General features: G+C 65.4%; 39 protein-coding genes and 2 pseudogenes. 22 read left to right on the top strand and 19 right to left on the bottom strand.

The window, feature by feature from the left end:
- The coding region (locus WBL05_RS06035; RefSeq protein WP_424224452.1) for a conjugal transfer protein TrbL at positions 1 to 1,124 on the bottom strand (1,124 nt) is incomplete at its 3' end.
- A gap of 34 nt (positions 1,125 to 1,158) precedes the next feature.
- Complete coding sequence (locus tag WBL05_RS06030) at positions 1,159 to 1,482, bottom strand: DUF6112 family protein (protein ID WP_128773218.1); 324 nt, start codon at positions 1,480 to 1,482, stop codon at positions 1,159 to 1,161.
- A gap of 126 nt (positions 1,483 to 1,608) precedes the next feature.
- Here WBL05_RS06030 and WBL05_RS06025 point away from each other — a divergent pair, with 126 nt between their 5' ends.
- Positions 1,609 to 2,688, top strand: a complete 1,080-nt coding sequence (locus tag WBL05_RS06025) for a PDDEXK nuclease domain-containing protein (protein WP_424224451.1) — start codon at positions 1,609 to 1,611, stop codon at positions 2,686 to 2,688.
- Between the two features lie 54 nt (positions 2,689 to 2,742).
- On the opposite strand, the gene WBL05_RS06020 is transcribed toward WBL05_RS06025, so the two are convergent.
- From WBL05_RS06020 to WBL05_RS05980, 9 genes are all read right to left on the bottom strand, one after another.
- On the bottom strand, positions 2,743 to 3,009 hold the full coding sequence (locus WBL05_RS06020; RefSeq protein ID WP_424224450.1) for a DUF6112 family protein: 267 nt from the start codon (positions 3,007 to 3,009) through the stop codon (positions 2,743 to 2,745).
- A 5-nt stretch (positions 3,010 to 3,014) separates the two neighbouring features.
- Positions 3,015 to 4,634 carry a M23 family metallopeptidase gene (locus WBL05_RS06015; RefSeq protein ID WP_424224449.1) on the bottom strand — a complete coding sequence of 540 codons (1,620 nt, stop codon included), beginning with the start codon at positions 4,632 to 4,634 and terminating at the stop codon, positions 3,015 to 3,017.
- A 9-nt stretch (positions 4,635 to 4,643) separates the two neighbouring features.
- Complete coding sequence (locus WBL05_RS06010) at positions 4,644 to 5,336, bottom strand: hypothetical protein (RefSeq protein ID WP_424224447.1); 693 nt, start codon at positions 5,334 to 5,336, stop codon at positions 4,644 to 4,646.
- A gap of 36 nt (positions 5,337 to 5,372) precedes the next feature.
- Positions 5,373 to 6,368: a ParB N-terminal domain-containing protein gene (locus WBL05_RS06005; RefSeq protein ID WP_424224446.1), complete on the bottom strand. Its 996-nt coding sequence runs from the start codon at positions 6,366 to 6,368 to the stop codon at positions 5,373 to 5,375.
- The gene (locus WBL05_RS06000) at positions 6,365 to 7,243 is read right to left on the bottom strand and encodes a hypothetical protein (protein WP_424224444.1); all 879 of its coding nucleotides are present in this window, start codon (positions 7,241 to 7,243) and stop codon (positions 6,365 to 6,367) included. The genes WBL05_RS06005 and WBL05_RS06000 overlap by 4 nt, the downstream gene beginning before the upstream one ends.
- 87 nt (positions 7,244 to 7,330) lie before the next feature.
- Entirely contained in the window at positions 7,331 to 7,759 is a 429-nt protein-coding gene (locus WBL05_RS05995; RefSeq protein ID WP_424224443.1) for a hypothetical protein, read from the bottom strand.
- Positions 7,756 to 8,415, bottom strand: coding sequence for a DUF2637 domain-containing protein (locus WBL05_RS05990; protein WP_424224441.1), 660 nt, complete (start codon positions 8,413 to 8,415; stop codon positions 7,756 to 7,758). Before WBL05_RS05990 ends, WBL05_RS05995 begins: the two co-directional genes overlap by 4 nt.
- Positions 8,415 to 9,344 (bottom strand): bifunctional DNA primase/polymerase, encoded by a 930-nt coding sequence (locus WBL05_RS05985; RefSeq protein WP_424224440.1) that lies wholly within the window; start codon positions 9,342 to 9,344, stop codon positions 8,415 to 8,417. Before WBL05_RS05985 ends, WBL05_RS05990 begins: the two co-directional genes overlap by 1 nt.
- A complete protein-coding gene (locus tag WBL05_RS05980) occupies positions 9,344 to 10,417 on the bottom strand; it encodes an ArdC-like ssDNA-binding domain-containing protein (RefSeq protein WP_424224439.1) in 1,074 nt (357 codons plus the stop codon). The genes WBL05_RS05985 and WBL05_RS05980 overlap by 1 nt, the downstream gene beginning before the upstream one ends.
- 388 nt (positions 10,418 to 10,805) lie before the next feature.
- Between WBL05_RS05980 and WBL05_RS05975 the strand changes: the two genes are divergently transcribed.
- The 14 genes from WBL05_RS05975 (at position 10,806) to WBL05_RS05910 (ending at position 31,540) form a co-directional block, all read left to right on the top strand.
- A complete protein-coding gene (locus WBL05_RS05975) occupies positions 10,806 to 11,237 on the top strand; it encodes a hypothetical protein (protein WP_424224438.1) in 432 nt (143 codons plus the stop codon).
- A 61-nt stretch (positions 11,238 to 11,298) separates the two neighbouring features.
- The gene (locus WBL05_RS05970; protein ID WP_424224437.1) at positions 11,299 to 11,763 is read left to right on the top strand and encodes a hypothetical protein; all 465 of its coding nucleotides are present in this window, start codon (positions 11,299 to 11,301) and stop codon (positions 11,761 to 11,763) included.
- Positions 11,760 to 12,800 (top strand): MAB_1171c family putative transporter, encoded by a 1,041-nt coding sequence (locus tag WBL05_RS05965; protein ID WP_424224436.1) that lies wholly within the window; start codon positions 11,760 to 11,762, stop codon positions 12,798 to 12,800. Before WBL05_RS05970 ends, WBL05_RS05965 begins: the two co-directional genes overlap by 4 nt.
- Positions 12,797 to 13,933: an alpha/beta hydrolase family protein gene (locus WBL05_RS05960; protein WP_424224435.1), complete on the top strand. Its 1,137-nt coding sequence runs from the start codon at positions 12,797 to 12,799 to the stop codon at positions 13,931 to 13,933. The genes WBL05_RS05965 and WBL05_RS05960 overlap by 4 nt, the downstream gene beginning before the upstream one ends.
- Positions 13,934 to 14,059: 126 nt before the next feature.
- A complete protein-coding gene (locus tag WBL05_RS05955; protein ID WP_128773205.1) occupies positions 14,060 to 14,260 on the top strand; it encodes a helix-turn-helix domain-containing protein in 201 nt (66 codons plus the stop codon).
- Positions 14,261 to 14,350: 90 nt separating this feature from the next.
- Entirely contained in the window at positions 14,351 to 14,968 is a 618-nt protein-coding gene (locus tag WBL05_RS05950) for a DUF1819 family protein (RefSeq protein ID WP_424224433.1), read from the top strand.
- On the top strand, positions 14,965 to 15,564 hold the full coding sequence (locus tag WBL05_RS05945) for a DUF1788 domain-containing protein (RefSeq protein WP_424224431.1): 600 nt from the start codon (positions 14,965 to 14,967) through the stop codon (positions 15,562 to 15,564). The genes WBL05_RS05950 and WBL05_RS05945 overlap by 4 nt, the downstream gene beginning before the upstream one ends.
- Positions 15,565 to 15,569: 5 nt before the next feature.
- Complete coding sequence (brxC, locus tag WBL05_RS05940) at positions 15,570 to 19,082, top strand: BREX system P-loop protein BrxC (protein ID WP_424224430.1); 3,513 nt, start codon at positions 15,570 to 15,572, stop codon at positions 19,080 to 19,082.
- Positions 19,083 to 19,094: 12 nt separating this feature from the next.
- Positions 19,095 to 22,595 (top strand): BREX-1 system adenine-specific DNA-methyltransferase PglX, encoded by a 3,501-nt coding sequence (gene pglX, locus WBL05_RS05935; protein WP_424224429.1) that lies wholly within the window; start codon positions 19,095 to 19,097, stop codon positions 22,593 to 22,595.
- Positions 22,588 to 23,634: a PDDEXK nuclease domain-containing protein gene (locus WBL05_RS05930; protein WP_424224428.1), complete on the top strand. Its 1,047-nt coding sequence runs from the start codon at positions 22,588 to 22,590 to the stop codon at positions 23,632 to 23,634. The genes pglX and WBL05_RS05930 overlap by 8 nt, the downstream gene beginning before the upstream one ends.
- Positions 23,631 to 26,126 (top strand): BREX-1 system phosphatase PglZ type A, encoded by a 2,496-nt coding sequence (gene pglZ / locus WBL05_RS05925; protein WP_424224427.1) that lies wholly within the window; start codon positions 23,631 to 23,633, stop codon positions 26,124 to 26,126. The genes WBL05_RS05930 and pglZ overlap by 4 nt, the downstream gene beginning before the upstream one ends.
- 14 nt (positions 26,127 to 26,140) lie before the next feature.
- Complete coding sequence (gene brxL / locus WBL05_RS05920; protein WP_424224426.1) at positions 26,141 to 28,264, top strand: BREX system Lon protease-like protein BrxL; 2,124 nt, start codon at positions 26,141 to 26,143, stop codon at positions 28,262 to 28,264.
- Positions 28,261 to 29,526, top strand: a complete 1,266-nt coding sequence (locus WBL05_RS05915; RefSeq protein WP_424224424.1) for a hypothetical protein — start codon at positions 28,261 to 28,263, stop codon at positions 29,524 to 29,526. The genes brxL and WBL05_RS05915 overlap by 4 nt, the downstream gene beginning before the upstream one ends.
- Positions 29,519 to 31,540: an ATP-binding protein gene (locus WBL05_RS05910; RefSeq protein WP_424224422.1), complete on the top strand. Its 2,022-nt coding sequence runs from the start codon at positions 29,519 to 29,521 to the stop codon at positions 31,538 to 31,540. The genes WBL05_RS05915 and WBL05_RS05910 overlap by 8 nt, the downstream gene beginning before the upstream one ends.
- Positions 31,541 to 31,761: 221 nt before the next feature.
- Here the strand turns inward: WBL05_RS05910 and WBL05_RS05905 are convergent, their stop codons facing one another.
- A complete protein-coding gene (locus tag WBL05_RS05905) occupies positions 31,762 to 32,634 on the bottom strand; it encodes a DNA cytosine methyltransferase (RefSeq protein WP_424224421.1) in 873 nt (290 codons plus the stop codon).
- Positions 32,635 to 32,920: 286 nt separating this feature from the next.
- On the opposite strand from WBL05_RS05905, the gene mobF reads away from it, so the two are divergent.
- From mobF to WBL05_RS05880, 5 genes are all read left to right on the top strand, one after another.
- The gene (gene mobF / locus WBL05_RS05900) at positions 32,921 to 36,478 is read left to right on the top strand and encodes a MobF family relaxase (protein WP_424224420.1); all 3,558 of its coding nucleotides are present in this window, start codon (positions 32,921 to 32,923) and stop codon (positions 36,476 to 36,478) included.
- 44 nt (positions 36,479 to 36,522) lie between these two features.
- Positions 36,523 to 37,614 carry a CBASS cGAMP-activated phospholipase gene (locus WBL05_RS05895; protein ID WP_424224418.1) on the top strand — a complete coding sequence of 364 codons (1,092 nt, stop codon included), beginning with the start codon at positions 36,523 to 36,525 and terminating at the stop codon, positions 37,612 to 37,614.
- Entirely contained in the window at positions 37,601 to 38,596 is a 996-nt protein-coding gene (locus WBL05_RS05890; protein WP_424224417.1) for an SMODS domain-containing nucleotidyltransferase, read from the top strand. Before WBL05_RS05895 ends, WBL05_RS05890 begins: the two co-directional genes overlap by 14 nt.
- Complete coding sequence (locus tag WBL05_RS05885; RefSeq protein WP_424224415.1) at positions 38,593 to 40,347, top strand: ThiF family adenylyltransferase; 1,755 nt, start codon at positions 38,593 to 38,595, stop codon at positions 40,345 to 40,347. The genes WBL05_RS05890 and WBL05_RS05885 overlap by 4 nt, the downstream gene beginning before the upstream one ends.
- A gap of 222 nt (positions 40,348 to 40,569) precedes the next feature.
- Entirely contained in the window at positions 40,570 to 40,938 is a 369-nt protein-coding gene (locus WBL05_RS05880) for a sulfate permease (RefSeq protein ID WP_424224413.1), read from the top strand.
- A gap of 37 nt (positions 40,939 to 40,975) precedes the next feature.
- On the opposite strand, the gene WBL05_RS05875 is transcribed toward WBL05_RS05880, so the two are convergent.
- The 3 genes and pseudogenes from WBL05_RS05875 to WBL05_RS05865 all read right to left on the bottom strand — a co-directional run bounded on the left by WBL05_RS05875 (position 40,976) and on the right by WBL05_RS05865 (position 42,350).
- A complete protein-coding gene (locus WBL05_RS05875) occupies positions 40,976 to 41,665 on the bottom strand; it encodes a DNA-processing protein DprA (protein WP_424224412.1) in 690 nt (229 codons plus the stop codon).
- A 67-nt stretch (positions 41,666 to 41,732) separates the two neighbouring features.
- Positions 41,733 to 42,131 (bottom strand): annotated as a pseudogene (locus WBL05_RS05870) (dihydrofolate reductase family protein); the annotation flags it as partial.
- Positions 42,132 to 42,134: 3 nt separating this feature from the next.
- On the bottom strand, positions 42,135 to 42,350 hold the full coding sequence (locus WBL05_RS05865; RefSeq protein WP_424224411.1) for a hypothetical protein: 216 nt from the start codon (positions 42,348 to 42,350) through the stop codon (positions 42,135 to 42,137).
- A 380-nt stretch (positions 42,351 to 42,730) separates the two neighbouring features.
- On the opposite strand from WBL05_RS05865, the gene WBL05_RS05860 reads away from it, so the two are divergent.
- Positions 42,731 to 43,507, top strand: a complete 777-nt coding sequence (locus tag WBL05_RS05860) for a hypothetical protein (protein ID WP_424224410.1) — start codon at positions 42,731 to 42,733, stop codon at positions 43,505 to 43,507.
- Between the two features lie 10 nt (positions 43,508 to 43,517).
- Here the strand turns inward: WBL05_RS05860 and WBL05_RS05855 are convergent, their stop codons facing one another.
- A complete protein-coding gene (locus WBL05_RS05855) occupies positions 43,518 to 44,999 on the bottom strand; it encodes a DHA2 family efflux MFS transporter permease subunit (protein ID WP_424224408.1) in 1,482 nt (493 codons plus the stop codon).
- Between the two features lie 363 nt (positions 45,000 to 45,362).
- Between WBL05_RS05855 and WBL05_RS05850 the strand changes: the two genes are divergently transcribed.
- Positions 45,363 to 45,962 carry a TetR/AcrR family transcriptional regulator gene (locus tag WBL05_RS05850; protein ID WP_424224406.1) on the top strand — a complete coding sequence of 200 codons (600 nt, stop codon included), beginning with the start codon at positions 45,363 to 45,365 and terminating at the stop codon, positions 45,960 to 45,962.
- Between the two features lie 243 nt (positions 45,963 to 46,205).
- Here the strand turns inward: WBL05_RS05850 and WBL05_RS05845 are convergent.
- The 3 genes and pseudogenes from WBL05_RS05845 to ltrA all read right to left on the bottom strand — a co-directional run.
- Positions 46,206 to 46,715: pseudogene (locus tag WBL05_RS05845) on the bottom strand (VC0807 family protein); the annotation flags it as partial.
- A gap of 11 nt (positions 46,716 to 46,726) precedes the next feature.
- Positions 46,727 to 47,512, bottom strand: a complete 786-nt coding sequence (locus WBL05_RS05840; RefSeq protein ID WP_424224454.1) for an ISL3 family transposase — start codon at positions 47,510 to 47,512, stop codon at positions 46,727 to 46,729.
- Positions 47,513 to 47,652: 140 nt separating this feature from the next.
- Positions 47,653 to 48,929: group II intron reverse transcriptase/maturase (gene ltrA / locus WBL05_RS05835; protein WP_424224404.1), on the bottom strand; the 1,277-nt coding region annotated here is incomplete at its 5' end.

Here is a 48,929-nt window from a genome sequence, read left to right as displayed (position 1 = left end):
GCCGCAGCACCGCCGCCGGACGCAGCGGCACCTCCACCCGATGCGCCAGCCCCGCTTTCGGCCGAGGATGCGGGTGTGGGTTTCGGCGCGGGTGGCGCGCTCCCACCGCCTCCATGGCCCGCGCCGCCACCTCCACCGCTGTTGCCTGCACCGTCGAGTACCTTCTTCGGCTCCGCGCCGCCGCCTGCGCCGCGTCCGGGGACGGGGATGGGGCGGTTGAGAGCGTGTTTGGCGTCTTGTTCGGAGCCGATCGCGTGATACATGTCGAAACCGACGAACGCGATGAACTTGTACGTCAGATAGGGCGCGAACGCGGCCATCGCCATCAGCACGATCCCCGCGATCGGGTCGCTGATCGAGGCCAGGTCGGCGTCGATGGGTGCCGAGACCTGCGTGATCGCGACCAGGAACATCACGACGAGCACGAGCTTGGAGCAGATCAGCGCGACGACGAACATCGCCCACTTCCCAATCCACCCACGGCTCGCGTCCCACGACGCGCCTGAGAACGCGAGTGGGGCGAACACGATCGCCACCAGCAGCAGGGCTTTGCGTACGAGGAGGGAGAGCCAGACGATGGCGGCGGCGGTGATCGCGAGGCCGGCCATGAAGATCGTGATGATCGCCCCGACACCGGGGGCGGCGATGTTGATCCCGACCAGGCCGGTGGCGAGGAGGGCGATCTTGTCGCCCATCGACTCGGTGGTCTCGCCTGCGGCTTGGACGATGCCGATGCACAGCTGGTCGACGACTTCCAGCAGCAGGGCGGTGAGGGTGATGATGACGAACGACCCGAGCACTGATTTCGCGAGGCCGAGGGCAGCTCGGGTCAGGGCGGTGGGGTCGCGGCGGATCAGGCCGGTGATGAGTTGGAGGCAGAAGAAGATCAGCATCACGAACACCGCGACACCGAACAGCAGGTTGTAGACACTCACGTATCCCGGTCGGGTGACATCGACGAGGGTGGTGGTGTCGAACACCGACCAGACCGCCTCGAACAACCAGCCCGCGGCAGCTCCCATGGCCTGGGCGAGCCAGTCGAACGGGGCCGCGACCAGCGTGGCGGCCCCTTCGCCGACGGCATCGCAGACCGAGGAGATCACCGGGATGTCGCACACGCTCATCACGAACCACCAGACCTCTCGACGACGATGCGGGTCAGACCTGCTGGCCGACGTTCCAGAAGAAGTTGATGAGCGTCACCGACGCACCGCAGATCACCGCCGCGCCGCAGGAGACGAGGACGCCGATCTTCCCCCTGCTGGCGAGGTGAGGGTTGCTGGAGTTCGCTCCGAAGCCCCACACGATCGCGGAGACGATCAGTGCGAGGACGGAGAGGATCAGGCCGATGGTCATCACCGCGCCGACGATGGTGCGCAGCTGGTTGATCCCGGGCAGGCCGTTGGTGTTGGGGTCGATGTTGATGTCCATCGGCACCAGGCCGACGGCGGGCAGGACGGTAGTGGTGAGCAGATCGAACACGGTGGGTCTCCTTGACGCGGGCAGTCGGCCCGCCAGCGCGGATGCACAGACGGGGTACACGCCACAGGTGCGCCCGCTGACCCGTGGGGCCCGGCGTTTGTCGGTGGGTTCTGGGAGACTTGAGGCATGAACGAGCCCGCCGCACCACGCCGAGAGCCAGGTGACGGTCTCGCGCGCCGCCCAGGTGCGGGAGTGCCGTCGTCCGAGCAGGACCTGGTCGCACAGGTGTCGGCTCTCATCGAAAGCGCTCGTGAGTCGATCGCTTCCTACGCCAACGCGACCTTGACGATGACGTACTGGCAGATCGGCTCGATCATCGACTCCGAAGTACTCGGCGCTGGGCGCGCCGAGTACGGTGCGCAGATTCTGGTGACGCTGTCACAGGAATTGACGGGCCGCTTCGGGCGGGGCTTCGACGAGCCGAACCTGAACCGGATGGTCAAGTTCTCCCGCCTGTTCCCTGACCGCGAGATTCTGGTGACGCTGTCACAGAAATTGAGTTGGTCGCACTTCCTCGCCCTCCTGCCGTTGCGCAGTGACGATGCGCGGGCCTTCTACGCCGAGGCAGCGGTCGCGGGGCGGTGGACAGTGCGAGAGTTGCGTCGCGCGATCAGCCGCAAAGCCTACGAACGTCGCGAGCTCGCAGACTCACAGCTCGGGTCGGGGTCACTGGTTCCCGCAGACACGTTCAGCGACCCGTACCTGCTCGACTTCCTCGGCCTCCACGACGGCTACCTCGAAGCGGACTTGGAAGCGGCGATTCTGCGTGACCTGGAGGCGTTCCTGCTGGAGGTCGGCACGGGCTTCACGTTTGTGGAGCGGCAGAAGCGGATGGTGATCGACGGCAAGGATTTCCACCTCGACCTGCTCCTCTACCACCGGCCCTTGAGGCGGCTCGTCGCAGTGGAGCTCAAGATCGGCGAGTTCGACGCCCGCTACGAGGGTCAGATGAAGCTCTACCTGAAGTGGCTCAACCGGCATGAGCGCCACGAAGGTGAGGAAGCACCCGTTGGTCTGGTCCTGTGCGCGGAGGCCAGCCGTGAACAGGTTGAACTGCTGGAGATGCATAAGGACGGCATCGTTGTCGCCGAGTACTGGACAGCACTGCCACCCAAGCACGAACTCGAACAGCGACTCCAACTCATGCTCCGCGAGGCGCGCGAACGGCTCGCACGACGAGAACTACCCTCAGCCAACGACGACTGACCTTTCGGATACAACCAGCGCGCCCGGGGCGAGTGACACGCCCACGCGCTGCTGCTAGAGCTGTTGGCCGAGGTTGATGAGCCAGTTCATCCAGGCCACCCCGGCACCGGCGAGCGCGGCGGCTCCGACCGAGACGAGGACGCCGACTCTGCCTTTGCCTGCGGTGGAATAGTTGCCGTGGGCAGAGGCGATGGCCCACACGATCGCGGAGACGATCAGCATGAGCACGGCGACGATCAGCACGAACGTGAGGAGTGCGCCGACGACGGCGCGGAGGTCGCCGATGCCGCCGAGGCCGTCGAAGTCCGGGAAGACGCCCATTCCGGTCATCCTGCTTTCACGGTGACGTGGAGGTGGTCGTAGTGGCCTCCGGTTACATCGTTGGGGTTGTGCATGCCGCCGCCGTTGTAGGGTCGCCAGCCGTCAGCGTCGCGGCTGACGGACCAGATTTGGCCTTGCCAGATGAGGTATTCGACGCCGAGGACGCCTGCGTTGTCTTTCATCCAGTTCGTCACGGCCCATCCGGCGTCGAGCTGGGCGGGGCTGGGGCGTTGGCCGATCCGATTACCGAAGGTGATGTCACACGCCCGCCCGAGGGGATGCTCCGACTTGGTGCCGGGGCGCGGCGAGTAGCAACCCCAGCCAGTGTCCGGGAACGCCGCGAGGGTCTGCTGGTAGAGGTGCAGCAGCCTGGCGGTTATCTTCCCGCCGGTGGTGGGATCGTCGACGAGCCGGTCAGGGTCGCCATCGACGCCGGTGGGCGGCCCTGCGGTCCCCGCCGCACGACAGGCGGCGGGTGATCCGCTGGTGGCTTCGGGGAGGTTCGCGGCTCCGTGCTGGTTGAGCCAGGCGGCGGGGTCGATGAAGTCGCCATTGATGCCGCCTTGACGGACTTCGAAGTGCAGGTGCGCACCGGTGGAGTATCCGGAGGAGCCGACATCGCCGATGTGCTGCCCGGCCCGCACCGTGTCGCCGGTCTTGACGTGGATGCCGTGCTGCCACATGTGGGCGTACGCCGTGGCGATCTTGTGGCCGTCGATGGTGTGCTCGATGACGATGAGTCCGCCGTAGCCGCTGGTGAACTCGGCGACGGTCACGGTGCCGCCGGTTGCGGCGAGGATCGGGGTGCCGTCGGGTGCTGCGAAGTCCGCGCCGGTGTGCAGCTTGTACTCGCCGGTGATTGGATGCACGCGCATCCCGAACGGCGAGGTCGCCACCCAGGTCCCCTCCGGGAGTGGGAACACCACCCTCGACGACAACGATGCTGGGCCAGCGGCCCCCGCCGGTGTCGTGCTGGAGCTGCCTGTGGTGAGGGTGGTGAGGATGGTGTCGGCGACGGGTGCGTAGTTGCGGTAGCGGTCGGGGTAGGCGGAGACCTCGACGGCTTGGGCGGCTTCGCCGGGGTACATCTGCTGCCAGCCGGGGGTGTCGAGCAGACCGCGCGGCGAGGGGTAGTTCGGTCCGGTTGGCCCGCCGAAGAACGCTCGCGCTTGATAGGTGGGGTCCATGAGTTCGGCGACCGAACCCCAGCCCGACTGTGGGCGCATCTGGAACAGACCCAGGGAGTCGTGGTCGGAGCCGTTGCCGTCGTTGGGGTAGTTCGCGCTCTCGGGGTAGGTGCCGGTGTTCGACAGCATCCGCAGCGTGGACTCGGTGAGCGCGGCCATGAGCGCGATCTTGATCCCGGGCCTGCCCACGCCGTCGGTGTTGTTGCCGATGGCGATGATCGTGGCGGCGTGGGTGAGCTGCTGCCGGTTCAGCGTGAACGTCTCACCGTTGGCCGTGGTCACGGTGAGCGAGTCCGGCACAGGCCCGAGGCTGACCACGTCTGTGGTGGTGGCGCAGTTGGCGGCGGCGGGGTTCATCAGTGCCCCGATCCCGAGCAGGATGACGGACGGGGCGAGGAACATGAGCGCGAGGGCGGCGATAGCTGTCTTGCGGAACACGGCGGCACCTCAGCGGAGGGGGTTGTCGAGCTGGGACAGCCGCAGCACGTGGCAGGTCGGGTACGTCGGTGCGCAGACCACGAACACGGTGAACGAGACGGGATGCTCGGAGGTGACGGGCTGGCCGTTCCAGATGCCGGAGCGGTGGCGGGTGCCCTCGATCGTGACCGCGGTTGTGCCGGGGGCGATCTGCCCGGGCTGCGCCTGCGCCACTGCGTCGGCCCAGGCGTCAGGGACGAGCGAGGTGTCGATGACGAGGTGCTGGGTGGTGGCGTACTGGCGTAGTTCGATCCAGGCGTCCCGGTTCGGCAGGTAGGTGGCGATGTCGGAGGCGAGGCCTGCTTGCTCGTCGCCGGAGGGGTCACCGACGGTGAGGATCGCCGAGGTGTAGTCCAGCGGCCACAGCCCCAGCGCGGTGTCCCAGGCGAACAAGGTGGTGGCGACGCCTTCGGCGAAGGTGACCGGATCGGTCGAGCGCGGCACCGCTGGAACCTTCGGCAACGGCGGCGTTGACGGCCCCGGCGACGATGGTGTGGTCACGGTCGGCGACGGCTCGGGGCGCGGATCGGTCGTGCTGGGGTTGCGGGGGCCGGTGAGGAGTCCGTAGACGCCGACTGCGGCCAGGAGCAGCAGGACGATGCCAGCGGCGATGAGGGCGACGAGTCGGCGGCGAGTCTTGGGATCAGTGGGTGCAGGGCTCATGCCTGGCAGGTGCACGCTCGCGACCGCGGCGAGAACTCAGAGTGCGCGCAGGATCGGCTGTGCTGCGTGGGCGTCGCGTGCGGTGCGGAGGTCGTCGGCGAAGCGTGCGGTGGCTTCGGCGACGGTGAGGAAGTTCTCGTACTGGTCGTCGGTCAGTTCGACGGCGAGCACGTCGATGTCGTAGTGGGTCCACCAGCTGGCGAGTTCGCCCCAGGTCTGGACGAACGCCCGCACGGGGTACTGCACCGGTGGTGCGTCGTCGGGCACGAGTGGCTTGGGGCGGGGCTTGGGCTTCTTGCCCTTCTTCATGGCGTTGGCGCGGGCGACGGCATCCTCGGCGAGGGCGTGCATCGTCGCCTGGCGCACCTCACGCGCAGCCTCTGCCGATTCGTGGATCGCCAGGTAGAGGGGATGCACCGGGTCGCCTGCTTCGATCCGCTCCAACGCGACTGCGGCTTCCGCGCGGAGCGTCTCGGGTTGGGCGGGGTTGGCTGCGATCTCTTCGATGTAGCCGATCTTCTCCAGCGTGGTGTGTGAAGCGCCGCCGGGGATCATCGCTGCGGCGAGTTTTCGTGCGTCTCCGAGCGCTCCTGACGGTCCCGCAAATCTTGCGGGACCGTCATTTCCCGGCTGGTTTTCGGTGCTGAACTGGGTGGCGGACTTCCGGCGGGCTGCGTCTTCGGCCATGACTTCCTTGATCTCGCGGTAGAGACCCGCGGCTTCGAGCTGGTTGTAGGGCTTGTGGAGCATGTTGTCGTCCTGCTCCGCGAGGAGCTTCCCGAGCCGATCCGACAGGCCGCCGCGTACCCACACGCTGACGGTGCGCCAGCCAAGCATCTTGATCGCCGCCAAGCGGCGCGCCCCGCAGACGAGCACCCCGTCGATGGTGATCGTCAACGGTTGAAGGAGGCCGTCGCGGTCGATGGAGGCGGCGAGGGTTTCGATGTCGCCGAGGTCGGTGCGGTGGCGCTTGCCGACGATCAGGGAATCGACGGCCCGGTCGAGCTGGATACCGGTCTGCGGGTCGGTCATCGCGGCTCACCGCCCTGGGCTCTGGGTGCGGCGAGTGCGAGGGCGAGGATCAGGTCGTCGTCGCGCAGCAACAGCTCCAAGGTCTCCCCGAGCAGCAACCGCAGCAGCACCCCACGGCCCGCGCTGGTCGCCGCGTAGGCGGGGTGCGGGTTCCCGAGCAGAGCCCGCAGCAGCGCTGTCCAGGTGCGGCGGGGCAGGTCGAGGAGCGCGCGGGCGTGCCGGTCCCGCCGCAGCGCCTCGTAGGCGGACTGGCGGGTTCCGGCTTTGGTGAGGGCGCCGCAGACGTGCTCGACCGAGGCTCGCGCGGTGTCGGTCGGCCAGTCGAGCAGGCACAGCAGCGCGATCGCGTCCTCTGCTGCCGACGTGGCTGACATGCAGGCCTGCGCCGACCCCAGCAGGTCATGCGGGTCGGGCTCGATGTCGCTGGGCAGATCGTCGGTGACCTGGAAGGCGGGGTGATAGTCAGAGAGGGCGGTGTCGCGGTCGGAGAACCGTTCGGGGTCGTGGAACGCCGAGACGTGGGAGCGGCGGGCCTGGTGCACCGAACAGAGCAGGCCTTGGGCGCGTTCTTCGTAGATGCAGGTGATTCGCACGGCGTGGGTGATGATCGCCCACGGGTCGTCGGCTTCACGGGTGGAGCGGTTCTGCATCGCGTCGAACGCAGCCGCGACCGCCTCCCAGGTATCGAGGCGGTGCTTGCGCGCCAGCGCCTTGTACTTCTCGGCGGCGAACTCCATCAGATCGCGCGCGACCGGATCATTGACCCAGGCATCCTCACCGCCCGTGTGGAGCCGGTGCAGCAGAGCGCGCAGGCCCTCGCCGGTCGTGAAGTCCTCACGCGAGGATTCGATGCTGGGCTCGGTGGTTGTGGTCATGGTGTCGGCACCTCCTGGCAGGTAGGTGTGCGCCCGCTCCCACGAACGCGCCCCTCCCGTGCTGGTTGCCGTCTGGACCACGACCTGTCATCCCATCCCGACCCCAGGCCGCGTCGGTGCCGACGTGGTGACGGCGCGTCGCCCGAACGCCGTGATCGGCGGAAGACGACGCGCCCGATCCCGCGCGGCCTGCATCCCGATCCGCAGCGGTGTGCGGGTGCGGCGGGCGAGCTCGGCTTGGAAGTCCAGGCCGCGCCCGGCGACGTTCGCCGAATGCCGGGCCATCAGATCGGTCGGGCGCACCCACTCCACACCCCGGCCACGAACCACCGCGGCGTGCTGCTTCTCGGTGCGGGCGACCTGTGCGGCACGCACCGCTTCCGGCGTCGTCGAGGCTTCAGCGGCAGACTCGCGGTGTTCATGCGGCACGGAGAGTGCCTCGTCGGCTGGGGTCGGCACGATCCGCTGCGGATCGTGGCGGGGGTCGTTGTGCTGCGGGTTGTCGGTGGTGTTCATGGGCTGGTCTCCTCCCGCTCGTCGGCGGAACCGGTGATGTCAGTAGGAAGGTGTGCGGGCGCGAACCAGCGGCCCACGGTCGAGGGATGCACGCCGAGCTTGCGGGCGATCCGCTTGTTCGACCACCCCGCCTCGCGCAGCTCCCACCCCAACGCCCGACGATCCGCCGGATCGAGCGACTCGACCTCGGCAGGAGCCGACGCCAGCACGGCGACCTCGTGCCGGTCCGGCGTCTCCGGTACCGGTGCCGGGCTCGGGGTGCGGGTGAGGATGACGGTGAGGTGCGTGATCGCGAGCAGCACGACCGGGGGTACGGCGGCCACGGAGGCGGCAAGAACGCTGGGAACGTCGGCGTCGGCGGCGACGACGGCGTGGATCGCGTTCGCGGTGACCGAGACGAGCGCGCCACCGGTCAGGAGTGCCCAGGGGTACCAGGCGGAGCGTTGCCCGGCGAGAGCGACGACGGCAACGGTCGCGACGACGATGATGCCGTCCACGATCAGCGGCCACGCCCACGCCTGCCCAGCCCCGATCCCCGAACGCGCGGCAAGATCGGCCAGCGAGGTGAACGACAGCCAGAACGCCCCGGCGGCGATGAACACCGTCCCGGCCACCGCCGTCCCAGCCGCCCACCGTCGCGGACTCGTCTCACGCATCACAGCCCCGCCCTCCCTGCCGAGACCACGGGCGAGGGTGCCGAGCGCGAGCACCACCGATCCGAACCCTGCGTCCGATTGGTAGAGGCGGCTTCTGTGGTGGTGGCGCGGTAGGCCGAACGCACGGTCGTGGCGATCTCCCGCTCGCTCAAGCCCGCCTGCGCAGCGGCAGGGCCGAGAGCGCCGAGTGTGTCGGTGGGCGGGGTGCCGTTCTCGGCGAGGCGGCAGGCGGCCCAGAACAGTCCCCGGTTTCGTTCGCCCTCACCGCGTCCGGCGACCCATGCCGCGAGCCGTTCAGCATCGACCGTCGCGGTCGCGCCGTCGCCGTTTCGCGGCGGCGGGGCGGGTCGGGGGTCGAGGAAGTCGCGCAATCGTGCGGCGTTGATGGGTCCGATTGAGTGGGCGGCGAGGTCGGTGATCTCGTAGCGCCGCAGGGTGCCGTCGATGGTTCGGCGGGAGGGCGGGGCGATGATGTAGCCGCCGTCGCCCCGGAAATCGACCCCAGCACTGGCGGCCTGCCACGACCGCTGCTCTGTGCCCGACGTGGTCGGGAAGTAGGCGTGCGCGCCGCCGGTCGGGGTGCGCACCAGCAGACCCGCCCCGTCCACCAGCCCCGCCTCCGAGGCACGGCGCCAGGCGGTGCGACCATCGACTGGGCCGTGAACATCGACGTCCACGACGACGACACCCGACCGTGCCCCGGTCGGGAGACCGATGTTGGCATCCGGGGTACGCGACCACCACGCCGCAACCTGCCCAGGGTCGCTGCTCGCGTCGAGGAACCCCCGGCGGGTGAGCGGTCGCTTCCCTCCGGCCTCGCACGGGAACAGCGGCACTCCAGCCGCTGCGAGACTTCGGGCCGCCGCGGCGAGGTTCGGTGTCCGGTCGACGCGGATGAGTGCGGCGAGAACGTCGAAGGCGTCGGGCATCACAGCCCCCGTCCCGCCAAGACCGGCGCGGCATGTGGCCGATCAGGCTCAACCGACCGAGCCACCGCGCGGGTCGGCTTCGCGGTCGGGGTATCTCGTTCCAGCCCAAGCGGGGTGCCATCGCCGAGCTGCGGAGTATCGAGCTGGTCGAGGATCGCCAGCGCCGTCTTCCGCACTCGTTCGCCGGTGGCCTGCACGATCTGTGCGGGTTCTTTGTCGTCGGCGCGGGCGGCCCAGGTCGAGACGTACGGGATCGTGTAGCCGTCGGTGGTCATGCCGTGCGCGGCCCCGATCATCAGCGCGACGGACTCGGCTTCGACCTCGCGGATACCGCGATGCTGCCGCACCTCCACATCGTCGGGGTCGTGCATCATCACATGCGCGAGCTCATGCGCCAGCGTCTTCACCCGTGCCGCCGCAGACATGTCCTCCCGCACCGACACCGTCCGGGCCTCGTAGTCGGTCATCCCGTTCGCACCCATGATCGCCATCTCGTCCGGCACCGAGACGACCTCGAACCCCGCGGTCCGTATCTGCGTGGCGAGGCCGTCCCACAGGCCTGCGGGGGCTTCGCCCTCCAGCAGCACGGGCGTTGGCGTGGTGGGGAGGGGGTCGCCGTCGGTTTGGGAGACATCCCACACGTACGCCGGGCGCGCACCGACCATGCGGGAGCGCACCACCTCACCGGGCTTCGGGTTCTCTCGCGGTCCCAGCCGCCGCCACGAACCAGAATCCGACGGTGTGGAGGTGGCGAACCTGCCGGTGACCGGGGCGAAGATCATGTAGCCCGGCTGGCCCTTCATCACCTGACGCCCCAGCGCCTGCCACTGCCGATACCCGGCCACGAGCGTGGGGAACGGCTCGGGCACGCGGCCGGCCTCGAACGCGACCTGGTGCTGTACCCAGATCAGCATCGTGTTGTTGAACGACCGACTACGAAACCTCGCAGCGAACGCAAGCGCCTCGCGCCAGTCGTCACCGGAGACGAGCTGCTCGACCGCGCCCGTCAGCTTCTCGTGCAGCTCGTCGAGCTTCGCCTCACGCGCCGCCCGCTGCTCGGGTGTCGATGCCATGACCGGGTCTCCTCTCGCGACCACCACGACACTCGTGGGCGCGGCGGTACACCTACGAGGTAGGCAACCCCTCCCGCCACGGCCGGAGCGAACCTGCCGGGTCAGCCCTACTGGGCGGCCTGGCATTGCGGCGCGCCTGCGCGCGGAGCCGCGCGGGGACGGCGCTAGAGCCAGCATCGTTCGCCTCCTCTCTGGCGAGAACGACCCACCCAAGCAGGCAATTGAGCATGCTCAAACGGGTCGGAGTTCCCATTGGAGCACGACCGTTGAGCATGCGCAAGCCTTGATTTGTGCATGCTCAACGTGTAGCGTTGAGCATGCACAACCGCCCTTTGGGGTGGACAACAGCGATGCCTTGCCCGCCACGAGGGAAAGGAGGTCAGCGGCCATGCCCGAAGAAGAGAGCCAGGCTGCGGCAGTCGATCTCGCCAACCGCTTGCGGCTCCTGATGGACGTTGCCGAGGCCGAGTCCGGCGCAGAGCCGACCTACTCGCAGATCGCGGACTTCCTCAAAGAACGCGGCGTCAACCTGTCGCGCTCGCGCTGGACGTACATGATCAACGGCCACCGCCACGTCCAAGACCCCGCCGTCTTCGAGGGGCTCGCCGCCTACTTCGATGTCGATACCGACTTCCTCCTGGGAGCCGACGGCGCCACCACGCCGGAGAAGGTCACCGCGCAGCTCGACCTCGTTCGTTCCATGCGCGCGGCGAAGGTGAAGTCCTACGCCGCCCGTACCCTCGGTGACATCTCACCGAAAGCACTCCACGCCATCACCAAGTTCCTGGACGAGGAAATGACACACATGCCTGAGCACTGACAGGTATCGCGCAACGCGACGCCGATTCCGGCCACGTGCTCTCCACCGAGAGGGGCGCACCGTGAATATCGAACAGACCGTATCGGCGGCCGTCGCGGACCTCCAGCTCGGCCACACCTTCACCCTCGACGACCTCATCCACGCGATCCAGGCTCGACGCCAGCGCACCCTCCGCGTACACGAACTCCAAGACCTCGACACCAGCGACGGACTCTGCGCCATCTGGCTGATCGGCGAGACCGAGGATGTCGTGCTCCACGCACCCAGTGACTCCGCCCTGCACCGCCAGCAGTTCGTCTTGCACGAGTTCGCCCACATGATCCTCGGCCACTGCGAAGGCGAGGACTGCGCAGCCGCCGACGCGCTGCTGCCCAACATCCCGCCCTACACGCGAGGACGCCTCCTCAAGCGGCGAGACCTCGACTGCGAAACCGAGATCACCGCCGAAGCCCTCGCCGACCGACTTGCCGCAGGCATCCGAGGACACACCTTTGCCGAGTCGGGCTACCTGGAGGTGTTCGGATGACCCAGACCCTCGTCGCGGCCCTGATGTGGGCGCTCGTGGCGAGCCTGCTCATCGTCCGCCGAAAACGCGCAGACAGAAGCATCACCTACGCCGCGATCGCCATCGCGATCGCCATGACCTTGAACGTCGATGCCGTCTACGCTGCCGTCGATCCGGTCCTGGGCAGCACCAACATCGCCACCCTGATCGCCGACGCGCTGCTGATGATCGGGCTGTTCTTCCTCGGCCGAGGTGTCATGCGCACCGGCGAGTACCGACCCCAGCTCGTGCGGGCCGTCGTCAGCTGCCCCACCCTGCTGGCCTCCCTGGCCGCGATCACCATCGCGTTCTCGTTCATCGACCGCGGCACTACGACCACCCGGTTCATGGCCGACCTCGGCGCCCAACCCGCCACCGCGACCTACTCGATCATCAACTTCGCCTACGGCGGCATCGTCATCGCGACCATGATGGTCCTCGCCGCCCGCCAGTACCGGAGCAACCACGGTATCCATCGCCTCCCCGCCGCGCTCCTGACCCTCGGCTCGGCCTTCGGTGTCATGCTTTGCCTCGCAGTCCTCACCATGGACATCGCCCACACGACAGGCCAGATCACCCTGATGCGCGCCGTGCAGCCCATCTATTCACCGCTGTCGCTGCTGACCTTCCTGTTCCTGTGTGCGGGCTTCGTCGCGCAACCTGTCGTCCGCCGCGCCCAGCACTACGCCCGCCGTCGGAGCACCACGGCCCTCGCGGACCGGCTCGAACCGCTCTGGCAGCAGGCGACCCGAGTGCGACCCGGCCTCAGCCAAGCAGAACCAATCTCCGCGAGCGACGACCCGGAAGGTCGCCTGCACCGCGAGATCGTCGAGATACGCGACGCCATGATCGACTCCCGAATCACATTCACCATCACCGACGCCGAACACGCCCTGCTCGAACAAGCCGAACAGCACCTCATCGGCCATGATCAGAGCGCGCCGACGCCGACCGAGCCGCCACAAGACTTGGACGACGCGGACATCGGCGCTCCGCACCAGGAGGAGCGTCCCTTGTGAAGTACGGCATCGCTCTGGGAGCCGGGCTCCTCACGGCCAGTGCACTCGGCACCGGCTGGACCATCGCACGACGCCTCACCGCACCAGTTGGCCCTCGCATCTTCGACCTCACCATCCACGACATCGAGCACGACGGTGAGACGCAACGGGTCGTGCTCGACCGCACCCCGCAGACCACCACCGACGGCATCTACAACCTCTGGCTCGAACGCGGCGGCTGGGCACAGCTCTCCCCAGAAGCGGCCGATCGTAGGCCAGGTCGGATCACCCGCACTGTCACCGGCACATCGCCAGGACTGAGACTCGTGGCCGGAGACCGTGCCTCGTGGAGCGGGATCTACTACGCCACCCCCGTCGACGCCGGACTCAACGCCCGCGACATCACCATCACCAGCCCTGCGGGTCCGTACCCGGCCTGGGGCATCGACGGCGACCCCTCGGCCTGGGCCATCCACATCCACGGACTCGGCAGCACCCGCGCCGGGACCCTCCGCGGCGCCCAAGTCGCCACCGAACTCGGCTACACCTCCCTCATCGTCACCTACCGCAACACCGCCGAAGGCCCGCGCGTCGGCACCGGCCGCTCAACCCTCGGCCACACCGAGACCGCCGACGTGGACGAAGCCATCGGATACGCCGTCCGACAAGGAGCCCAACAGATCGTCCTGTTCGGCTGGTCGATGGGAGCCACCATTGCCCTCCAGCTCGCCGCCCGCCCGCGCCACGACGGACTCATCGCCGCACTCGTCCTTGACTCGCCCGTCCTCGACTGGACCGAGACGATCAAAGCTAACTGCGCCCGCAGTGGACTCCCAGGCGTAGCCGGACACCTCGCCGTCCCGTGGCTCAGCACCGGGCCGCTCGCGAGCAAGCTTGGGCTGCCCGAGCCGGTCCCGCTCCGCCAGTTTGACTGGATCACTCGCGCCGCCGAGCTCACCACACCCACGCTGATCCTCCACGGCATAAGAGACAGCTCCGCACCCATCCGGCTCTCACAAGCACTCCGAGACCAGCGCCCCGACCTCATGACACTGGAGACCTTCGACGCCGACCACACGCTCGCCTGGAACTCCGATCCTGAGCGGTGGCGCTCCGCAGTGACAGCCTGGCTCCGTGGACAGCTCAGGCCCTGACCACTTCGACTCGCGGCACCTATCTCGTTCGGCCACGCCCGGACAAACCCAGTTCAAGCGGCACAACTCCCGGTACGATGGAAGCTGTTGGCCCGCCCGGGTCACGGAGTGCGAGGGAGGACCAACGTGGCTGAGCCGTGGCTGTCCGCAGACGACATCGCCGCCCACCTCGGGGTCACCAAAGACACCGTCTACACCTGGATCGCCGAGAAGGCCATGCCCGCACACAAGGTCGGCCGCCTCTGGAAGTTCCAAGCGAGTGAGATCGACGACTGGGTACGCCGAGGCGGCGCAGCCGCCGACTCTGACCCATCCCCGCCAGGGTGATCGTTCCGCTCAGTTTGAGCCGCTGCTGACGCTTTGTCGGTGGCACCCCATATCCTGATCCACTGCCCAAATCCCGGAAGGAGGCTCCCGATGAACAGCATCTCCGCGCACGACCGCTACGCGCTGTCGTTCACCAGCGGTGCCCTCCTGACCCGAGAAGCAGTGATCGCCGCACCTCTTTACCTGGAAGCTCGTGACTGGGGAATCGTCCGAGAGCGGCTCCGCACTGAGAACCTGCTCCAGGCGCGAACCAGCTCGTCCGGGTTCCGGCTGGCACGCGAGGTGGCGCAGCGCCTGGCGGCACTCACCGACGACGAGTTGGAGTTGCTGAGAGATACGAGCCCGAGCGAGCGCGGTCACCTGATGTGGGTGGCGGCTTGTCGCCACTATGCGCTCATCGGTGACTTCGCCGAGGAGGTCGTGCGGGAGCGGTTCCTCCTGTTCACGCCAGCGCTGGGCTACGGGGACTTCGACAGCTTCGTACATGGGAAGACGCTCTGGCACCCGGAACTCGCTGAGGTGAAGGACTCCACGTTGCAGAAGCTCCGATCGACGGTGTTCCGAATGCTGACGGAAGCGGGGCTGCTCGCTAACGGCGAGATCGTCCACGCCACCCTGTCCGAGCGCGTCCGCGAGGCGTTCGAAGCCCAGACACCGAGCGACGTTCGGTTCCTCCCGACCCGAGACAGCAAGGAGGGTGCGCTGTGACGCCGAGCGAACTCACTCGCCAGGAAGAGCACCTGTTCGCGGTGCTCAGCGGCGAGCGCTTCCTCAAGATGGAAGGCCTGTCGAACGAGGTCCCGTTCTTCATCTACCCATACGAGCCCGAGCACGCCCTCGACGTAGCGAAGGCGAAGAAACGGGTCAAGAACCGACTGGCCAGCAAGGGCATCGAGGTCCGCGAGATCAACCTCTACGACCTGTCGGTCGACGTACTCAAAGAGCGTGGCGACTGGGACGAGGTTCTCGAAGTGGAGCCCGACCTCGACAAGGCGGAGTTCACCGAGATGTTGCAGTCAATGCTCAACCCACAGCAGCATCTCGCGCCCGCGATCCGGGAACGGCTCGCTGATGGTGGGTTCGACATCGTGTTCCTCACCGGGATCGGTGAGGTGTTCCCCTACATCCGTTCCCACAACGTGCTCAACAACTTGCAGAGCGTCGTTGTGGGCAAACCGATGCTCATGTTCTTCCCCGGCCGCTACGAGCAGTCCGACACTCTCGGCTCGTCGCTCGTGCTGTTCGGCAGGTTGAAGGACGACCAGTACTACCGCGCCAAGAACATTCTGGAACAGGAACCGTGACCGTTATGCACCTCACCGAGATTTTCGCCAAGGACGTCCAGCGGCCCATCGAGGGCGTCATCAAGGCTGACGACGTTGCACACCTGGGCACCGAGGTCGACGAGTACGTCCTGACCAATGAAGCCGCCAAGGGACTGGAACTGCTGCTTGAGGCATACACGAACTACACCAACGCGAACGGTGTCTGGATTTCAGGCTTCTTCGGCTCCGGCAAGTCGCACCTGTTGAAGATGCTCGCGCACCTCCTCGGCGATGTGGAGGGCGACGACTTCCCGCGCGAGCGCGTCTCGGAGAGCTTCCGCGCCAAGGCGACGGATGCCTTCCTCCCACCCCTCCTCGACAGAGCCGACCGCATCCCGGCGAAGAGTCTGCTGTTCAACATCGATCAGAAGGCGACCCTGATCAGCAAGGATCAGACCGACGCCCTCCTACGCGTGTTCGTGAAGGTCTTCGACGAGTCTCGCGGCTACTACGGCGACCAGGGACACATCGCCCGCTTCGAGCGCCAGCTCGACGACGAGGGGCAACTCGATGCGTTCAAGAGCGCATTTCAAGCTGTGTCGGGCCGGGAGTGGATGGAGCGCCGGCCGAGCTTCGGCCTTCCGACCGTGCGCAAGCAGGTCAACGAGGCGTACGCCCAGATCACCGGCCTCGACGCATCTGCCGCACCCGACATCTTGAAGACCTACCAGGACACCTACTCGGTCTCGATCGAGGACTTTGCCGACGAGGTCCGCACCTGGCTAGACAAGCAGCCCGCAGGGTACCGGTTGAACTTCTTCGTGGATGAGGTCGGCCAGTTCATCGGCTCGAACACGCATCTGATGCTGAACCTTCAGACGATCGCCGAGTCGCTGAACACGAAGTGCGGCGGACGGGCGTGGGTGTTCGTGACCTCCCAGGAGGACATGGACAAGGTCGTCGGCGACCGCACCAAACAGCAGGGCAACGACTTCTCGAAGATTCAGGCCCGGTTCAAGACCCGAGTGAAGCTCACCTCCGCAGACGTCGAAGAGGTCATCCGCAAGCGACTGCTGGAGAAGAACGACAAGGGCACCCAGGTGCTCGAAGCCGTCTACGCGCAGGAGTCTGCGAACTTCAAGACGCTGTTCGACTTCGTCGATGGAGCGAAGACCTACCGGAACTTCACAGACGAGACCCACTTCGTCGGCACCTACCCGTTCGTGAGCTACCAGTTCCCGCTGTTCCAGGCCGCGATCGAGGGCATCTCCGACCACAACGTCTTCGAGGGCCGCAACAGTTCCGTTGGTGAGCGCTCCATGCTCGGCGTCGTCCAGCAAGTCGCCAAGGACATCGGCAATGTCGAGATCGGCACGTTGGCCACCTTCGACGCCATGTTCGCAGGTATCCGCGCGTCGTTGAAGTCCGCGGCACAGCGCTCGATTGACCGCGCCGAGCGCGACCTGCCCGACAGCGGTTCACCAGTCACCAAGCTCGCCGTGCGACTGCTCAAGGCACTGTTCCTGGTGAAATACGTCGAGAGCTTCCAGGCCACTCCGCGCAACCTAACAGTGCTGGTCTACGACCGATTCGGACTCGACCTGCCCGCGTTGTCCAAGCAGGTTCAAGACGCGCTCACGCTCCTGGAAACCCAGACGTACGTACAGCGCAACGGCAACGTCTACGAGTACCTGACCAACGAAGAGCAGGTAATCGAGGAAGAGATCAAGAACGTCGAGATCGACTCATCTGAGGTCTCCACTCGGCTGAACAAGATTCTCTCCGGCGATGTGGTCAAGACCTCCAAACTCCGGTACGCGAAGAACGGGCAAGACTTCCCATTCGGATACAAGCTCGACGACCAAGCGTTCGGTCAGCAGCGCGAGCTCTCGCTGCACTTCATCACTCCCGAGTACCCCTACGGGCCGGAGGAGATTCGCATGCACTCGGCGGGCAAGGACGAACTGCGCGTGGTCCTCGCCCCGGACGACCGGGTGCTGGCCGACCTGCGGCTGCTGATCAAGACCGAGAAGTACACGAAGCGCAAGCAGACCAGTTCACTCTCTCCGGTCGAGGAGCAGATTCTGCGCGCCAAGGCGACTCAAAACGCGCAGCGCGAGAAGGAGCTTGTAGAGCGAATCCGCCGCGCCGTCGGGCGAGCCGATCTCGTGATCAACGCCGCAGACCTCACATCCGGGTCGCAGGAAGCAGTCACGCGGATCACCGAGGGGTTCCAAGACCTCATCGCGCGTACCTACACGCAGCTCAGCCTGCTCGGTGGACGCACCTACAGCGAGCAGCAGGTTGCCGGGTTCGCGAACCCCGACCAAGCCGCCATGATTGACGACTCCTCAATGCACGCGCTCGCGGCCCCGGCAGATGAGGTGCTGTCGTACGTCCTGCAGCGCGACCGTCTCGGGGAGCAGATCACCGTCAAGAAGATCGTCGATCACTTCCAGGCCAAGCCCTACGGATGGGACCTCGCCTCCATCGAGTGCGTCGTCGCCTGGCTCGTCGGCACCTCGAAGATCACTCTCACGGTGGACTCGAATATCCTCAAGCGCAGCGAAATCGCGGCAGCACTGCGCAACACACAGAAGCACTCCCACGCCGTCGTCGCACCTCAGAAGACCTTCGACCAGCGCAAGGTCGCCACGCTTCGGGCCTTCTGCACGGACTTCTTCGATGAACCCGCCGTGCCGAAAGACCCGCTCGAACTGGCCCGGCACACAAGCGAGCGCCTCCGCGCCAAGAGTGAAGAACTCAAGGCGCGAGTCAGCGGCTCCAAGTACCCCTTCGTGACTCAGCTCGAAGCTCCGATCGCGCTGCTGGATTCTGTCGTGGGCAAGCCCGATGACTGGTACCTGACCGACTTCGCCGCTACCGACGACCTGCTCGACGCGAAGACAGACATCATCGACCCCATCCAAGCCTTTCTCGGCGGCGCCCAGCGCAAGATTTACGACGAGGCAAGCGAACTCCTCACGACCAACGCCAACAACCTCAACTATCTGCCCGCCGGCAGCAGCCAGGAGGTGGCCGGACTCCTCGCCGACCCGCAAGCCTTCCGTGGCAACCGGATGACCAAGTTGAAAGCCGCCGCAGTCGAGCTTGAGGCGCGCATCAGCGAGGCGCTTCTCGCGAACCGCGACGCTGCGCTCCTGGAGATCGACTCACGTTGGGCGCCCCTCCAAACCAGCACGATCTACCTCGACGCCACTGACGCCACCAAGCGCAACGCGACCCAGAAAGTCAACACGATCCTCGACCGGATCGGCCGTGAGAGCCAGATCGCCGTCGTCCGCGAGATCGCCAACACCTTCGAGGAACATACCTACCCGACCATCCTCGACCAACTCGCCGAGAACCCCCGTCCTCGCGACGACGACACAGCGGTCTCGCCGGTTCCTGTGAAGCAGACCGTCTCGGTCAAGAGCATCAGCGCCACCGGCATCCACGGCGTACTGGAGACCGAAGACGACGTAGACCGCTACCTCGATGCGCTCCGCACCGCGCTGCTCCAGGCCCTCAACGACGACAAGCGCATCGCGCTGTAGGAGACACCACGCATGGAAACCGCACCGCTGAAGAGCTTCGCCACATGGGCCAGGCGAGAACTCATCACCCAGGTCAGCGCCCGGCTGACCGCAGTACTCGCCCCCTCCTCACCGGAACGGGTCGAGAACCAGCGTGCCGTGGCGATGCTCGAACGTGATATCGCGGCCGCGGGGGGCGGCGCCAAGGGCAAGGACGTTATCGTCGACAAGGTCGCATACACCTGGTTCAACCGCATCATCGCGCTGCGCTTCATGGACGCTAACGGCTACACGGGTATCGGCGTCGTCTCACCCGCTCACGGCCAGCAAGTCGGACAGCCCGAGATGCTCGCCGACGCCAAACGAGGCAGCATCGACCCCGCCGTCATCACCAGCAAGCGCACCCTCGACGCGATCACCGGCCTCCTTGATGGAACCCGCCCCAGCGCAGACGCCCAGGGCGAGGCCTACACACTCCTGCTCGCTGAGTACTGCCGTTACTGGAACCGCTCGATGCCGTTCATGTTCGAGCGTGAAGGTGACTACACCGAACTCCTCATCCCCGCGAACCTCCTCGCAGCGGACTCGATCCTCACGCGGGCGACCGCGGCTCTCACCGAAGGGGTCTGCCGCGAAGTCGAAGTGATCGGATGGCTGTATCAGTTCTACATTTCGGAGCGGAAAGACGAGGTCTTCGCCGGGTTCAAGAAGGGCAAGAAGGCAGGCGCCGCCGAGATTCCTGCCGCCACCCAGCTTTTCACCCCGCACTGGATCGTTCGCTACCTCGTTGAGAACTCGGTCGGCCGACTCTGGATGCTGAACCATCCCGACTCCCGGCTCGTCGACCGAATGGACTACTACATCGCGCCGGTTGACGAAGAGACCGACTTCCTCAGAATCGCCGGCCCCGAAGAGCTGACGGTCATCGACCCGGCCTGCGGGTCCGGCCACATGCTTACCTATGCGTTCGACCTGCTCTACGCCATCTACGAAGAGGAGGGCTACGCGCCCTCCGAGATTCCCGAGTTGATCCTCACCCGCAATCTCTTCGGCACCGAGATCGACCCGCGCGCTGGTGCGCTGGCGGCGTTCGCCTTGACGATGAAAGCGCGTGCCGCGCATCGTACGTTCCTGAACAAGCGCGTCGTTCCAAGCGTTCGCGTCTTGGCGCCTATCTCGTTCAACTCCCACGAGCTTGACATCCTGGTCGCCAAGAACGGCGATAGGCAAGCCGAAGAAGCACTCTGGAATGTCTTTGCCTCCGCCGACACCTCCGGGTCGCTGGTGAAACCGAATCAGGACGCACTCCGCGCAGCGCGGAGAGCACTGTCTGCTGCCAATCAGAACGCGGACGAGAACGATCTCCTGACGTCCGAGCTGCTTGCGCGCGCGGACTCAGTCGTGCGGCAAGCAGACTTGCTGGCAAGGACCTACAGCGTCGCTGTGGCGAATCCGCCATACATGGGCAGCGGAAACATGGTGGCTTTGCTCGCCGCCTTCGCAAAGAATGAGTACCCACTTGCGAAGATTGATATGTACGCGATGTTCATTGATCGTTGTTTCGATCTCGTTGGCTCTGCTGGCGTCATCGCTATGGTCACTCAAGACAGCTGGATGTTCCTTGGCGCATATTCGAAGTATCGAAGCCGACTTCTGGCTCGTAGTTCTCTGATGACGCTGGCACACCTTGGAACCTCGGCATTCGACACAATTGGCGGCGAGGTGGTCTCGACCGTCGCTTTCGTGTCGGGAGCGAGTAACACCAAGCTCTCGCGCACCGTCTTCGTCCGCGCCGCTGACGTTGATGGCGGCGCCAAGGCCAGCGTCGTCAAGCAAGCTGCGTCTGGTCGTAACCCTTCCCGCGTGTGGGTGCGCAGCGTCTCCGAGTTTCTCGATGTGCCCAGCACTCCAGTCGTCTACTGGGCGACCGATGATGAGATCGCAGCTTTGCGCAGAGGGCCTTATCTGGGCGACCTCGTCCAAGCTCGTGAAGGCCTCACCACCGGAGACAACGATCGATTCCTGCGTCGCTGGCACGAGGTCTCGTTACGGCAGATCGGATTTGGAATCGATTCGACTGACGAAAGCGTCAAGAGTGGTGCGCGCTGGTTTCCCTATCAGAAGGGCGGATCGTCGCGCCGCTGGTATGGCAACTTCGACTACGTCGTCGATTGGGAAAACGACGGTGCGCGAGCCCGGGCCAACGTTGTCGAGGAAACGGGGCGCGTTCGATCCCATAACTACAACGGCGCTTTCGGGTTCAAACGGGGTTTTACCTGGTCCGGCATATCAGGCGATGGCTTTGCCGTGCGGCACGTTGATGGCGGATTTATGTTTGACGCAAAGGGCCCGATGGCGTTCGCTAACTCCGAGCCCGAACTCCTTGTCCTTGAAGGGTTCCTCAACAGTTCCACCGCGACCAAGTTCATGCGCCTGCTCGCCCCGCGACTGGACTTCAAGCTCGGGCACGTGCTGAGCCTGCCGGTCCGCGTTCGCGAGAGCGACAAGGTTGCCGAGCTCGTGTCCGAGTGCATTTTGCTTTCAAGACAAGCCTGGGATGCAAGCGAGCTCTCGGTTGAGTTCTCTGCGCCATCAGTGGTTCAAGCCAGCGATGATTTAGCTCTGGCCGTTGAAGAAGTTCAGAGAATCGAGGATGCCCGTGCAGCGTCTCTCGCCGAAGCGGAGCGAGAACTCGACAGCCTCTTTGCCGCTGCCTATCTTGGTGAGGAGGAAGCCGAGGTCGCGGCTCGACTGGTCGCTTCGAGCGGCGTGGACATCCGGAATCGCGAACATGTCGAGGACCTTGTGTCGTACGCGGTCGGCTGCATGTTCGGTCGCTATAGCCTCGATGAACCCGGCCTGATCCTTGCTGACCAGGGCGCGACAATACGGGACTATCTCGCCAAGGTGCCGCAGCCAACGTTCGCGCCTGATGCAGACAACGTTCTACCGATCGTTGATGGCGACTGGTTCGAGGACGACATTGTGGCGCGGTTCCGCCAGTTCCTGCGGGCGGCGTTCGGCGAGGAGCACTTCGAGGAGAATCTGCGGTTCGTTGAGGAGTCGCTCGGCGTCAAGGCTCTGCGGGAGTACTTCGTTACCCGTGCCGGACGATCCAAGTTCTACGACGATCACGTGAAGCGTTACAAGAAGCGCCCGATCTACTGGCTGTTCTCCAGCCCGAAGGGTTCGTTCAACGCGTTGGTCTACATGCATCGCTACACACCGTCCACGGTCTCGACGGTACTGAACGAGTACCTGCGGGAGTTTGAGTCGAAGCTGGAGGCGAACCTTCAGCACCAGGAGCGTCTCGCCGCCGGGGATGGCACACCACGCGAGAAGGCCGCAGCACTGAAGGAGTCCGAGCGGCTGCGCAATGTGCTGCTGGAACTGGGTGAGTATGAGCACGACGTGCTCTACCCACTGGCGTCGCAACAGATCGCCATCGACCTCGACGACGGGGTGAAGGTGAACTACCCGAGGTTCTACCCGGCCCTCAAGAAGATCACTGGGTTGGAGGCCGCCAATGAGTGAGATCGCTCGGAGCGGCCAGGGAGCCGAACGGGAGTTGCTCGCGCGTGCCGCAGAGGTGATCGAGGAGGGCCAGGCGGCGGCTGCCCGCCAGGCAAACCTCGCACTCACGTTGACCTTCTGGCGGCTCGGCCGGCTTGTCGGCGAGGAAGTGCTCGGCTCGGAGCGCGCTGCCTACGGCGAGCAGATTGTCGTCTCGCTGGGACGACAATTGGTGGAGCGGTACGGGCGTTCGTACGAGGAGAAGAACCTTCGCCGTATGGTCCAGTTCGCCGAGCAGTTCCCCGACGAGCAGATCGTCGTCTCGCTGGGACGACAATTGAGCTGGACCCACTTCCGAGCCCTGCTTCCCCTGAAGTCCCCAGAGGCCAGAGCCTTCTACGTGCAGGAGGTCATGGCTCAGGGGCTGAGCGTTCGAGGCCTGCGGCATCTGATCTCACGGAAGGCGTTCGAGCGCCGCGAGATCGCTAACGCGCAGTTCGTGGGCGAGACCGGCGTCCCGCGCGACGTGTTCCGCGACCCGTACCTGCTGGACTTCCTCGGTCTGGAGGACACCTTCCTCGAACGCGACCTCGAAGCAGCGATCGTCCGAGACATGGAGGCGTTCCTGCTCGAAGCGGGCAACGGCTTCGCGTTCGTCGAGCGCCAGAAGCGGATGATCATCGACGATGACGACTACCACCTCGACCTGCTCTTCTTCAGCAGACCGCTGAGACGCCTGGTCGCCGTCGAGTTGAAGATCGGCAAGTTCAAGGCCGCCTACGAGGGCCAGATGAAGCTCTATCTCAAGTGGCTTGACCGCTACGAACGGCGGGAGGGTGAGGAGCCACCGATCGGACTGATCCTGTGCACGGAGACGGGCCGCGAGCAGATCGAGCTGCTGGAGATGCACAAGGACGGGATCGTCGTCGCTGAGTACTGGACCGCGCTACCGCCGAAGGCCGAGTTGCAAGCACGCATCCAGCAGATTTATCAGGCGGCCACCGAGAGGGTCGCGAGGCGCGAGATCGAAGCGACATCGGGGCAGGAGGGCGCAGAATGAGTTCACTCAGCGCCGTCCTTCCACATCTGGAGCAGCGATTCGAGTCGCAACGGCTCGTGTTCTGGCATGACACGGAGGGAGAGTACGCTGCCGAGCTCGACACGCTTGACCTCGGCGAAGTCACGACGTTGCGCGTCGAGAACAACGAGTACGCGGTGAAGAACCGTGTGCTACATGACGATCCGACGGCCAAGTTCCTCATCTACCGAGCAGGTGGCGTCCCCGCCGGCGTCGGCAACTGGTTGCTCGACCTTGAGCTGGCCTACGGCGTGTTCACCGCCGACCGTCCGGCGCTCGTGCGACAGGACCTTGGGCTCGATGGCCCCCGAATCGACCAGGTCGTCCGCGACCACGAGAAGTTCTTCCGGGCCGCCAAGCGAGTGCAGACCCTCAAGACCCTACTCACGGCCGACGACGATGCGGATCGGTTGCGCGCCAAGATGTGCGCGGTTCTGGTTGGCCAGCGTGAGCACAGCATGCTGGAACTCACTCGCACGCTGCTGATCGAGAACGCACGCAGCGAGGCGAGCAAGTACGAAGCTCTGGTTGAGCAGGGGCTCGATGGGTTCCACTGGGCTGGGGTAGCCAAGATTTACGGCTATGAAGCGAACGAGCCCAGCGTCGATGACTTCGTGTTGTGGATGTTCCGCCAGGCCGCCAACGGGTTCGCATCGGAGGTTCCGGGTGCGCTGCGCAACATTCAGCTCGACTTCGCGAGCCTGCGCAATGACCGGCGCAGCGCCGCCGCTCTCGCGATCTTGGCGCGCCGAGCATCAGAGAGCCTGAGCTACGCGGACAGCATCGAGGACGCCGAACTCATCGACCTTGTAGGCAATGACCTCTTCGAGGATGTGGAACAAAAGGTCATCAGTCTGCTCGCCCAGGCAGTTGGCGAACGGACGATGAACGCGCGGGAGGTCTCAGAGACGATCCGTGCGCGCCAGAGCAGCATCTGGGTGGACGGGTATCGGGAGTTGTACACGGCGCTCGGCGCCGCCTCGGACCTGCTGAGCGAACTCTCAACCGCGCGGTTCGCGATAACGTCGTTCGACGAGGGCCTGGACCGCTACCGCAAGCAGTGGTTCCGCATCGACCAGCTCTATCGACAGTTCCACTTTGCCGCTCGCATCACGGAGTACGCCGGCCCGCTGGAAGCTCTCCGCGTCGAGGTTGAGAAGCACTATGCGAACCGCTATCTGTATGAGCTAGGCAACTCCTGGCAGCAGCAGGTCGACGCCGTGCAGGACTGGCGATCCGTGACGCTACGACCGCAGACCAGGTTCTTCACCGATCACGTTGAGCCGATCATCTGCAAGGGCAACCGGAAGGCCGTCGTCATCATCTCCGATGCGCTGCGCTACGAGATCGCCGATGAACTCCGCTCACGCATCCGGCAGGAAGACCGCTTCGATGCGGAACTCGACGCGATGCTGGGTGTGCTGCCGAGCTACACCCAGCTCGGCATGGCGGCTCTGCTTCCACACAAGACCCTGGCCCACTCCCGTGGTGGTGATCCCGTGCTCGTTGACGGCCAGCGTTCCGACGGAACTGCGAACCGCAACAAGGTCTTGGCTCCAGTGGGTGGGTTCGCGATCCGGGCCGAGGAAGTGTTGTCGATGCCGCGCGGTGAGCTGCGCGAACGCTACGGTGCACACCAGGTGCTGTACGTCTACCACGACCGGATCGACGCAATTGGCGACAAGGCGACCACGGAGCGGCAGGTGTTCGAGGCCGCCAACGACGCGCTGCGCGATCTGGTGGACCTGATCAAGCGGCTGACCAACGCGAACGCCACGAACATCCTCGTCACCGCCGACCACGGCTTCCTCTTCCAGGACACCGCACTAGCCGACGCCTCGTACCTCTCGACCAAGCCGCAGGGCGACGACCTGGTGGTCACCAACCGTCGATACGTGCTCGGGCGGGGCCTCAAGGACGATCCGGCCTTCCGGACGTTTGAGCCCCAACAGGTGGGGCTCAGCAGCGACCTTGAGGTACAGATTCCCAAGTCAATCCACCGCCTCAAGCTCCCAGGAGCTGGCTCACGGTTCGTCCACGGCGGAGCCTCGCTCCAGGAAGTCGTGGTGCCGGTCGTCACGGTCAACAAGAAGCGCAAGAGCGACACCCGGCCCGTCAACGTCGAGGTTCTACCCGAGACTGACAAGATCACCACCGGGCAACTTGTCGTGAAGCTCTTCCAGTCCGAGCCAGTGAGCGAGAAGGTCCAGCCGCGCACCCTGCGCGCGGGCATCTACGTCGGCGAGACCCTGATCTCAAACCAGCCCGAGCTGATCTTCGACCAGCCCTCCGACGACAAGCGTGACCGCTACCAGAGTGCACGGATGCTGCTCAGCCAGGACGCCAACGAGTTCAACAACCGCACGGTCGAGTTCCGACTCGAAGAGCAGATACCCAACACCACACAGTGGCGCGTCTACCAGCGGGCTCAGTACCTGCTCAAGCGCTCGTTCACGTCGGACTTCGATTTCTAGGGGAAGCAGCAGCCATGACGGACACCCAGAACCATCCCGGCGAAGAACCAGACGCCGCGACGAGTACACCGCAGCAGAGCGACCTCGACTACAAGATCAACCTGCTGTTCGGCGGCTCGGTCGTGCGCAAGGACCTCGTGAAAGCCGTCAAGGGCAACGCGATCGTCCCCTCCTACGTGCTGGAGTACCTTCTCGGCCAGTACGCCGCGTCCGACGACGAGGCGACGATCCAGGCCGGTATCGACGCGGTGCGCAAGATTCTCGCTGACCACTACGTACACCGCAACGAGTCCGAACTGGTGAAGTCCACCATCCGCGAGAAGGGCCGCCACCGGATCATCGACAAGGTGACCGTGACTCTGAACGACAAGCAGGACGTGTACCAGGCATCGTTCGCCAACCTGGGCCTCAGCGGTGTGATCGTCGAACCGGCGACCGTGAAGGCGAACCCGAAGCTGCTCGTCGGCGGCGTGTGGTGCATCTGCGACATCGAGTACTTCCACAGCGACGACGCTCGCGTTGTGCCGTGGATACTTGGGAGCCTGAAGCCGATCCAGATGTCGAGCTTCGACTACGAGGGCTACCTCGAATCACGCCTGGGATTCAACACGGAAGAGTGGATCGACCTGCTGATCCAGTCCATCGGGTTCAACCCCGAGATGTTCGGCCGCCGTGCAAAGCTCCTGCAGCTCGTGCGCCTCATCCCGTTCGTTGAGCGCAACTACAACCTGGTCGAGCTCGGGCCGAAGGGCACCGGCAAGTCCCACATCTACTCCGAGTTCTCGCCCCACGGCATGCTGATCTCCGGTGGCGAGGTCACCGTCCCCAAGCTCTTCGTCAACAACGCCAACGGCCGCATCGGCCTGGTCGGCTACTGGGATGTTGTCGCGTTCGACGAGTTCGCCGGAAAGAAGAAGCGCACCGACAAAGCACTCGTCGACATCATGAAGAACTACATGGCGAACAAGTCGTTCTCCCGTGGGGTGGAGACACTCGGCGCCGAAGCATCGATGGTGTTCGTGGGCAACACCTCGCACAACGTGCCCTACATGCTCAAGCACTCCGACCTCTTCGACGAACTGCCCGAGGCGTACCACGACTCCGCCTACCTCGACCGGCTCCACTTCTACATCCCCGGCTGGGAGGTAGACACCATCCGCAGTGAGATGTTCTCCGCCGGCTACGGCTTCGTCGTCGACTACATCGCCGAAGTGCTGCGGTCGATGCGCAACACCGACTACTCCGACCGCTACCAGCAGCACTTCACCCTCGGCTCAGACATCTCCACCCGCGACCGCGACGGCATCCACAAGACCTTCTCCGGCCTGATGAAGCTCATCTACCCCGATGGCAAAGCAACCCCAGCCGAGATCGAGGAACTGCTCCGCTTCGCCATCGAAGGACGCAAGCGCGTCAAGGACCAAATCCTGCGAATCGACACCACCATGGCCGCCGTCAACTTCGGCTACAGCGACACAACCGGCACCTGGCACGGCGTCACCACCCTCGAAGAAGACGAGTACCCCGACTACTACCAAGCGCGATCGCCCCAGGCCGACGACGCAGCCTCGACCGCTGAGGCTGACACCGCCGACACGGAGCCCACAACGGCGATCCAGCCATCGGACGAGCGGGCGCCTCAACTATTCGAGGGACACCGAGAGTTCCAGGAGAACCAACGCGGAGTCTCCTACGAAGCGCTGCTCATGCCGTACCTCCGCGGTGCAAGCGACATCACCATCGTCGACCCCTACATCCGGCTGCCGCACCAAGGGCGCAACCTCGTCGACCTGCTCGCTCTACTGGCAGCCTCCAAAGACCCCGCCGACGAAATCACCGTCACGCTCGTGACCAAGGAAGTCCGAGGCGAGTACGGGCAACAGCACCTCCTCATGCTCAAGGACATCCAAGACAGCGCCGCCACCGCAGGCATCCAGTTCACGGTCACCTGGGACGAAACCATCCACGACAGGTCAATCCGCACCGACCACGGATGGAAGCTCCTCCTTGGCCGAGGACTCGACATCTTCCAGAAGGGCTCCGGCAGCCCGTACGACCTCGGCTCCCGACGCCAAGAGTTCCGCCAGGTCTTCGCGTTCGGCATCACCTACATCAACGAAGGCAACGGTGGCTCATGACCGACATCAGCATCAACGGGATCCCACATAGACCCGTGTTGGGCAACTCTGATGACAGCCTCAGTCCGGAGCGCCTTCGTACGATCGTTCAGGACTCCCACCTGAGTTTCCTGATTGGCGCAGGTACTCCTTCATCGTTCTTCGGTCTGCTTGGAAACGTGGAAGAGGCGCTGACGGAACTCGCTGAATCAACTGCGGACAACGACCTGAAGACGGTCGTCCGGGCGTCCATTTACGCATACTTCTTCGACTCAGTACTCGTGCCGAATCTAAAGGTCGTTGAGCGCCATGCTGACGCAGAATCCGTTCTGACCTCGTACGCCAAGTTCCTGCGGACTATCAACCGCATTCTTCTCAAGCGTCACAGCTCCATACTTGCCAGGCAAGCCAACATCTTTACGACGAACATCGACATGGTTTTCGAGGTCGCAATGGAGCAGATGGGGCTCGACTTCAGCGATGGCTTCAGCGGCAAGATTCGACCTCGATTTGACCTTGGCGATTTCAACACCATCCGCCTCCGCATGTCTAGCAGGTTCGAGCAGCGATCAGAGGTGCCGGTGTTCAACCTCTTGAAGCTTCATGGCTCGGCCGCATGGCGCCACGAGATTGGAGTCGCGGGACGGACCGAGATAACGTTCGACCACGGACTGACTGTCGTCTCCGAGGTCAAGACGGCGCTCGCTGCAGCACGTGAACACCTCATCGCAATCAGCAGCCCGGCCGAGGTGGATGCGACAGACCTCGTCGCGAAGGCAACCTCGGGACCAATGCCTGACGCAGTTCGCGGATTCGTCACCGCATACGACAAGCTCGGCATTGTCAACCCTGACAAGCGGAAGTTCGCCACAACTGTCCTGAACGAGACCTACTACGAGTTGATCCGCCGATTCGCTAATGAGTTGGAGAAGGAGAATAGTGTCCTGTTCGTTCACGGTTTTTCCTTCCGAGATGAGCACCTCCGTGACGTTGTGCTGCGTGCCGCTCGCGCGAATCCGACACTCCAAGTGATTGTCTTCTGCTACGGCCGGGCCGATCGTGCGGAGTACCAGAAGCTGGTCCCCGACATCGACGTCAAAAACAGCAACATTCTCTTCATCGTTCCCGCGGTTCCCGAGGACGGTAATGACGAGATCAAAGCGACTCTCGACGCTGTGACCCGCGACTACTTCGCTCCGATCATTGCGGACAAGTTCGCCGAGCCGGACCAGCGGATCGAGCTTGGTATCCGTATCTCGTCGGGCGAGAACGCTGATGCTTGAGGGCGACGCTGTTGAGCAGGAAGATGTCTTCCGGGTTGGTCGCGTCGTCTCGGTCGAGGGAAGGCAGGTTCACGTGGCCGTCGACAAGCTCAAGAACGGCGCGCACCTGCTCTTTCAGGGCGGCATCGTCCGCAACGTCGCGGTCGGAGGCTACCTCAAGATCACCAAGGGGTTTTCGGAACTGATCGCCAAGGTCGACGGCGAGCTCATCGAACAGGATCGCAGCGCGTCCCCCATCTACAAGCGCGGAGTCGATCCGATGAACCGCCGGCTCCAGGTCAGTCTGATCGGGTATATCGAGGGCGGGCGCTTCGAGCGGGGAGTACGAGAGCTGCCTCTCCTCGACAACGAGTGCTTCATCCTCACGGAGGCTGAGTTTGGACTCATCCACTCCTTCGTCGAAGATTCAGACACGCCCATCGAGGTGGGTGTCCTCGCGATGGAACCGACACAGAGCGTGTCCGTGGGTGTGAACTCCATCTTCGCGAGCCACGTTGGAATCTTCGGCAACACTGGCAGCGGCAAGTCGTACACGCTGGCCAAGCTCTACCACGAACTGTTCGCGCGATACGGCGCATTGGATACCTTCCGCCAACGGTCACAGTTCGTTCTGATTGACTTCAATGGGGAGTACCTCAACCGCGACGCTTCGGGCGGGGACAACCGCTCCACTTCTGTGATGACGAGTGATGCGAATAAGCGCGAGTACGCGCTAAGCACTCGTAGCGGTAGTGGTCCACGTCTACCGCTTCCATCGAACGCGGTCAGCGACCTCGCCTTCTGGACGGTACTCCTCGACGCCACAGAGAAGACACAGGCCCCATTCCTCGCGCGCGTCCTCAACAGCGACTACTGGGATCGACGGCTCGCAGACCCCAACGACCTTTCGACCGTTCTTGGCGACATGGTCCTCCGCGCCACGAAGAGCAGCGACAAGTCCGTCGACCGACAGACGCTACTGAACCTCCTGGCTGAGGTCCAGACCTGTCTCGGCTCGACGGCACCCCAAGAGTTGGCCGCCGTGATCGAAGATTTCCAGACGAACCTCCATTACAACGCGACGCAGGGAAAATTCTTCTGGGGAGAATGGACCAACTACGTCGATCCCGATCATTCAACCTGGGAGTCACTGACGAAGGACAAGATCGTGGCTCTCCCGATCGACTTTTCGACGATCGAGCCGGGGATCGACCTGATTCGCTTCAAGATCGTGCTCCAGTACTACAACGACATCATCAGTGGCTTCTCCAACCGCGAGCACCTGTCGCCTCTGATCAAGCGTCTTGAAACCCGAGTGCCCGACATCAAGAAGCTGATCACGGTTGAGGACGACGGCGACCAGTACGATGCGCCCTTGACGGTTGTGTCGCTGCGTGATGTCAACTTGTCGATGCGCAAGGTGATCCCGATGCTGCTGTGCAAGCATCTCTACGATCTAAAGAAGGAGACAGACCCAACCAACGCGCGGTACCTAAACCTCATTATCGACGAAGCTCACAATATATTGTCCTTGGAATCATCACGCGAGAGCGAGGCTTGGCGCGACTACCGACTTGAGACGTTCGAAGAGATCGTCAAGGAGGGCCGCAAGTTTGGGGTGTTCTTGACGCTGGCCAGCCAGCGCCCCCACGACATCTCACCGACGATCATTTCGCAGCTCCACAATTACTTCCTTCACCGTCTTGTGAACAATCTCGATGTGCTGGCGATTGAGAAGGCGGTCTCCTATCTGGACCGGGTGTCCTTCGAACAGTTACCCATCCTTCCAAGAGGCGTCTGCGTGGTCGCTGGCGTATCAGCGCAGGTGCCGGTGATCGTGAGGATCAGCCCTCTTGCACCGGAAACGGAGCCCAACAGCCGGACGATGTCTATCGCTGCCGATTGGCTGAGGCCCTTGGAAGAAGCGCCGCTCTCAGCGCTGGATTCTCCCGAAGCGCTCGGAGACGACGCTCCACCATTCGCCCAGCCGGAGTCCGAACCCTCTCCCTGGAGCAGCGAAGACCCGCCGTTCTAGGCCTTTGGACCCACGAGGGATCGGAGGGCTGAGCACGCTTGAAGCGGAAGCACTCCGTTTCCGAGGGCGGTGATCTGCTGGTTCTGCGTCAGCTCGCCAGCATCAGTGACCCATCCGGCCGGTAGCCCCATGAGCCACTCGACGAACGCTGGCGCGGGGCGAGGTCCGTCGGTGTCGTTCAGGAGCGCCGGGGCCGGGGCGGGGCGTCCGGTGATGTGTTCTCAGCGGGCGATGGCGTCGGCGTAGCGTCCCCAGCGTTGAACAGTCCGTCGATCAGGGACCACAGTGTCTCCGACTCGCGCCTCTTGGTCGGTGAGCCATGCGGTCCGTGGAGAGCGAAGTCGATGATCTGGTGCGAGAGCGCGATCGTCCCTCGCCTTGCCCGTACCTGGTCGAGGGTCTCGCCGCCGCGTGAGGAGTCGGTCGCGAGTGGGGTGCGGAAGCGTGCGGTGGGCGAGGATGAAGATGCGGAGGCGGTGGTGAGGAGCGCCGACAAGGGAAGCCGGTAGGCCGATCCATCGTGCATCCAGCCGCAGGTCGGCCAGATCGCCGAGAACGGCGCCGTGAGCCCGTAGAGGTCGAGCTGCGTTGTCTCCCAGATGCCACGGGTCGGGTTCCAGCTCGCGAACGGCTGCGCCGTCGGGGGTTGCGTCGCCGGGGTTGCGTGAGTCATTCCGGTCTCCTTCTGTGGTCGGTCGCGTCGCTGGGGAGGACAGCAGCCCTCGGACGTTCTCGATGACGACCCATTCGGGTTTGAGTGTGTCGATGGCTTCGGCCATGTGCGCCCACAGGCCGGAGCGGGTGCCGGGCGCGAGGCCTGCGCGTTTGCCGACGGTGGATACGTCTTGGCAGGGGAAGCCGCCGATGAGGATGTCCACGGGCTCGACCTCGTGCCAGTTGATGGTGGTGATGTCGCCGAGGTTCGGGACGCCCGGCCAGTGGCGCGAGAAGACGGCGGAGACGGGTTCGTTGAGTTCGGAGAACCACACGGTTTCGGCGTTGAAGGCGTGTTCGGCGGCGAGGTCGAGGCCGCCGTAGCCGCTGAACAGCGACCCGATCTTGAGTCGCGGCGGCTGGTCTTCCTTGTCGTGCATGAGGGCTCCGAATGACGGGCGACCCCGACTCCAGTTCTTTGAGTTCTGATGCCGGGCTGGTCACCTGTCAGGTGCACGAGCAGGCCACGCCTTGCTGCCCTCATCACGTCGGGCCTCACCGTCACTCGAACGCCCGCCGTACCGATTCCGACTACCCAGGCCGTTCGTCTCTCGGACCCACCTCCTGAGAGGACACGCCTCTTGCAGGTCGAGGTAGAGCCCCTGGGCAGTGGCGTTCGGGAGCGGTTCTCTGGTGCTCACCTGCTCGTCAGGACGGGAGGCAGCGATGACGGTTTCGATGCGCGTGATGAGCGCGGGCGATGGCTACAAGTACCTGCTGAAGACCGTCGCGGCCGCCGACGGAGACCGGTCTCTCTCGACGCCGCTGACCCGCTACTTCATCGAGGAAGGCACCCCACCAGGCCGGTGGCTCGGCAACGGCGTTGCTTCGCTCGGCAAGGGCGAGTTGGTCGTCGGCGACTGCGTCTCCGAAGACCAACTCCAGCTCCTCATGGGCTCTGGCTGCGATCCGATCACCGGCAAGCAACTCGGGCTCGCATTCCCCGCTTTCAAGACGACAGAGCAGCGGATCGAGGCCCGGATCGCGAAGCTCGATGCCACGCTGACGCCTGGCGCGAAGGGTGAGGCCGTCGCGCTGATCGTGGCTGAGGAGAACGCGCGGGCTGGGCGTCGTGCGGTGGCCGGGTTCGACTTCACGTTCTCGATCCCGAAGTCCGCCAGCGTGCTCTGGGCCGTCGCTGATGCAGGGGTGCAGGCGATGATCGGGGCTGCGCATCACCGTGCGGTTGCGGAGGTGGTTGCGTTCATGGAACGGGACGTTGCGGCTACCCGTACCGGTGCAACCGCAGGTGACGGGGCCGTTGCGCAGGTCGATGTCGAGGGGCTGATCGCGACCGCGTTCGATCACTTCGACTCCCGCGCGGGCGACCCCCACCTCCACACCCATGTCGTCATCAGCAACAAGGCCAAGACGAAGCTCGATGGGAAGTGGCGCTCACTGGATGGCAGGCCGATGCACGCTGCCGTCGTCGCGCTCTCGGAGCTGCATGAGGCGGTGTTCGCGGACCACATGACCCGCATCTTCGGCGTCGAATGGGAGGCCCGCGACATGGGCCGCGACCGCAACCCTGCCTGGGCGATCACCGCCGTGCCGGAGACCCTGGTGAGCGAGTTCTCCAGCCGCGCGCGCCATATCGACATCGAGACCGACCGGCTCATCGACGAGTACGTCGCCGCGCGCGGTCGCCGCCCAACACCAGCAGCGTTGATGAAGCTCCGCGCTCAGGCCACGCTCTCCACGCGACCGGACAAGCAGGTCCGGTCTCTGGCTGATCTGACCGAGGAGTGGCGAACTCGAGCCACCACGGTCCTTGGCCGGGATGCGACCCGGTGGGCGATGGACGCGACTGACAACGACGGACCGTTGTTGCTGCGTGCCGACGACATCCCTCTTGACGTGATCCGCGACATCGGCCGATCCGTCGTCGAAACAGTTGGTGAGAAGCGTTCGACCTGGCGCCGGTGGAACCTCATGGCCGAAGCCGCGAGGCAGACGATGGGCTGGCGCTTCGCCACCATGAACGACCGCGAATCGGTGATCGCGATGGTCACCGACGCCGCCCAGCTCGCATCCCTTCGGCTCACACCGCCCGAGCTCTCGCTCTCGCCAGTCGTGTTCCGGCGCGACGACGGCACCTCGGTGTTCCGTCCGGTCAACTCCGCGGTCTTCACCTCCGAGGGCCAGCTCGCTGCGGAAGACCGGCTGCTCGACCGCTCCCGTGACCTCACTGGCCCGACCGTCACCCTCGCGACCGTCGAGAAGATCGCCCGCAAGCCCGACGCGGACGGGCTGGTGTTGGGTGAGGATCAGGCCGAGGCGTTGACGCGGATCGCAGTGTCGGGTCGGGTGCTCGACGTGCTCGTCGGTCCCGCCGGGGCGGGCAAGACCACCGCGATGAACGCGCTCCGCCGTGCATGGGAAGCCGAGCACGGCAAAGGCTCCGTGGTCGGGCTCGCCCCGTCGGCGGTGGCCGCGCAGGTCCTCGCCGACGATCTCGGGATCGCCACCGAGAACACCGCGATGTGGTGGCAAAACCACCTCACCAAAGGGCACACCTTCACCGCCGGGCAGTTGGTCATCGTTGACGAAGCCTCCCTGGCCGGCACTCTCTCCCTGGACCGGATCACTGGCCTCGCTCAACAGACGGGTGCGAAGGTGCTGCTCGTTGGTGACTATGCCCAGCTTCAGTCGGTGGATGCCGGGGGTGCGTTCTCGATGCTCGCCCACGACCGCACTGACACTGTCGAACTCATTGATGTCCACCGCTTCCACCAGCCGTGGGAGAAGCTCGCCTCCCTCGACCTGCGCCACGGCCACACCACAGTGATCGACACCTACCTCGCCCACGGCCGCATCCAAGACGGCGACACCGAGACCATGACCGACGCCGCCTACACCGCCTGGCTGGCCGACCGAGACGCCGGACACATCACCGTCCTGATCGCCGAAACCCGCGAACAAGTGACCGCGCTCAACGAACGCGCTCGCGCTGACCTCCTCATCGACGAGACCCTCACCCAGGATCAAGAGGTCGAGCTGCACGACGGAACCCATGCGGGCATTGGGGACACCGTCATCACCCGCCACAACGACCGGAAGATCACGGCCGGCAACGGCAACGACTGGGTGCGCAACGGCGACATCTGGACCATCACCGACGTTCGAGGCGACGGCAGCCTCACGATCCGCAGACCAGGCCGCTCCTACGGTGGCGCGATCGTCCTGCCCTCCGCATACGTCGCCGAGCATGTCGATCTCGGATACGCCATCACCGCACACCGAGCCCAAGGCGTCACCACCGACACCGCTCACGTGCTGGTCGAGCCGACCGCGACCAGGGAGAACTTCTACGTCTCCATGACCCGAGGCCGAGCCTCGAACCACGCCTACGTGATCCTCGACCGTGCCGACGATCACCAGCAGCCGCACCCCGGCGATGACCCGAACGCGTCCAGTCGCAGCGTCTTGACCGGAGTGCTCCAGCACGTCGGCGCAGAACTGTCGGCCCACGAGACGATCAAAGCCGAGCAGGAACAGTGGAGGTCGATCGCGCAACTCGCCGCTGAGTACGAGACCATCGCCGCGGCCGCACAACACGACCGCTGTGCATCCCTCGTCCGCGCGTCCGGCCTCACCGTCGAGCAAGCCCAAGCCGCGGTTGAGTCCGAAGCCTTCGGCCCTCTCACCGCAGAACTCCGCCGCGCCGAAGCCAACCACCACGACATCGAGACCCTGCTGTCACGCCTCATCCAGGCCCGCGGCTTCGCCGACGCCGACGACATCGCCGCCGTCCTCCACTACCGAGTTGCCCGTGCCACCGCACACCCCGCCGGATCAGGACGAGCCCGCAAAGCGCCCAAGCTAATCGCAGGGCTCATCCCACGCGCGAGAGAAGTGCGTGACGGTGAGATGCGAGCCGCGCTCGACGAACGAGAAGCACTCATCGAAGCCCGCGCAGATGCCGTCCTGGACGCCGCTCTCACCGACAAGGCACCCTGGACGAGAGCACTTGGTGCATCACCCAGCGATGCACGGCGAGCAGAAGTATGGCGGAAGGCGGCGAGGGTGGTCGCCGCGTACCGAGACCGCTACCGCATCACCGACGAGCCGCCGCTCGGAGCACCGCCCGTGTCCGAGGCGCAGAGGATCGACGCTGCCCGAGCGCGTTCCGCAGTCACGCAGGCCGCCGAAGCCGCTGGTGCCCGCGCGCAACGTAGCGAGCCTCGACCTGTCTTGCAGAGGTCACTCGGTCCCTCGCTGTGACCTGAGCCCGAGGCAGTGTCGGAGCGGCGACATAGAATAGTTACATGGGTGTAGTTCGTGCAAATCCGTCAGATGCCGCTGGCGACGTGCCGCGTGCTCTGCACGAAGTCAGCACCCAACTCCGGCCCGAGCTGGACTCGGGCCGGTTCCAGATACTGGCTCTGGATGGTGGCGGCGCTAAGGCGCTCTTCACCGCCCATGTGCTCGCCAGGCTGGAGCAGGACCTCGGCATCAGCATCAGCAACTCATTTGATCTGATCGCAGGGACCTCAGCAGGCGGGATCGTGGCGCTCGGACTGGGGGCGGGCCTCACACCGGGCGAGATCGTCAGTCACTACGAGGCGCTGGTAAAGACCGTCTTCCCAGTTTCGCGGAGACGACTTTGGCGGCGGCCGCGCCAGCTGACCGCGCCGATCTATGACGGTGACGTGCTGCGATCGGCACTGACGGAAGTGCTCGGGGATCGAACGCTCGGCGAAAGCACGAAGCGCCTAGTCATCCCATCGTGGGACGTCCAGCGTGGCGCCGTGCACATCTTCAAGACTCCCCATCACATCAGATTGACCCGGGACTGGCGCATTCCGATGGTCGACATCGCGATGGCGACCTCGGCGGCGCCAATCTACTTCCCGGCCGCACGCGTAGACGGGCAGCGCCTTATCGACGGCGGGGTGTGGGCCAACAACCCCTCCGTCGTCGCCATCGCTGAGGCCGTGAGCATGCTCAACGTGCCACTGGGATCGATCAGCGTCCTCAACGTGGGCACCATCGACCAACTCACAAACCACCCCAAGCGACTTGACCGCGGTGGGCTGTTCAACTGGGCGAAGCCGATCGCGCCACTCATTCTCAACGCCGGGAGCCGAGGAGGACAAGGCATCGCAGAGCATCTGATCGGTAGGTCCGCCTACACCAGGTTCGACGCGCGAGTCCCAGGCGATCTGTATGCACTCGACTCAGCCGACCCACACGACCTTGCCGGTCTCGCGGCGTCCGTCAGTCGCGAACTCAGCCCCATCTACACCGAGCGGTTCGCGACTCATCGCGCACCCGAGTACACATCCTTGATCGGAGACCCACATCGCGGCGACCCGACCAGCAAGTCGATCACGGAGGTCTCCGATGAAGCTCACTGACTACTTCAATGTCCTGCTCAAGGACACCGTCAACCTCGGCCAGGTAAAACTGGATCTACTTGACTCGCGAGTTGAGTCGGTCTACAAGGCACTAAAGGCCGACGATCAGATCGGCTCGCTCATCCAGGGCAAGACGCCCCAGGGTTCATGGGCTCACAGGACCATCATCAACCCCGTCGGCAACAACGAGTTCGATGCGGACTTCATGCTCAACGTGAGCGAGAACCCGGACTGGGCTGACGACCCCAAGCAGTACATCGAGGCGGTCTACGCGGCGCTGCACCGGCATAGCACCTACGGGAACATGCCGCACTCACGGAAGTGTCGCTGCGTTCGGCTCGTCTACGCGAACTCAATGCACCTGGACATCGTTCCGCATCTGAACCTCGCCGACGGACGCGAGGTCATCGTGAACCGTGACGACAACGACTGGGAACTGACCAACCCTCAGGGGTTCACGGATTGGATGAAGGAGAAGGATTCGCTTGCGAAGGGCAACCTCCGCAAGGTCATCCGACTGATGAAGTACCTGCGGGACCACAAGAACTCCTTCACCGGCACTCGCTCCATACTGCTGACGACGCTGCTCGGCGAGCAGGTCACTGCGCTGCGCACGCTGATCGATCCGAACTACTACAGCGACGTCCCGACCGCACTCCTGCACATCGTCAACGACCTCGACGCCTGGCTTCAAGACCGCCCGACCAAGCCGTCCATTCCGGACCCGTCTGGGTCCGGTGTGACGTTCGACCATCGGTGGGAGCAGTCCACCTATAGCTACTTCCGAGACCGCATCCATGTCCACGCCGCGGAGATCACGGAGGCGTACGAGGAGGAGAACAAGGAGCGCAGCATCGAACTATGGCAGGGCATCTTCGGTGACGGCTTCAAGGCACCGACCACGGCGTCTAGCAACTCGAAGTTCCCGGCAGCAACTCCAGCAGCCGCTTCCACCGTGGGGCGGTCTGGTCGCGCAGGATGAGCCGCCACCACCGGGCCACGCTGTCGGCCTGGCAGAAGCAACTCGTTGACGAACTGAAGGCGCTCACCAGGGGGCACTCCGGTGAGGTCCGGATCGTTCAGCAACCTCAACTCGACCCGGTCGGCGACGCCTCTCTCCGAATCCGACTTCATACCGCAGACATCCCGCGCTGCCCGGGCGGGCTGACACTCGGCGACGACGAAGAGTTCATCGTCAGGATTCACGCCTCGCTGTTCCTGCCTCCGAGTATCGAAGTTGACCACGCTCGCTTCCTCGGGTTCCCGCACGTCCTCCAAGGCCAGCGGCTCTGTATCTACCTCGATCCCTCGCGCGAGTGGCGCCCATCCGATGGGATGGCCGGGCTCCTCAGCCGACTGTGGCAATGGCTCACTGACGCCGCTGGCGGAGTGTTCGACGCCTCGACCGCGATGTATCACGCAGTCGGTGGCGTGCTTCACCACGCGGTCGACACGCCCACCATCGTCGTCCGCGAGTCAGGACCGACGAAACCGCGACAGATCGCTCAGCTCATCCGTCGCTCAGCTCATCGGTACGATCTCACGTACTCGACCGGCGGGGATGGACTTCGCGCGCCCGTCTTCACGCTCGCCAGCGACCTGCCCTTCGGCGCGGCCTCGACTTTCGCGCTCTTTCTCACACTGCTGGACGATCCGTACCTCGATCGAGTCGAAGGACGCCCACCACGAGTGTCACCTCAGTCGCCCGCGTTCATGACCTCCCTACTTTCCAGTAGTCTGCGGAACGCCGATGGCAGCGGGCAGTACTTTGTGCTTGCTGTACCCCACCCTGCAGGTGGGCCGCATCACCTGCTCGGCGGTCGCCTTCCTGCCACGATCGCCGATGCCCTGCGACGCATCGCCCGGAGGCATGGCACCGCAATCAACCTCGATCCAGCGATCATCAACGCCGACATCCCCATCGAATGGTGCAACATGTCAGACGAACGAGAAGCAGTTACTACCCGACGCGACGACAACCGTCCTGTCAACGGATTCCAGGGGAAGTCTGTTCATGTCTGGGGGTGCGGTGGTCTGGGGTCATGGGTGGCTGAGTTCATTGCGCGCGCTGGAGCCACCCACATCACTGTCTGTGACCCCGGCGTCGTCACTGGCGGACTTCTCGTGCGACAGAACTACACGGAGGCCGACATCGGTCGGACGAAGGCCGACGCTCTGGCTACGCGGCTTCGGGCGGTTCGTGATGACCTCAGCGTCACTGTCGCCGAGGGGAGCATGCCCGATTCGGTTGATGCCCTCGCGGCTGATCTCATCGTCGATGCGACCGTGAGCCACAGCGTCACGACCTGCCTCGACGCGCTTGCTGGTGTGGAGCGGAAGGCTGTCATCGCTCAGGTGGCTACGGACGCAGGCTCCGGGACCGTCGGCATCGCCAACATCTGCGCACCCGATTCCGAGCTCACGCCATCTGCTATCGACGAGCGCGCAGGGAATACCGTACTCGCTGAAGGTGGACTTGAGCTCTACCATCCGCTATGGCAAGAAGCGGCCGACGGTGACGAACTGATCCCAACGCGAGGGTGCTCCGTACCCACCTTCCACGGTTCAGCCGCAGACCTCGCCGCCGTGGCTGCAACGCTCGTGAACATGATCGGCCTCCACCTACAGCAGACACCGCCTATCGTCTCGGGAACGCACCTCATCGCTCTGCCTCACGCGCCATCGGGGCCAAGGCACCACTTCGTTCCGCTCCCGGCGGACAATCCTAGGTAGCGGTCGCCCGATCTGCCGCGCGTCCTCGCCGTTCGCGAGCCGACGCTAGGGGGCGCAGCCTGGACGCCAGACCCGGGCGCCCCCTTTCCAATACCACTGCACCGACGTAGGCTTGAGGTTGAGGCGGATTTCTCCTTACCTTTGGGCCGTTCGCGGCAGACCTTCGGGTCGCTCTCCACGCACCGTCTCGACGAAGCAGGCGCGTGTTGAGAGGAGCCCATCATGATCCGCCTACTGTGGACCACGAGCATCGAGGTCCGATACTTCCTCCGGCGCTACATGCCGAGCAACATCGTCCTTGATCTGCTCCGCACAAGGCAGGGACTCAAGTGGGGCATCCCAGCGATGCTCCTGGCTGTTCCCTACGTGGCTGTCGCCCACTGGTGCACCACCCTCATCGGCGACGGCGGCCCCGGGTGGCTTCACCTCGTCGTGTTGGTCTGCATATGGAACGCGCTCAAGATGACGCTCTTCGGTCCAATGAGTCTCGTGATGCTCGTGAAGGTTCGCGCTCGCGAACGCCGTGCGCGGCGTCAGCGCGAGAGTGGCGGCGCGGCAGCGCTGCCCGAGTTTGCTCGCAGTGAGCACTGACCTCGGGTGCCAGCCTGCCGCACTGGGTAGATCATCCCTAAAGGGTCCGTGCGGGCTCGGATGCGGACCGTCGAGCCTGACCCCCGCCAAGTTCCGCTCGCAACGCCGACGCCTGACGCGAGCCCTGGTGTTCCGCGAGACCCGAAAGGTCTGCCGAATCGGCCACCAGCCACGCGACGCCGGTCTGCAACAGACTGTGCGGTCCCGCACTCGATGCGCTCGTCACCGGCCCGGGGACTGCTCCCACTCCTCGACCCAGCTCCGAGGCGCGATGCGCCACCGCCAGCGAGCCCGAGCGGAATCCGGCCTCGACAAGAACCGTCGCCGACGAGAGCGCCGCCATCAAGCGCGCCCGAGCGATGAAGCGATGTCGGGTTGGAACAGTACCTGGCGGAACCTCGCTGACCAGCACCCCATCTGCCACGCGGTCGAGAAGGTCGCGGTGCCCAGCAGGGTAAGGCCGGTCAACCCCGTTGGCGAGAACGGCGATGGTATCGCCGCCGGTTGCGAGAGCAGTCTGATGTGCAACTCCTTCGATCCCGTAGGCACCCCCGGCAACGACAACTCGGTCGTCAGCAGCGACGGAGGCAGCGAGCTCGCGAGCTACATGATCCCCGTACGAGGTAGACGCCCGCGCTCCGGTGATCGTCACGAAGTCGCGCAACGGACGAGACAGGAAGGAGGACGCGCCGCGAACCCACAGCACGTACGGTGCAGCTTCCCCCAAGTCGTTGAGGGCACCGGGCCAATGAGCGTCGCCGGGGATCAGGGCTCGGACTCCTGAGGCCGGCGTTGAGGGCTTGTGATGCGAGGTTGGCGCCTCCCACTGTGAGGTCGCGGCTGGCGTCGGCCTTCAGTTGTTGTACGGCGGTGGTGTCGAAGGTGCGTTCGATGCTGGTGTTGGCTGTCTGTGCCGTCGCCAGGGTTGAGGAGTAGACGATCTTGCGTGGCGCTTTCCAGACGTCGGAGAACTCCGCGGTGAGGGACGACTGTGCGGCCAGGGCGGGCAGGGTCTCCCAGGGGGCCATCGTCTCGTACAGGCGGCGCCCGTAGAGGAAGGTCCCCACGGTTCGCAACAGGCCGATGTACGCAGTGAACACGTCGTCGTCCATCGATCCGAAGTCGTAGACGCCGTGCCGGTCCTCGAAGTAGCCGTCGAGGGACACGTTGTTGATGTAGATGAGCTTGGCCATGTCCTACACCTCGACCTGTGCGGCACCGGCGCGGGCGAGCGCGACGTCGAGTTTGGCGAACGCTTCTCGCCACCCTTGCTCGGCCGACGCCGCGATACGGCCGGGGAGCCACTGGCGGATCTCGATGCGGGTGCGGCCGTCGGCTTCGTCGTGGAACTCGACTCGCAGGCCGGTCTCGAACGGCTCGATGCCGTCCTGGAGCCGCCCGGTGACGCGCATGACCCCCTCGATGAACTCGTTCTCGGCGACGTCCGCCAGGTCGAGCTGGACGTGGACGCGTAGATCTGGCCTCGGGCCTCGTTGTGCGGGGTGCCCGGCTCGACGGCGGCGAACGCGTCGGCCCAGTCACGGGGCGAGAGGGTGGCGCTGCCCCAGGGGGTCTCGACCTGTACGTGATCGGTCGGGGGCTCCTCGTAGAGCGCGACAGCGGGTTCGATCGCGGCGACCATGTCGGTGCGGGCCTTCAGGTCGGCGACGGCCGGGTCGGGTTCTGGCGCAGCCGTGGATGCCTCGGGGACCAGGTCGGTCAGGGTGGCGACTTGGACCCCGTCCTCGCCGAGGCTGGGCAGCACGTCGGCGATGTACGACAGGTAGGGACGGTGCGGGCCAAGGACCAGCACTCCGGACCCGCCGCGGGCCAGTCGCGGGTCGGCATACAGCAGGTAGGCCGCGCGGTGCAGCGCGACGACGGTCTTGCCCGTCCCCGGGCCGCCGTCCACGAGCAGCGGGCCGTGGGCGTCGGCTCGGACGATGGCGTCCTGGTCGGCCGCGATCGTGCCGAGGACGTCCTGCATCCGGGGGGTGCGGGCCTGGGCCAGGCTGGCCAGCAGCGCCGAGTCACGATCGGGGGCGAGCCCGCGGGCGCTACCCGGTGTGAAGAGCTCGTCCCAGTAGTCGACGATCTGGCCTCCTGCCCAGCGGTATCGGCGCCGGCTGGCCAGACCCATCGGCTGAGCCAAGGTGGCCGCGAAGAACGGTCCGGCGGCCGGGGAACGCCAGTCCACGAGCAGCTGCCCGCCGGTGGTGTCCTTGATCCCGACCCGCCCGACATAGACGACCTGGCCGTCGGTGGTGACCATCCGGCCCAGACACACATCGAGCCGGTAGCGTCCCAGCAGCCGCAGGCGCGCGGCCAGCCGTTGGGTCTGCAGGTCGCGTTCGAGCAACTCCTGCCCGGCCCGGGCGGGAGCCTGCCGGAGCTGGTCGAGCTGCCGTTTCAGGTCGGCGGTCATCTCGTCCAGGGCCGCAGCCATGGCTGTGAAGTGGGCCTCGTCGGCCCCGGTCAGATCGTCGCCTGCCTTGGCGGCCAAACGGGTGGGCAGGTCGAACACGGGCGGCGCCGTCAACGGGTCTCCTTCACAACATACGACAGGTAAGCCGAGCCGGTCACGGGCGCGTGGTCCCCTCCGTCGCCGACTCCTCGGCGACGGGGACCACCGAGGAGGCCGTCACCCGGTGGGCCTGAGGTGCGGGGATGCCGCGAAAGACGACCAGGGCGAGCAGGCCGGCGGCGAGCATGAGCGCAGTCGGCAGCCAGGCGACGTCACCGAAGGCCGCCGCGACCTGCGGGCCGACCTGGGCGCGGGCGGTCGGGGACAGTGCGGCCAGCTCGGCGACGGTCGCTGGCCCCGTGGGCAGACGCACCCCGAGCCGGGCGGTGAGCAGCACCGAGACGGCGGCGACGCAAGCTGCTGCGGCGATTTGGGCGCTTACCTGCAGCGCGGTGGTGGCAGAGGGGACCTGCGGGCCGGTGAGGTGGCGGACGGCGGTGGTGGAGCCGGGCATGATGACGAACGCCGACCCGAGGGAGTGCAGTGCCCACAGGGCCGCGATCATCCAGGTGGCTGCGCCGGCGGTGAACGCGATGGCGAGGCCGGCTTGGGCGAGCAGGGAGAGCGCGATGCCGGCGCCGATGACCTGTAGCGGGGTGCGGCTGTCGATGAGGGTCCCAGAGGATCGGATCACCGCGGCGGCCACGACTGCGGCCGGGGCCATGAGCAGGCCAGTCGTCAGGGCGGGCTCGCCCTGGGCGACCTGCCAGTACAGGGGCATGAGGATGAGCCCGGCCATGGTGGCCCCCGTGTACAGGAACAGGACAGCGGCCGCCCCGCCGACCAGCCGGTCACCGAACAGTCGCAGGTCCAGCAACGGTGCCGGGGCCCGTAGCGCATGGACCACGAACGCGGTGATGAGGACCGCGCCGACCGCGAACAGGACAACCACGGTGGGCGGGAGGGCGCCTGGGGTCATGAGCGAGGTCCCCAAGACCAGGGCGGCCAACGCGGGAGGCAGCAGCGCCAGGCCGCGCCAGTCCAGCCGGCCCTGTGGGGTCGCCGTTAGTGCGGGCAGGTTCCGCATGCCTAGCCCTATGGCGGCGGCACCGATCGGCAGGTTGATCAGGAACATCCACCGCCAGGACACGGTGTCCAGCAGCCACCCGCCGAGGACCGGCGCAAGGATCGGGCCCAGCATGAGCGGCAGCCCGAGCAGCGCCATCGCCCGACCCCGCTCCGCCGGCGGCGTCGAGCCCAGCACCAGGGTCATCGCCGCCGGGGTGACCACCCCGCCGGCCAAGCCCTGCACGACCCGGAAGGCGATGAGAGACTCCACATTCCACGACGCCGCGACCAAAGCTGAGCCGGCCGCGAACACCGCGACCGCGGCGAGGAACACAGTCCGGGACGAGAACCGGTTGATCAACCACGCCGCCACCGGGAGGACGGTGGCCAAGGCCAACGCATACCCGGTGCTCACCCACTGGATGACCGGCAGCGACGCCCCCGTCGCGGCCGCCAGCTTCGTGATCGCGACGTTCACGATGGTCGCATCGACCGGCACCATGACCGCACCGAGGACCACCGTCCACACCACGGTCAGCCGAGATGGGCCAGAACGAGCCAAAGAGACAGACAAACCAATTCCTTCGTGATGGCGGGCGCAAAGGTCCCTGCTGCGGGCAATCGGACTTCCCAGGAGCTTGCGGGTCTACTCGCCTCGGCACTAGCGCCTGACGACCACGCCGCTGCAGTAGGCCTTCTCACCGAATGCCCTCCTAGCTCGGTGTCATTGGACGGGTGCAGCGCTAGGAGCGTCGGCCCTCAACCTCAGACAGAGCACCCCTCCTCCGCTCCGGCGGCAGCCCCCTGCGCACGACAGGGGAAACCACAATCGGAGGATCCTACTCCGCTTTGAGGGGATCAGGCAAGTGACACGGAGTGCTAGTCTCCGTTTATGCCGGCGAGGGAGAGCATCGAGCAGAGGGCGCCGGGTCGCGCCGACGCACGACGCAATCGGCGGCGGCTTCTGGATGCCACCATCGACCTCGTGCTCGAGGTTGGTGGCGAGCCGACCCGCGACTCCATCGCCCACCGAGCCGGGGTGGGGATCGGCACGATCTACAGGCACTTCCCCAGCCAGCAGGACCTCCTCATGGCGGTCGCACTCGACCTGCTCGACCGCGCCATCGAGGCGGGAGAAAGGGCGCTTGCCGAAACCGCCGAGGGGCAGGGCGCACTGGGACGCTACCTGCACTCCTCGATCGACGTCGGCCTGGGCGCCCTGAGCATCATCTACCCCCTACTCGAGTCACCCAGCTGGCCCGACCGCCGAGTCCGCGCCGAGGCCCTCATGTCCGCACTGGTTGACGCCGCCCGCGCCAATGGGGAGATCAACGCTGCCCGCGGGGCTGAGGAGATCGTCTATGCCGTGCTGCGCTTCGGGCGCCCATTGCCGATCGGGCTACCGCTTCAGGAGCAACGCGACATCGCCCACGCCCAAGTGGACACCTTCCTGGCCGGAATGGCGACCCACGCGCGGGTCACTGCGGCCTGAGCAACCGCCGCCACATCTCCAAGTCCCCGTTGCCGCAGCACCCGGTTCGAGCCATGTGACACATAGGGAATGCGGGACAGGTCCTCGGTGCGTTCCGCCAGCGGCAGACAGTGCCGCTCATCCCAGTCCGAGGGACGGGTGCCCGGTGTGGCCGAGAACTTCTGGCCCAAGTTCTCACACCCCTGGCGACGTGGGGTGACGGCCCACTTTTAGATCCGCGTGCTACCCATCGGCTCTGCTCGGTTAAGTGGCGGGCCGCCGCGCCAGGTGTCTGCCGAGCAGGACAACACATCCCAGCATGGCCACGAGCAACAGACTGCTCAGAACCGGAACGCTGTCCAGGGGCAGGGTGAACGCCATCACCAGGCGCGCCCCTGCGTCGATGAGGAACGCCGCGCCGAAGGCGAGGGTCATCCGGCGCATGAGAGATCGGAACCTCGGCTCGTTCTGCCATGCGTCCTCCCACTCCGTCGCGGTCGCGGCCGGCAGGAACGGCATCGTCGCGGTGAACACCGCCGGGCGTGTGGCGAGGAGCGAGCCGAGAAGCCACAACCCCACGACCACAGTGACCCAACTTCCCCGGGCCATCACGACCCGGGGATCACCGTCGAGCAGGCCAACCACGGTGCCAGCGAGCAGGAGGAGGACCACCAGGGCTGAGAGCGGCTCGACCCGCCTGGCTCGAACGACCGTGTAGATCATCCGGGCTGCACCCAGTGCGACTCCGACGAGCAGCGCTGTCGTGGGCCCGAATCCGGCTCTTCCTACCTGAGGTGGGGGTGGGCGAGTCCGCCGCCGATGAGCAGCATGCGTAGCCGGTAGTGCTCGCGGTTACGGAAGCCGCGGGCGATGCGGCGGTGGAGCTCGATCAGGCCGTTGATCGCTTCGGTGCCGCCGTTGTTGGCGCGGCCGGTGTCGAAGTAGGCCAGGAACGCTTCCCGCCACTGCTTGAGGGTCTTCCCGAGTCGCTTGATCTCCGGGATCGGGCAGGTCGGCAGGCTGGCGAGGACCTTCTCGGCGATCCGCCGGCCTTCGACCGGGCTCGTGGCCTTGTAGGCCGACCGGAGCTGTTGGGCACACAGCCAGGCGACGAGCACCTCGTCGTGACGTTCGTCGGCGGCGATCGCCTTGTCGAGGCGTGCGCGCTGGCGGTCGGTGAGCTTCTCCTGGCCGCAGCGCAGGATCATCCTGATGCCGTAGAGCGGGTCGTTCTTGCGGCCGCGGTGGCCGTGGATCTCCTGCTGGACCCGGCGCCTCACTTCGTCGACGGCCTGGGTGCCGAGGTTGACCACATGGAAGGCGTCGAGCACGGCGGTGGCGTCCTCGAGCTGGTCGTCGATGGCGTTCTTGTAGCCGTGGAACGGGTCGAGGGTGGCGACCTCGACACCGTCGCGGAAGTCCTCGCCACGCTCTTTGAGCCAGTCGCTGTAGGCCTTCCCGGACCGGCCGGGCACCAGGTCCAGCAGCCGCGCCCTAGGGTTGCCGTACTCATCGGGAGTGAGGTCGACCATCCCGGTCAGCTGCTTGGGCCCACGGCCACCATCTTCGATCGGGAACTCGCTGACGTGGTGCCAGTTGGGTCGGCCTGGGGCGCGGTGTCGGGATTGCTCCCGGTCCGTTTCCCCAGGCCGCCCGCCGAACCGGACGTGCGACTTTCACCGCATCCGGCTCTCCATGAGAGAGGGCTGGTTCAGCTGGTGGTGACAGCTGGCCGGTCCCAGGGGGTAGGAATGTGGTAGCCGCGGTAGCGGTACCTGGTCACCGGGACGCTGGCGGCGCCGGTGAACCTCTTCCCGTTGTGAGCGAGGCGCCAGGTTCCGGGCAGGCAGTACCTGCGGCGGAGTTCCGGCCATCCGAGTCGGCGGTGCTTCTTGCGTAGCCATGCCGTGATCCGCTCCCACGTGTAGGAGTCGATCGCGGCGAAGGTTGCTTTGGCCACCGCATACCGGAAGTAGTTCGCCCATCCCCGCAGCACCCGCCCGAGATAGTCCATGAGGTATCCCGGGTCCTGGTGCAGGGTGTTCCTGTAGGTCATGGTCTTCACCCGCTGTCTGATCGAGGCGATCGCCTTCTTCGCGGGCAGGGTGTAGACGTACCACTTGTTGCTGCCTCGTCTCCGCATCCGTCGGATGTGGAAACCGAGGAAGTCGAACCCGTGGTCGATGTGGACCACGCGGGTCTTCTCCGGCGACAGACGCAACCCCATCGGGGCCAGCACGTCTGCCACCTCGTGACGCAACTGCTCGGCGTGTTCCTGCTGACCCTTCACCACGATGACGAAGTCATCGGCGTAACGGATCAGCCGGTAGGACGCTTTGCCGTGGTCACGGCGCCAGGCCCGCTTTCCGGCCGTGCCCATCTCATGGTCCCAGCGGCGAGTGAACTCGTCATCGAGGACTGATAGGGCAATGTTGGCCAGCAGCGGGGACAAGATCCCGCCCTGTGGGGTGCCGGTGATCGTCCCCTCGGTCGTGCCCACCGTGGTGAGCACTCCCGCTTTCAGGAACGCCTTGACCAGCGCGAGCACCCGCTTGTCACCGATCCTGCACCGGAGCCGGTCCATCAAGGCGGTGTGGTCGATCATGTCGAAACACGCCTCAATGTCGGCCTCCAGCACCCACTCATACGATTTGCTCGCGAAGTGGTGGATCTCGGCGACCGCGTCCTGCGCGCGCCGGTTAGGTCTGAACCCATAGGAGCACGACTTGAAGTCGGCCTCGAAGATGGGTTCCAGGACCAGCTTCAAAGCTGCCTGCACCACCCGGTCGGTCACGGTCGGGATGCCCAACTTGCGCAGCTTGCCGCTGGCCTTGGGGATCATCACCTGCCGCACCGGCACCGGCCTGAACTCTCCAGCCCTCAACTGGGCTCGAATGTTTCGCAGGAACTCCTCCACCCCGACCCCGGAACTGATCCGTGCCACGGTGACACGGTCCACCCCGGGAGTCTTGGACCCCTTGTTCCCGG

This window comes from Brooklawnia sp., from assembly GCF_049651565.1.
GTDB lineage: Bacteria > Actinomycetota > Actinomycetes > Propionibacteriales > Propionibacteriaceae > Brooklawnia.
The sequence above is the reverse complement of the archived record's forward strand: the minus strand, read 5'-3'. Positions and strand labels throughout refer to the sequence as shown.

What these genes read in the sequence shown, in the direction of transcription:
- brxL (WP_424224426.1), top strand. Translation starts at nt 26,141, where the DNA reads ATGACGGACACCCAGAACCATCCCGGCGAAGAACCAGACGCCGCGACG.
- WBL05_RS05975 (WP_424224438.1), top strand. Translation starts at nt 10,806, where the DNA reads ATGCCCGAAGAAGAGAGCCAGGCTGCGGCAGTCGATCTCGCCAACCGC.
- WBL05_RS05890 (WP_424224417.1), top strand. Translation starts at nt 37,601, where the DNA reads ATGAAGCTCACTGACTACTTCAATGTCCTGCTCAAGGACACCGTCAAC.
- WBL05_RS05995 (WP_424224443.1), bottom strand. Translation starts at nt 7,759, where the DNA reads ATGAACACCACCGACAACCCGCAGCACAACGACCCCCGCCACGATCCG.
- WBL05_RS05895 (WP_424224418.1), top strand. Translation starts at nt 36,523, where the DNA reads ATGGGTGTAGTTCGTGCAAATCCGTCAGATGCCGCTGGCGACGTGCCG.
- WBL05_RS05950 (WP_424224433.1), top strand. Translation starts at nt 14,351, where the DNA reads ATGAACAGCATCTCCGCGCACGACCGCTACGCGCTGTCGTTCACCAGC.
- WBL05_RS06010 (WP_424224447.1), bottom strand. Translation starts at nt 5,336, where the DNA reads ATGAGCCCTGCACCCACTGATCCCAAGACTCGCCGCCGACTCGTCGCC.
- WBL05_RS05985 (WP_424224440.1), bottom strand. Translation starts at nt 9,344, where the DNA reads ATGCCCGACGCCTTCGACGTTCTCGCCGCACTCATCCGCGTCGACCGG.
- pglX (WP_424224429.1), top strand. Translation starts at nt 19,095, where the DNA reads ATGGAAACCGCACCGCTGAAGAGCTTCGCCACATGGGCCAGGCGAGAA.
- WBL05_RS05980 (WP_424224439.1), bottom strand. Translation starts at nt 10,417, where the DNA reads ATGGCATCGACACCCGAGCAGCGGGCGGCGCGTGAGGCGAAGCTCGAC.
- WBL05_RS05885 (WP_424224415.1), top strand. Translation starts at nt 38,593, where the DNA reads ATGAGCCGCCACCACCGGGCCACGCTGTCGGCCTGGCAGAAGCAACTC.
- WBL05_RS05965 (WP_424224436.1), top strand. Translation starts at nt 11,760, where the DNA reads ATGACCCAGACCCTCGTCGCGGCCCTGATGTGGGCGCTCGTGGCGAGC.
- WBL05_RS06025 (WP_424224451.1), top strand. Translation starts at nt 1,609, where the DNA reads ATGAACGAGCCCGCCGCACCACGCCGAGAGCCAGGTGACGGTCTCGCG.
- WBL05_RS05850 (WP_424224406.1), top strand. Translation starts at nt 45,363, where the DNA reads ATGCCGGCGAGGGAGAGCATCGAGCAGAGGGCGCCGGGTCGCGCCGAC.
- WBL05_RS05880 (WP_424224413.1), top strand. Translation starts at nt 40,570, where the DNA reads ATGATCCGCCTACTGTGGACCACGAGCATCGAGGTCCGATACTTCCTC.
- brxC (WP_424224430.1), top strand. Translation starts at nt 15,570, where the DNA reads ATGCACCTCACCGAGATTTTCGCCAAGGACGTCCAGCGGCCCATCGAG.
- WBL05_RS05915 (WP_424224424.1), top strand. Translation starts at nt 28,261, where the DNA reads ATGACCGACATCAGCATCAACGGGATCCCACATAGACCCGTGTTGGGC.
- mobF (WP_424224420.1), top strand. Translation starts at nt 32,921, where the DNA reads ATGACGGTTTCGATGCGCGTGATGAGCGCGGGCGATGGCTACAAGTAC.
- WBL05_RS06000 (WP_424224444.1), bottom strand. Translation starts at nt 7,243, where the DNA reads ATGACCACAACCACCGAGCCCAGCATCGAATCCTCGCGTGAGGACTTC.
- pglZ (WP_424224427.1), top strand. Translation starts at nt 23,631, where the DNA reads ATGAGTTCACTCAGCGCCGTCCTTCCACATCTGGAGCAGCGATTCGAG.
- WBL05_RS05905 (WP_424224421.1), bottom strand. Translation starts at nt 32,634, where the DNA reads ATGCACGACAAGGAAGACCAGCCGCCGCGACTCAAGATCGGGTCGCTG.
- WBL05_RS06020 (WP_424224450.1), bottom strand. Translation starts at nt 3,009, where the DNA reads ATGGGCGTCTTCCCGGACTTCGACGGCCTCGGCGGCATCGGCGACCTC.
- WBL05_RS05910 (WP_424224422.1), top strand. Translation starts at nt 29,519, where the DNA reads ATGCTTGAGGGCGACGCTGTTGAGCAGGAAGATGTCTTCCGGGTTGGT.
- WBL05_RS05865 (WP_424224411.1), bottom strand. Translation starts at nt 42,350, where the DNA reads ATGCGCGTCACCGGGCGGCTCCAGGACGGCATCGAGCCGTTCGAGACC.
- WBL05_RS05930 (WP_424224428.1), top strand. Translation starts at nt 22,588, where the DNA reads ATGAGTGAGATCGCTCGGAGCGGCCAGGGAGCCGAACGGGAGTTGCTC.
- WBL05_RS06005 (WP_424224446.1), bottom strand. Translation starts at nt 6,368, where the DNA reads ATGACCGACCCGCAGACCGGTATCCAGCTCGACCGGGCCGTCGATTCC.
- WBL05_RS05990 (WP_424224441.1), bottom strand. Translation starts at nt 8,415, where the DNA reads ATGCGTGAGACGAGTCCGCGACGGTGGGCGGCTGGGACGGCGGTGGCC.